Genomic DNA, 54,198 nt, shown 5'->3' with positions numbered 1-54,198 from the left:
GTATCGCTTTTTATCATATCGGAATTTTCGTTTGTGCGCCACAAGACATATCTTTCCGATCATAAAAGAATCAGAAAAATTGAACATGTAACGTTGTGTTATTCATACAATATAGATAGAGGTGATGGATGTGACAAGAGTCAGACATACAAGTAAAGACATCGATTTAATCGCTCGGATGATTCGGGCAGAAGCCGAGGGTGAAGGTAGACTAGGCATGCTGATGGTCGGAAACGTTATTGTGAACCGTGCCGTAGCAGACTGTTTAGATTTTCGTGATGTACGAACGATTGAAGAAGTCATCTATCAAGTTCAAGGCGGAAATTTCTCCTTTGAAGCTGTACAAAAAGGAAATTTATTTTACCAGCCTGCAAGAGAAGTAGAAAGAGAATTAGCAAGAAAAGTCGTACAACGATGGAGGCGACATCCATCGAAATACGCTTTATGGTACTTTAATCCATATGCACCTTGCCCACCTACCTGGTACGGTCAACCATTCACCGGACAATATAAACAACATTGCTATTATGAACCGATTGCGAATACGTGTGAGAGTGCTTATCGATAGTGTTTGGACTATGGAATCTTGGTAATTTATGGGGACAATCTAACGAAATATACGCCTGTTTTGAAGTTTCATCGGGAGATCGCTAAAAGATATGCACCCAAATTGAAAATATATGGGCTTCGTATCGTGCGATATGCACCCTAAAAATGAAAATATGCGACTAAATCTACTAAATATGCACCCGAAATTTGAATTTATGGGCCAAAAGATCAATAATATGTGCCCAACCCAAAAATACCGTTCCCCAGCAGACAAAACAAAACAAGAGACCAAATCTCAAAACGATTTGGTCTCTTGTTCAGTATATTCCCACCGGATCTCGTAATTAAGGAAAATAACTGTACTTATTTCAAAATCAGCCGGCTGTTGAGGCAGCCGGGTTTTGTCATTTTTCCAGGTATGATTTATTAATGAAATAAAAAGCAGGCTTCTGTCCTTGTTGATCGATAAGCTCTTCTTCCAACAAGAACCCAACCCTTTTCCGGATGGTCACTTCAGACTTTCCTACGAATTCAGCTAATTCTTTTACCGTTAATCCTGGAGATGAATCAAAGAAATGATTTTGCGCTAAAATGAACATTAAATTTTGATAGTCATCCTGCATATTGACTAACTTTGAATCACTTTCAATTTTTCCAAACGCTTGCTGCAACAACTGAAATTTTTCACTCAGCTCTCCATACATATCTTCCAGTGAGTTTTTAATGATAGTTAGAAGTGTCTCAATAAAATAATTCAACTCTCCACTACTTTTAATACTATTCGTCATTTCAAATGCTTTTAAATAGTTTCTTCGTTCTTTATTACAACCTCTCGAGAGTGAAAGTGCCGCATAGTCACCAAGCACTTTCGCTAAATACATGCTACTGATGTAACGTGATGTTCTGCCATTTCCATCGTAAAAAGGATGGATATAACCGAAGAAATAATGAGCAATGACTGTTCTGATAATTAAGGGAATCTCATTTTCATTATTTAAAAATGATAGCATGTGTTCAATTTCTTCAATAATTCTATTTTCAGGAGTGATTCCTTGATGGATCACCTTTCCACTTCCCGATTGTTTCAAAACATTGGTGACATCCCGACGGAAGAAATCCCCATCAGGAAGTTCACCTTTCTCAATCTCACCTTGAATAATTTCATCATAAACACTTCTTACATCATTGGGAGATCTCGGTAAATCCGTTTTACCTGATAAAATATTTAGATAGGATTTAACCATGCTAGCGAATCTTTTATTCTTTAATGTTTTTTTTCTTACATGCCGAATACTTTCAGCTATTTCCTTTTTGGTACTTTTAACACCTTCTAAATCGTTCGTATGATATAGCTCTTCCTGAAGGCATTCATCAATGAACTGCCTTTGGGCGACAATCGGCAGTTCTCTAAAAACCATATTAAAACTTTCAGAAATCATATGGATTTCATTTACCAAGCTTAACATCGAATGTGTCGGCACAAAATATAGCTCATAGATATTCGATTGATTCATTGGTTTAATTCTTAGCCCTGTATGAACAGTGGTTTCAAAATGAATTCTGTTGTTAATTTTTTCATTATACCGAGAAAAATCCTCTGCATGAAACAGTTTGTGAGCATATTGCATCGATTTTTCACCACCACTTCTATTCATAATAGTAAATGTATTATTACATATACACCTTATCATTTCTAGTTTTAAGTTAAAAAATACATCATTTTTATAAATAGAATGGATTTTCCTGCTCCCTATGTACTCTTAATCTAAAAATATAAGCCTCGGCATCCATGTTTGTATTCTTATTTTATATGCAACCTAATCAGGCATATATGTGCCGCTTTCTTACTATATGGGACTAACACTGACCGATATCCGCTCAACCTAATATGATATGTGACCAAATTGACGATTTTTACTCCATAACTCAAAATATATGAGCCCATCCTTATCTGAAACCCACTCAACACAAAAAACTACCTCCATTATTTTTCAAGGTAGTTTTTAAGCTTGTTTTCGCATCTTCTCCCGTCTCACATCCTCCCCATCCATCATATAAGCCACCAACACACCAAAAATTAACGCCCAAAACTGTGCGCCAATCCCAAAGATGGTGATATTGGCAAGAGGGATCAGGAATGCCACCATGACAGCGTATTTAAATTTGCCGCTTCCGATCGACATCGTAAATGTTTTGATCAGTATTGGTAATAACAACAGGCCGACGAGAAATTTCAAAATACTTGTTGGGTAAACCATCAAAATACCAATTGCCGGGTAACTGACAAGACCGAAGATAAGCGCAAAAATGGATGCCCACACGGCTGCATAATAACGTTTGTCTTTCTCTCCGACAGCCGGGTCTGAAACGACAGCAACTGGTGCGCCTGCACTTGTGACACTATGGCTGCCGAAAAATCCGCCAAAAAGGGTTCCGATTCCTGAGACCAAAATCGATAAATCCATATTCGTTTGATACCCTTCTGCTTTTAATATTGAATTTCCGATCGTCACCTCACCAAACAAACTAATGATTGCTAAAGGAATAGAAACGGTAAAAATAACTTCTAAGCTGCCTGCAACAGGGCCAACTGTTGGGAAAAGATTGAATGATACTGAATTGAATGAGCTTGGATTAAGCGTTCCATCCACGAACAACGTCAAAGACAAGACAAAGAACACGATAATCGCTGCAGGGAATTTCGGGAAAAATTTTGTCGCAAGGATATATGTGGCTATGCCTATGACTCCCCACTCAATGTGACTAGCCGTAACTTCTACGATATAAAGAACATAGTGAATAATGGTTCCAGAGAACATTGCCATTACGATCTCAAGTTTAATGAAACGTTCAATCCGCCGGTACAATTTGAACACACTAATAAGAATCAGCACAACACCCGCCATACTAAAAGCAAAAAACACTTCATCTATCGGGTATCGATGCACCGTAAAACCGACGAACACGGCCGCCGGTATCGAGGAAGACACGTTTAGCGGAAGCTTTGTTATTAAAGAAAGAATCAATCCTGCGATACCTGCAAGAACGATAGCCCCAAAAATCCAATTTTTCATCAGTTCACTTGACCAGCCGCGCTGCTGGCTAACTTCGAATATCACCATTGTTGGAACGATGGCTGTTAAGATTCCGGCCAATACGCCGTATATCATATAATTATAGGTAAATAATTCATTCCATTTCATAACATAAGGCCTTCTTTTTTTATGTAGTGCCTCTTATTATAACATGATGTTTCTCAATAATTCTGAATACATATTAAATATGATAGAATCAAGCAAAAGGTGATCGATAAAAAGGAGACTCCCTCTATGAAAATCGTATTAGCTCCAGATTCATTCAAAGGAAGCTTGTCATCAAGCGAAGTGACTCAAGTGATGGAACGAGCCATTAAAGATGTCGACCATTCTTATACCGTCGTTTCCAAACCGATGGCTGATGGCGGTGAGGGTACGATTGAAGCGATGTTAACTTCGAGAAAAGGAAAGATAGTGAACGTGCAGTGTACCGGGCCGTTAGGTGAGCCGATCAAGAGTTCGTATATCGTTTTTGATTCAAATGAAGCGGTCATTGAGCTGGCGGAAATTGCAGGCCTCACACTTGTTCCAACGTCGAAAAGAAATCCTGATTATACAACAACCTATGGATTGGGAGAAGTCATTTTAGATGCAATTGACCGGGGCGCGAAATCGATTATGATCGGACTCGGAGGAAGTGCCACGAATGATGGCGGTTTAGGCATGCTGATTGCTTTAGGGATGAAAGCAAGGGATAAGGATGGCCAGCCACTCAGCGGATATGGTTTGGATTTGCATCATGTTCATGGCATTTGTTTTGAGGATTTGGATAAGCGATTGAAGGATGTCGACATCAATGTCGCATGTGATGTTACGAATCCACTTTGCGGCGCGCGAGGAGCAAGTGTCGTTTTCGGACCACAAAAAGGAGCTACTGATCAACAAGTGAAACAATACGACCAGTCACTACACCAATATGCCAAAATCATTGAAGACAATCTCGGTCAATCGTATCAAAACATACCTGGGGCAGGTGCAGCTGGTGGGTTAGGGTTCGCCTTACTAATGATCGGTGGTCAACTTGAATCGGGAGCACAACAAATTGGCGAGGCAATTCATTTGGAAAAAGAGGTTCAAGAAGCAGATTTAGTGATTACCGGTGAGGGACAGAGCGATGAACAAACATTATACGGAAAAGCACCCTGTTATGTCGCATCGATAGCCAACAAACATCGCGTACCCGTCGTTTTGCTTTCAGGCAGTTTGTCTGGTGAACAAAAATCGTTAAATGATTTATTCACCAGTTGTTTTTCCATTGTGAATCGCCCGCTTACATTAGGAGAAAGTATGAATGAAGTAGAAACACTACTATATGAGCAAACAATACAAATTATTAAACTTGTGGGGGCATTTTCTAAAAGATAATTTATATTACCTTTGTTGTTTCTGGTGATCCTTTAGAACTTTTGCTTAATGTTAAAATGCCATCAATTAGTAAACAAATGAACGCTGCCCAATGTAGTAACATACCAAGCACAGGAATAATTCCGATTGTACTCGCTACGATCCCAACAACCGGCCCCCATATATTTTGATTTGATTTCTTCGCAAAAACCAATGTAACAATATGATAGATTAACATAAACAATAATGGAATCCACACAAACGAGAGAATGAATGCCCCTCCAATTCCTGGAATACCTAAAAAGAATTCCATGCCAGACCCAATAAGTTTCATAACGCCGGAACTAATCATTAAGTCGCCTCCGTCAATTTTATAAGTACTACAAAATAAGATATCCATTAACAGGTAATTTTATTCGAGAAGTCAGATTGAAATGCTCACCTGATTAGGTTTAATAATGAAGGGTAAAGATCTCTTTCGCATATTGAATAGCTTCTAAGTTAGACCGTTTTTTTTCGTATATGAGCTCACTTTTTTAAACGGCCAGGCCATCTCTTTGAACACTCAGCAACTTTTTTGAACGGTTAGCTCAACCTTTTGAACGGTCAGCGCACTTCTTTGAACACTTAGCTCAACCTTTTGAACGGTTAGCGCACTTCTTTGAACGTTCAGCGCTATCTTTTGAACGGTCACCATGTTTCCACAACATATAGACTAATTCTCCTCCCTCTCTCACCCTAAACCAAACAACACCCAGGACTCCACTCTGACACCGCTTTCATAAATAAATTTTACAAAATGTAAGTGATTTCATGGTTTTTACCAAATAAAAGTAAGTAAAGAAACGTCTTGACTGACATTTCTACATCTTATATACTATTTTAAAACGTTCAAATTGTTTGAAAACCTTTATTACATAAAAACAAAAAAGGAGAGGTTCATGTGAAGGGTCTAAAGCGTATGATTGGGGTAGCTATTGTTCCATTGGCAGTTGCATCACTTGCTGCATGTGGAGGAGAAAAAGATGAATCAGCAGAGGAGTTTCCATCAAAGGAAATTGAAATGACGATTCCTTGGTCACCGGGTGGTGGAAGTGACATTGAAGGCCGTTTCGTTGCAGAACATGCAGCTGAATATATCGGGGAAGATATCGTACCAGTCAACGTGCCGGGTGTCGGTGGAACGGTTGGTTTAGAAGATTTAACGAAAAAAGACGCTGACGGATACAATATCGGACAGATTCATGAAGGGTTACTTGTTGCCCACCATTCAGATGTAACAGAAATTAATTATGATAGTTTTGAACCTATTGCTTCCATGTCATCTTCAGATCAGATCCTTGCCGTTTCAACTGATATGGGTGTTGAAACGCTAGAGGAATTAGTTGAATACGGACAGAACAACACCATCCAATTCGGTGGTACGGTTGCTGGAATTCCGCGTGTATGGGTCGAGCAAATGGCGAAAGAACTTGATGTCCAGCATAACCTCGTCGGGTATGAAGGGATTTCTGAAGCCATTCAAGCACTCGCTGGCGGTCATATTGATGCAGCGATCGTCGACTATAAATCTGGTATTGATTTTGTAAAAGCGGACGAGATTAACTTCGTTGCAATCGGTACAACGGAACGAATTGAAACAGCGCCTGATCTACCAACTTTCCAAGAAAAAGGCTATGACATCACGATGGGAATCAACCGTGGGTATGTCGCACCAGAAGGAACACCTGAAGAAATCGTTGAGCAACTCGAAAAAGCTCTTGAAGAAACATCAAAAGATGAAGATTACGTCGAAGCCGTTCAAAATGCTGGCTCAAGTGTTAACTTCATGGGCACGGAAGAATACAAAGAGTATTTAGACAAGCAAGACAAGATTATCAGTGACGTCATCGAAGAAGTAGCAGCAGAATAAATCATAGAGGGAGCCTCTCCCTCTATCTTTGTTAGGAGGAAGAATTTTGGGTGAATTAATCGTTGCCATTGCACTTGTCGTCTTATCAATTTTGATTTACACACAAACCGATGACCTACCATCCATGAACGAATCTCAATTGGATGCAGGCTCTTTCCCTCAGTTTGTAGCCATTTTACTTGGTGGGCTGTCGCTCATTTTAGCGATCAAACAAATAATCGTCTTGGTAAAAGCACGTCAACAAAATAGCGAAACATCAATCAAAGAACAATTGCTTTACATAGTGAAAGAACATCAACTCGTTTTCATCACGTTGGCTCTTTTATTCTTATATATTCTAGCAATCCAAATACTCGGGTTTATTCTATCTTCTATTATATTTATGATTATTACGGCTTTGGTCATTGGACCGCGGACGAAAAAGAGTATCGTAACAGTTTCCAGTATTGCGGTGATTTTGACACTCAGCTTATATTTCTTTTTCCAAAACGTTCTTCAAGTCAGATTCCCAACAGGCATTTTCTTCTAAGAGGAGGTTCAATTTATGTTCGATTTACTATTCTTAGGGTTCGGTGAAATCCTTAACTTGAAAATTTTACTCGTCCTCTTTATCGGAGTTGTCGTCGGTGTCATTGCCGGTTTGATCCCAGGGTTTACCGTCGCCATGGCCATTGTGTTAACCTTGCCACTAACATTTGGCATGGAGCCAGTCACAGGAATCGCTGCGATGATTGGCGTTTTCGTTGGCGGCATGTCCGGTGGGTTGATCAGTGCGGCGCTACTCGGCATACCAGGAACGCCCTCCTCGGTCGCGACCACCTTTGACGCTTATCCAATGGCTAAAAAAGGGCAACCCGGTAAAGCGTTATCGATTGGAATTTGGGCATCATTCTTAAGCTCGATCGTCAGCTTGTTCATTTTAGTAACCATTGCACCGCAAGTTTCCCAATTCGCATTGAAATTTGGTCCGTGGGAAATGTTCGCGCTTATTTGTTTGGCATTGACGATTATCGCAAGTGTCACAGGAGATTCCATTATTAAAGGATTAATTGCAGGTCTGTTCGGATTGCTCATTTCAACAGTCGGAGCCGATCCGATTATGGGCTTCGCACGATTCACATTCGACCTCGATGTCCTTCGTGCAGGCATTCCATTTTTGGTCGTATTGATCGGAATGTTCGCGATTTCACGGTTAATGCAATCGTTGGAAAAAAGCCAATTGGAAAAAGACCGACTCGAACGGTTGAACGAAGATGCTTCGGAAATGAAATTCACGCTAAAACCGTTTCAATCGTTGAAAAAAGTGATCTCAAAACCGATGACATTAATCGGCTCCTCTGTGATCGGTTCGATTATCGGCGCGATTCCCGGAGCAGGTGGAAGTATCGCCAACATCGTCGCTTATGACCAAGCGAAAAAGTGGTCCAAGGAGCCGAATAAATTCGGTACAGGCTGTGAAGAAGGTGTCGTCGCATCGGAAGCCGGCAACAACTCGACCGTCGGCGGTGACTTGATCCCTACCGTCGCATTAGGAATTCCAGGCTCCGCTGTAACGGCTGTTTTACTATCCGCATTAATGGTACACGGCATTACACCTGGACCTCTATTAATTGTTGACGAACCGAACATTGTCGGTGGAATTTTCGTTGCATTCTTTATCGCGTCACTCGCCATGTTAATTACACAGTTCGCAGGTATGCGTGTCTTTGTAAAAATCACCCAAGTACCAACGCATATTTTAGTACCAATCATTCTAGTGCTATGTGTCGTTGGGACATTCGTCTTGAACAACCGGACGACAGACTTGTACATTTTGCTTGCGATGGGCATCATCGGCTACTTATTTACGAAATATAAATACGCCCTTGCCCCAGCGATCATCGGAGTCATCCTCGGACCGATTGCCGAGCTGAACCTCCGCAGAGCATTCATGACAGACCCAGATTGGACGCTTTTCCTATCCCGTCCGATCTCGCTTACATTTTTAGTGCTGACGGTTTTATCGATATTGTTTACGATCTGGCAGACGATAAATGCGAAGAAAAAAGCTCAAGTATAGGGAAAATCCCGATTGCATAGCCGTGCAGTCGGGATTTTCTAATTTAAAACACCTTCCCATAAACCTTCAACCAATTCCCGCCATAGATCTTCAAAATTTCTTCTTTCTCAAACCCTCTCTCCAACAACTTTTTCGTTAAATCTTGTAAGTTTTGGTGCTTCAAAATATCAAAAGCTTCGTCATCGCTTGGTGGGAAATATTTTCGAAGCATGTCACAACAATCCAGGCCAAGTCCGATGTGATCCACTCCAACCGTCTGTTTCATGTACTCTACATGGTCGGCGATTAAATCGATATCGCCTTCATTGGCTTTTCCGGAAGCGATTCGACTTAGAATATTGATGCCGGCAACACCATCACGCTCAGCAATTTTTTTCAATTGTTCATCCGTTAAATTCCGCGGTGTTTTGGCGACTTCCCGTGAATTGGAATGCGAGGCAATAATCGGTCCTTCCGCAAAACGAAACACATCCTCAAATCCGCGGTCGTTAATGTGCGTAATATCAAGGAGCATGCCTAGCCGTTCGGCTTCTTTGACAAGCGCTTCGCCAAATTGCGTCAATCCGCCACCCCGATCTTCTATATCCATCGAAAAATGGCAACCATCTGCAGCATAGTTCCGACGACTCCATGTCAAACCAACAAACCGAACACCTAATTCATAGAAAACGCGTAATAAAGACAAATCATCATACAGCGGCTCCACACCTTTAAACGAAAGCATAATGCCCACTTTCCCGGCATGCTTCGCCTCTAAAATATCCTCGTAGCTTTTACACAACATCAACTCATCCGGTGACTCATCTATTTCTGCATACAAAGCGCTCACCTGATTCAGCGCCTTACGCAGCACCATTTCCGGGATAAACGCATCGTCCACGAAAATAGATGATATAATGAGGTTAAAACCACCTTTTTTAAAATTCGGTAAATGGTCGGTTTCAATCACCTTCGTCCGACCGAGCGCTCGCTGCTCAACCACATCAAATAACAAATCATAATGCGCATCAATAATAAACGCTTCTTCATGAATTTCTTTAATCAAATCGTTCATCTGTAACCACGTCCTTATCTAAATTAACTCAACTCCAGAATAACATAGATGTCCGATGTCTGACCGTCACATCCTTGTGTGAAAATTCGCATAGAAATATGGTATGAATACGATGGAGGGAAATAGATGAGTGAAAACGAAAAGAAAAATGTAACGCTGACAATGGATGAATATGAACGCGCAGAATTTTTAAAGCTTTTGATCGAGGAAGCAAAGTCTCCCGCTGAGGTCAAACGGCTAGGCATGGAGCTTAAACAGATTTATCACAAAGGACATATACGGTATGTGAAAAATCAATTAGAATAAGGGTAGTAAAACAGACCAGATAGGCGGGAAATGAAATGGAATTTAGTGATTTTACAGCTGCACAAGTAAGAATTGCCAGACCAACAGACAAGTTTGAAGAAATAATCGATTTCTACCAAAACGGCTTAGGCCTTAAACGAATCGGCGAATTCCAGGGTCACCGAGGATACGAAGGGGTCATTTTTGGCTTACCCGAAGTGAATTATCATTTAGAATTCACCCGACATGTTGATGGAAGTCCCTGTCCGGCACCAACGAAAGATAATCTACTCGTTTTCTATATTACGGATAAAAGCGAGATTAATCATGTAGCACACCGGTTGGAGAAAATGGGTTATCCGGAAGTTGATCCGGAGAATGAGTATTGGAAAGAAAAGGGCGTGACCATTGAAGACCCTGATGGTTGGCGAATTGTGTTGATGAATCGGTCTTTTGCGGATTAAAATGAGCAAATCTAATAAGATGAATAAAGTTATTTTTTTTCGCAATTTCTTTAATTCAATATGAATCTATATATTATTACGAAGATAAGTTTCAAATTAAAAGTGAGGAGTAAGTCGGCTTTTTAGTATTCCACCCCCCACTCCTCACTGCAATCCCAAATCTACTAAATAAAACGTCGGATTTTCTTGGTTTTTTGTAAATCAATAATGACATTCGTAGTACCTGGTATATCCGTAATATCCTTTGAAGATAAGCTAGAGGACGATAAGATTATAGAGCAAAAGCACGTAAGACATATAAATCAGAACAACTCCGTTCACTAGTTATTGCAGTCCCAGATCTGCCAAGTAGAATGTTAGATTCTCTTGATCTTCACTTAATTCAAAAATGACATTCGTTGTTCCAGCTGTCCCAGTTATAGCGGAATTAAAACGTAAATATAAGATCACTAGCCCTTCATTAAAGTAAACAATTCTCGAAGCATCAACGCCAGCTGATTCAATTTGTAGTTCGTCTGTGATGTCGTCATAGTCCAACTGAATTTCTGCGTAATAATCTTCACTTCCCGCAATATAATCTTCAGTTCGTTGTAGCTGGTGAGTGCCCTTCTTTAATGATTCTTTATTCCCACCTAACCACACATATTTACCATCTCGACTAATCTTGTTCTTTGTGGCATCCAAATCATGGGTTGTCTTATTCTCGTAGTCTAAGATATGGGTATCACCTGGTATCAAGGCGTACTGTTCATTTAGCAACAATAAATCTTTAAATTCATTCAGCTCTCCATTATTCAAATTTTTAAGGAAAGAATCTCGGTTTCCGACTACAAAAGAACTAGTAAGGTCCTTACTCAATAAAATATATCCATTCCTGTTTTCTCCACTAGCATCTGTATTTTTAAGTAGGAGAAAAATCGACTTATCTGATAATCGAGGAATTGAAACCACCAGCTCATCTTCCGGATTCCAGTTAAACTTTTCAGCTAATTCAATAGATGTTTCTTTATCTCCTGATCGAAGAGTAAGTAAATTATCTTCCCCCAATTCAATCTCCGGATATTCTTCGATAGGTTCCATCACGGACTCAAAATCCTTAGTTAGCTCATTAAACCTAGCCTCTTGATTATCTGATTGTATTAATGAGGCAAAGTGATTCGCTACTTCTTTTTTAGAAGTAATAAAATAATCTATTCTTTCAGGATTATTTTCCACGTTAAAATGAGAATAAGTAAAACCGTCTTCATCTTGCTTGTGGATAGTAGAATACATCGGCATAGAATAAGTAGCCAAAAATTCCAACATAGCAGGAGAGAATTCTTCTGGTAAGCCGACTTTGTAAGACTCGCTACTCGCAGCACTATTCGTACAAGCAGATAAAACAAATAAGGAAGTAATGAATAGAATAAATTTTACTTTCATTTTATGTTCACTCCTACTACTTTGATAGGTTAACCTTTCTAATCAATTCGATAAATTCTTCGCTCTCAATCTCATTTGAGTGAGCCGGATTAGTAATGCTTTCTCCTTCAATAGCATAAGTTGGTCGCTGATCTATTAAACTTCCTAAAGACTCTGCATGTTGACTTGTAATAGAGACCGCGCCGTCATGTGAATCATAATATTTAACTGTGCTAGTCCCTAGTCTTCCCGACGGTCGTTCGTGGAAATCACGCCCAGCTACCGCTGTAATCTCCATATCGTCCAATTGACTGTATATCTCAGGGTTTGCAGACTTTAAATTTTTAACATCTTCTTTCATTTCTTCACTAGTCATATCTGTATATGCATTACTAAATTTAATTTGATTATTGGTTGTAGTATTAAGAGTGTTAAAGTCTAAGTAATCACTATATTCATCAGAAACCTTGTTCATGAATCCTGCGATAGTTGGAAAAGTATTGGCTAAACCACTAAGAAGGTTTTCATCGTAAGGTGTTCCTATTGTAGTAATGCTACTTACGTTTTCAGGATAATCCATAGCAAACTGAAATGATCGCCTACCACCATAACTATGAGCGAACATATTGAGTTTGGTCTCCTCGTTTAATAAACCCATTTCAATTAACTTATCTGTTAAATCATCACTTGTTTTCTGTCGATGTTCATTTTTATATTCTGTTTCATAAATAAGATGCAAACGAGCATCTTTTGAGAACTCTTTATTATTCTTCAAGTCATCTATACTTTTTATAACCTCTGGACCTAATATCCCTTCTTCGGTAACTAAGTGATAGCTAATGTCTCCATCCCGATTTTCATAAATAAGCACGTCACCAATATTAGCAGCCTTCTTTGCGGAGTCCAAAAAACTATCTCCGTTATCCTCAATCCCATGAATATACACCGAAACATCTTTAAATCCACTAAAAGGCCCCTTAATATCATTCATCTCACTATACAATCGATTCATATCGTTCAAAGCTTGATGGATGGGTGAACGATACGCTCGCGCAGCATTAGAGAATTCAATATCAATTTGAGTTATTTTTCCTTTCAACATTTGATAAATATACCGAATATGATGATCAATATCATTTTGTATATTTATGACTCGGGATCGATCTTGATAACTTGGATCTTCCATCCGATACAGCTTCGCGATCTCTGCCTCCTTACAAACTTCAAAGTCTTTGATCCACTTATCTATGGTTTGGATGATTTCATCTGCATCGAACCGAATTTTATCACCCGATACAGAAGCACTAATAGATCCGTTGTTAAAATAATTCCAACAAGACACAAATGCATCTCTCACTCGCTTTGAAGCCGTTCGCTGAATAATATCTTCAGCTTGAGCCCGGTGGATATCTAAAATCTGTTTCAAAATCGGATCCATTTGATACATGTCACTGAACTCCTTAGAAAGGTATGTTAACTTGGAAATGCGTTTGATAGACATTGAAATTTGCTGGATAAACTCAGAAAGTTTCTTCTACCCCAACCCATTCTTCACCAAAACAGCCTTAATCGTCGTATAATCATACCGATCATCCAAAGCTTCCTTCAAAGGTTTCAACCTCGGTTCCTCAACCTGCTCTCGGGCTCGTAACACTTCCGCTTCTTCATCCTCCGTGAAAAAGAGGATCCATTCAAGCGGGTGTCCTTCCTGATAAGCTTTGAACAGGTGATTTTCGATGGTCATTGACTTCACTTCACGTGCAATGGCAATGTCTTTGATCGTTTTACCAGAACGAAACATCTCATAGCTGACCAGGTGACTCGGACGATCGTCCTGTGGGTTCGCCTTCCGTCGTTTCGGCGCAACAGAACTTGTAATCTTTACCCGCTTTCTCACGTCTGGATTATCCGCACGCCATTTTTGAATCACTTTCAAAAACGCTTCCCCATATTGCTCAAATTTCCGCTCACCGACGCCCTTGATTTCAAGCATATCTTCTGGCGTCTCCGGAAAATAGCGACTTAATTCCTTGAGTGTGGCATCAGAAAACAAGACATATGGCGGCACATTTCGCTCATCAGCCATTTGTTTACGGAGTGCCCGTAACTCTTGGAAAAGTTCCTCCTCATAATCCGCTTCCTCACTTGTCGGAATCGGCGCAACAAACATTTCCACCGGACGCCTTCCCATCAAGACTTCTACAGAATTTTGATTAAGCCGTAACGTCTGAAATTGTCCTTCAACCATCGTAAGTAGCTGCTCGGCAACGAGGAAATGAATGCGTTCAGTCAATTCTTTTTCGGTATATGCCGACAGAATGCCATAAGTCGAGAGCCCATCCAGTCGGAAGTCCTTAATCTTTTTATCACGGGAACCTTTCAAAACCTTCGCCGTCATTCCAACGCCAAACCGCTCACCCATCCGCTTCACGCACGACAAAATCATCTGCGCTTCTTCCGTAATATCCGTTTTCTCCTGGCGTTCCGTACAATTACTGCAATGACCACACGGCTCTTTTGGCATCTCACCTTCAAAATAATCCAAAATAAACGAAGTCAAACAGCCATGCGTATGACAGTAATTGATCATCTCCTGCAATTTTCGATATTCATTCTGTTTCGCTTCTTCATCCGCATTCGACTGCTCGATCAAAAATTTCTGAAGCTGCACATCCTGCGGTGAAAACAACAAAATGCAATCACTCGGTTCACCATCACGGCCAGCACGACCAGCTTCCTGGTAATACGACTCGATATTCATTGGCATCGCATAGTGCAGGCAATAGCGCACATTCGATTTGTCGATTCCCATACCGAACGCGTTCGTCGCCACCATAATCGTTTTTTCATCATGAATGAAGGCAGCCTGCGCTTCTTTTCGCTCCTCTTCAGGCAAACCAGCATGATATTTTGCGACGTTAAACCCACGAGCCGTTAAATCACTATGTAACGCGTCCACCTGTTTCCGCGTCGCCGCATAAATAATCCCTGACTCATCCGGATGCTCCTTGAGAAACGAGCGAACATACGACGACTTATCCTTCCCCTTCACGAGATGAAACGACAAATTGCTGCGTTCAAACCCCGTATTGATCACATGGTTATTTTCAATATGTAAAAGATCTTGAATGTCCGCGATGACCTCATCCGTTGCTGTAGCGGTTAATGCGACAAACACCTGGATATTTGGAATCTGTTGTAAATTCGGGACAATTGAACGATAGCTCGGTCGAAAATCATGCCCCCACTGTGAAATACAATGCGCTTCATCAAACGCAACGAGCGAAATCGGAATCTGCTTCAAAACGCGAACAAAATAATCCGATTCAAAACGTTCCGGCGCGACATAGACGAATTTATAGGTACCCGTCTGAATCTCCCACATGCGAGTGCTCAATTCATGTGATGACAGTGAACTATTAATAAACGTTGCTGAAATCCCAAGCGACTGCAGCGCATCCACCTGATCCTTCATCAATGAAATGAGCGGAGAAATAATGACCGCTGTTCCATCCGTCGACAACCCCGGAATCTGGTAGCAAATCGACTTCCCGCCACCCGTCGGCATGACAGCAAGCGTGTTTTTCTGATTCAATATATAGTCAATCGTCTCCCCCTGTCCCGGACGAAACGACTCATAACCGAAATAAGTTTGTAGAATTTGTTGTTCTTTTGTTGGCATTGGGGGCCTCCTTGAGTAGTCTATTCTATGTTTATTGTAGCATTTATGGGTGAGATTAATATAACAACTCTATTTTTTCGATGCTTTAGGATTTATCCGTCCTTGTTCGGTGTTGATATGAGAAACTTCAACATTAATCTACCGACCTTCTCCATTAATTTTTGAGGCTTCAACACTTATTCGTTGAGCTTCAACATTAATTTGCTAAACTTCAACACTTATTTGCTGAGCTTCAACATTAATACTCTAGTCTTCAACATTAATTGAATTTATTAAACTCTAAGCCTCTCTTTCATCACCTTATTCAATTGAAACAAGTAATCGAAATCTTCACTTTGAAAGTTGTATGTTAGTCGATAATTTCTTAAGTACTTATCTCCATAACTAACAGCAGCTCTCTTTAACATTTCTCGGGATGTACTATTTGATTCTAGCCCAGTAAATTTCCGAAATGCTCTGTTCGTTATTTCATTTCCATATAATAAATAATAGTCTTTGAGTGCATTTTCATGGGCTAAGGCGTCACGGTAGTTGCATCGTGTACACTGCCATCGACGTCTGATCATCTTCATGCCAAGGTTTCCACAATTTATGCAGAAAATTCCATGGTTAAGTTCGCTTGGTTGGATTCGATTTTTTTTGAGGATGTCTGGTAGATAAGGAGCGTTGTGGCGTTTAATTTGATTGGAAAGATGGTTGATCTGCTTGACGGTGAGGTGGTTGTCGTGTTGATTGGATAGTTCTCGAAATAATGAAGGCAGTCGTTGAAGGGATATGACGCGAGAAGAGTGATGAGTATTTGTGGATTCGATTCGTAATCTCGTGTTGGAGTTGGTCATCACGACATAGTATTCTACTGGCAGTTTGCTTATGTCATATTGTTCTAGCCAGTTCGATAATTGAAACGCTTGCTCTTCGGCTTGCAAAACGGGGTCTTCAAAGACTTTAAATTCGTCGCCTTTTGTCTGGATCACTTGATGCACCGTATCATCAAATAATAAGTCATCACTATAATATTTGGATTCGAGAATAAGTATAAATTTAGAGGAGATTAAAATGAAATCCATTTGAAAATGATTCGAATGAAGATTGAGGCGGACATTGGGCAAGATTTTGCAATAGGATGGAAATTTGCTAAGTGGATAAAGCAGTCGCTTTTCACCGTGGAAACCAGCGAGTTCATTGCTTACCTTTTTCTGAATTTGTGGATAGCGCTCATGATGAGCAGGTAATCGATGATGCAAAGCTAGCAACATGAGAATGTGGGGAGAGGGATAGAGGGTTAACTTTCGTGTAGACAAGATTCAATCGCTCCTTTTATTTTATTGTACTTTTAAGTATAGCTAATTCTAGTTAAATGACAAGTAGGTTGATAGGCTGTGTTCAAGCTTCAGGGTTAATACGTATTTCTTCAGTGTTGATTTGCATGGCTTCAGTGTAGATGCGCACAACTTCAGTGTTAATTCAGATTTCTTCAACATTAATTTGCAATCCTTCAACATTAATTCAAGCTTCTTCAACATTAATTTGCAATCCTTCAACATTAACCCTAATCTTTCAGCGTTTAGTCGTTACACTTCAACATCAGCCCGAAACCCACAAAAAAGGCACCAACCTAAGTCAGTGCCTACCTACTCGCACGATCGTTCTTTTCCATTGAAAAGGAATAGCCAAAGCCTCTGATGGTGTGGATGTATTTGACGTCGTTCGACTTTTCGAGTTTTTTCCGTAAGTTTCGTATATGAACTTTGACAGTTTGGATGTTTCCAGTGGCGTCCATGCTCCATATGTCGTCATAGAGTTGATCATGGCTCCAGATCCGTTTTGGGTATTGAGCTAGCTGAATGAGTAGTTTCATTTCTTTCGCTGTCAGCGGAATTAGTTCACCATTCAAATAGCATAATTTATTGTCGATATGAATCTCCAGGTCGCCGTATTTTAATCGTTTTGCACCTTTCGCAAGGTTGACATGGTAGCGTCTAATATTTGCCCGAATTCTTGCTTCTAATTCGTCGAAGTCAAATGGCTTTGTCAAATAGTCATCTGCGCCAAGTTCAAAACTGGTGAGCTTATCAACCATTTGTTTGCGTACGCTAATAAAAATAATCGGGACAATTAATTGCTTACGAATTTCCTGACAAACTTCGAAACCATCTCGACCAGGCATTTCAATATCCAATAAGATGAGTTGCGGGATGGTGTGCGAAATGATTTCCAGCGCTTTATCACCGTTTTCAGCAGTAAAAACAGTAAAGCCTTTCTGCTTCAAATAAAGTGCGGTCATCTCACGGATATCACGGTCATCTTCAACAATCAACACCTTATGTTTTCCGATCGTCTTCTCCTCCTTTATTATCGTCTAACACCATAGACGACTAACCGGTGAGTATTGGAACGGTATGGATGACAAGTTAACAACGTAGCTAAATCTTTTCCTTCCTTCACTCGTAAAGAGTCTGTTTCATGAGGCAAAATAACAGCAGATCCTTCAACTTTATAGACTAGTCGTTCATCCAGCGTATGAATATAAAAAACATCTCCAGGTTGCAGCTCGTCTAAGTTTCGAAACATTTCCTTTGTGCCCATCCCGCGGTGGCCTGCCAGTACGGTATGTGTATTCGGTCCACCAACAGGTAAAGATGAGCCTTCGACTTGGCCGATTCCTTGAGATAATGCGTAATCACTCGCTCCTAGAAGAATCGGAATATGTAAGCCAAGTTTTGGGATTTCAAGCGTTGCGAATGTATCAATGTTGGTCGTGTTTCCTTTAGTGTCAGCGGTTAAGCTTCCCTCCTTTAACACCTGACTGCATTTCGTGTTCTCAAGTGGATTATATCCTTCTGTAAACGGATCACTAAGCCCATCGTCATTGCGAAAAATCGCTGTATTGCATTCACGTGCTTCTTTTATTTTCTCCAGTTTGAGCGTTGCTGGAATGGTTTCCGCTTCAGCATGAAAATGATCTACATAGGTATGTTGAATTTGATTATTAATGAATTGTGCAACGTGAGGATAGATAACGACAATTACTCCAACCGCGAACAGGATGACAATGAATCCTTTTTTCTTGTTCATCGTCTTTTCCACCTTTTTCGACGTCGAATATACCAATACGTTAGTATCGACATCAATAAAATTAACAAAGCGATCCATAGTAGATACATTGGTTTCTCTGCTTCGATCATCGGTCCGTCTGGAGTGACAAGTGCAGCTGCTTCTTTTGTTTCTTCAGTAGGGATACGTTTACCTCGTACAAGAAGGCGGTGTGTGTTGATCATGTACGGTTCACAAGTAATCAACGTAACGAGGTCTTCGGTAGGATTGAATTCGAGCCAACTCGTTTCTGTCGGCAGGACAATTTGGATATCATCCACTTCATACGTTAACGTTTCCCCTAAAGTATGGATTTGAAACCTATCTTTTACTTTTATTTCATCTAAATTCCTAAAAAGCTTCGAACTGGGTAACCCACGATGTCCTGTTAATGCCGCATGATTGCCTTTCCCACCAACTGGCAAGGACGAATTCGGCATATGGCCAATTCCTTGACTTAACACATCCTCACTCACGCCATGATAAATCGGGATGCGTACATCAATCGAGGGAATTTCAATACTTCCCATCGCCTCCCCAATATCTAACACATTCAAATAATGCTGATTTTCTTCAACTTCGCCACTTACTTCTTCAGCAAACGGATCTTCAATCGATACGGGCTGATTTTGGAGCGCCGCATTATACTCTTCAGCCTTCTGTCTTTCCTGTTCTTTTTTCTTATCGGACATGTTTTTCCACGCTTCATTATGCTTGGTAATCGATGAGTGATGCTCCTGTGTATTAAACCAATCACTAACAATTGGATAAAAAAAGATGCTAAGTCCGACGACAAATACCGCTGCCACGATAATTTTTCGTAACATACCACTCACCTTTCCCCTATCAAGATGAAGGGTAAGAAGGAGACGAATCGTCCCCTTCTTAACTTCCCATCAAAATTTAAGCCGTTTCATTTCTGCGGTGACGGATATACAATACGAACGCCGTCCCCATCAGTAATGCACCAATGAGTGTGAAGAGTGATGTACCAATTCCACCCGTTTTCGGTAATTCCCATCCGGATTTGAAGTTATCTACTGCGATGATATGATCGCTATTATCCGCATTAACTGTGAAGCTGATTGGATTGTTTAATTTGTTGTAAGGCTTCATAACACCATCGTCATCGTACATCGGAGCTTTTGTTTCGATTAACTCATAATCGCCGTAGTCGAGTTCACCGAAATCAATTTCACCGTTTTCATCTGTTGTGCCGGTAAATACTTCTTCTGTGTCCGTGTTAACGACTTTAAATTCAGCACCTTGAAGTAATGCTTGATTATCTCCATCTTGTTTAATGACAAGTAACGTACCTGCAGTCGGCAAAATTTCTACCGGATCAGTCGTTTTATCACCAGATTGATCGTGTTTGTTCGTGTAGTTCACAGATGCTTCGTTTGAAATTGGATCATTCGCTGTTGCCTCTTCTGAAATCAAAACATCAAACTCGATAACCACCTGGTTAACCGATTGGAATGCCGAAAAGTCGTAAACATCCCACGTCAACGTTTGACCGTTTTGACCAAACGTGAACGCTGTACTATCTACACCAGTGACACTCCAGCTACCGTCGACATAGCTTAAGTCATCATCTAGAACATCGGTTACTGTAAAGTTCGTATACTCAAACATGTCGCCTGGTACATCAATCGTAATTGAGTACGTGACTTCTTCTCCACGGTTGCTGGCATCAACATTAACGTCTTTTTTAATGTCTGGCTCACGATAGTTTACCGCTTCTACCTTGATTTCTGAATCACTATCTTCTACAGAAAATTCGATTCGCTGGTCGCCAAGCACGTAACCATCAAGTGTCTGTGTCTCTTTGAAATAATAATTACCATAAGGTAAGTTTTTTATGAGTATTTTCCCATCTTGGTCTGTTGTGAAAGTTTCCGTACCTTCAAACAACTCATCATCATCACCATAAAGCTCAAATATAACACCTGGAAGTCCCAAGAGATTATTACTACCATCCTTCTTCGTCAACTCAACGTCATTTCGGATTGTTTCGTTTTTCGGATAAATATTTACGTGGTAGAATGATTCGCTTCCGTCTTGAACAGTCATTGGAATATCTACGAAAAATTCTTGGGTGTTTAAATTGACGTGGTCTGGTCCGTCAATTTCTTGAACTTTATATCTACCTAGTGGAATCTCCATCCAACCTGTTATTCCATCCGGACCAGTCACTTTCGTCGACGTAAATCCATCTGTAACTTCTGTCCAAGTATCAAATTCTTTGTTGTATTCGTGCGTCTGGATAATTTGATACGTCACACCTTCGAGTGGTATGCCATCAACTGGTTCGGTTAAATCTCGTCCATCAGCATCCCCTTGTGCTGCTCCAGGTTCTTGTTCATATTTATGAATAAACAACGAACCATACGAAGGTGAGTACGGGTTTTCTACACCCGCAACGCTCAAAGGCAATAACAAACTAAAAATTAACAAAGCGATTAACGTTGTGGCTAATTTTTTCATTCAAATTCCTCCCCTATTCATTGTTTTCTTTTCGTCTTCTCCACAAAAGGAACAACGCGGTTGCCATGAGGATTGCTCCGACACCGTAAAATCCTATTGTTCCAATTCCTCCTGTTTTCGGAATCTCCCAGTCTTGTAACGTGTTTTCGATTGTTTCATTTACGTGCAGTTGATCACTTGAAATGGAGATGGTTCGTTCACCTTCAAGCAGTCGATAACCTTCTGGTGCTTTCGTTTCGGATAGAGTGTATTCAGCCCAATCTAATTCATCAAAAACAATTAAGCCGTTTTCATCCGAAGTTCCTGTTGCGGAAAATCCGTTCGGACCGGAAAGTTCAAATACCGCCCCTGCAAGTGGTTCACCTGACTCATCCACTTTCGTGATCGTTATACTGCCGAGTTTTTTCGTATACACATAGATGACCGTTTGTTCATCAGCCATAAATTCACCAGATGCAGGAGCACTTGATCCATCCATATGACTGAATTCATACCCCTCAATTTGTGCTTCACTAGATGAGTACGTTTCACCAATTAAACCGGAAAGCACTTCATCAGGCATTAATTCTTGACCATTCTCGTCAACATGGCGTACCGTCACGTCTCCCGCAATCATTTCAGAAGTTTTCACATAGCCAAACCAAACTGAATGATAGGGTTCGTTTGGAGTCGGAGTGATTGCAGTCGGGTTATCACCTACAAGGAGTGTATAATCACTAACAGTATCCGGTACGACGTTTTGAATTTGACCAAATGGTAAATTCATACCGTGAATATCATAGTAAAACAACTCAGCTTGATGCTTTGCGACAACATTTCCATTGGCGTCGATTGGATCACCATTCACATTGACGCGATAACCGTAAACGTCAATCATACCTGCATCAATCGAAACTTCGGGTACTTGGAATAACTTCTGACTTTGCGAGCCAGTCGGATCGGTATAATCCAACGGTGTCACACCATTTGTCAGATAATCCACGTTGCCTTCAGGGTTTTTGCTCCAGTCGATTTTCACACGATACGTCAAAGTATATGTTTCATTTTCTTTAATATTTCCGATATTCCACGTGAATGTCTCAGTCGAAGAATCCCAGTTGATACTACCGTGGGAAACGACGTAATGATTTCCTTGATAGGCTCCCGTTTCAGCTAAATCAAACATATCGCCCAGTGGATCAGTGACCACCGCGTTTGTAGCTGCGAAAGCTAGTTGTGCCGCTATCTCACTAAAAATCGGCGATAAGTCATCCGTACCTCCTGAGAAATAACCTTTGTTTTGGCTGTTTTGCAGGACGTAATTAGCATCATTATTGTTTCCGACAGACAAACCAATGGAATACATGTCGATTCCGCTGTTCATTAAATGAGCCGCTTCAGAAATTGTTGGGACACCGTTTGTGCTTACTGTGTAGCCGTCTACGCTATAATCTGTTGGATAGCATCCAAAAAACCAACAACTTTCTAAGTCATATGAACTTCCTGATCCTAGCTGACTGGTATAATCAAAGTTTGATAAAATAAAGTTATATTTCTGACCTGGCCAAGAGTAACTCGATGCCGAATTCGCTTTAAAACTATATGTTGGCTCCCCATCACTCAGTAACACAACGGTCTTTTTATCAGCACTGCTCGCCTGCAATAGCAATTTCGCTTGATGCAAACCTGCTTGAATATTTGTTCCTCCACCTGCAGAAATTCCGTTGATTTTATTTTTCAATTGCTGCTTTCCTGAGTAGTCCGTAAAGTCTTTTGAAAGTGTTCCTTGCGTACTAAACTCTACCAATGCTATTCGAGTCGTTGAACCAGCAATTAATAGCTCATCCACGAACTCTTTTGCTGCTACTTTCGCCTGTGCTAATCGCCCACCTGCCATACTTCCAGAGCGGTCAAACACGATAACGATATCAGAGCTATTCCGTAAATTTTTACCTTCTACAGATAAATCAATTTCCCATTCGGCATAAGTGCCTGTGTCGCTCGCTTCCTTCGATAGCTTCAATGAACCAGGCTCAGGCCACTCATCCCCCATCGATTGTCCAGACAACGCATTTGGAACACTCGTCGATCTGAAGGCAGGGTGATTTTTTCCTCTCTTTTCATTCTTTTTCTTCTTTAGAAGTTCATCTTCCGCTTCATCTTTTTTCGACTCATCGTCTTCAGCTGACAAAGCATCTTCTTCCTGATCCGTTTCGGATGGCTGCTCATTTAACTCTTCTTGTTTTTCAACATCTTCTTCGATTTCTTCTTCAGTTGAGCCATCCTCAGATTCTTCTAGCTCACTTTCATCATGAACTTCTTCGTCAGCAGAACCCTCTTCCAATGACTCATCTTCCGAATTCACTTCTTCATCAGATTTCTCGTCTCCATCCTCTGCATGCGATTCTTCCTCGGATGAACCCGTATCTTCTTCCGTCTCAGCCTCGTCATCTGCCGAGGATTCAACTTGCTCTTCTGCATCCTCTTCATCAGAAGTCATTTCAGAAGATGACTCATCAGCTTGCTCGTTCGATTCTGTTTGATTTAATTGAGTCAAAACTGGCATCGGTAGCGACTTCTCGTCAAAGTCTTCAATCTGCTGGCCGTCAAACGAAGCAACCGCTTTTAGTTGATACGAATCAACGAGGTCATCTGTTCTAACGGTTGTAAGCTTGAACTCTTCTTGAATCGATTTAGATGACTTCAACAGATAGCCATTTGCCGTTTCTTCAACATCAATTGAATTTGTACCGTCGATTGATCCATGACTTAATCCTGATGAAAATTCAATCGCAACGTTCACTTCGTCATCCTCAGACTCACTGGTGACGTCAACGACTAGGTTCCATTCAATATCCTCGTCCGAATGAGTAACATATTCAACAGACACTTCGTTTGAAGTTGATTGCTCTGAAGTCGCCAACAAACCAGCATTCAAGCCAAAGATATGAAAAATAAGCACGACGATCGTCATAATCGAAATTCCTTTAATATAGCGCATCTCTTTTCCTCCTTTCACTAAATTGTTGATGTTTTATGTTTTGGTCGTTCGGTGAAAAAACAATAGAAGAGAATGAACGATGTGGATTATTTGAAGAGCGCAACCTCCTTTTTAGACAACCGTGATAAAAGCACTATATTCATCCTAAGATGCGAAGGTTAAATCGAGGTTAAGATAAGAAAAAATATTTCGAATAATTAGTATAATTATGTCGAAAACCAATCATTTAGCTAAGCAATCAATAGAATGAAGTACTGATTCGAACAAAATGGCAAAATAAAAAACCATTTACGAACTTATAAACGGTTCATGTAATGATATGAAATTTTATCTTTATTCATTCCAAAAACGTTCGACAATTATCTCTTTTTAATATAGTCGTTGTTACCTAGACCGGTTACTAGGTCTGAATGTCCCTTTAATGGCACTTTAAGGATGAATGAACTACCTTTACCTTCATGACTTTGAACAGCAATAATTCCATCATGCGCTCTCACAATTTCTTCAACGATAGCCAACCCAAGACCTACTCCATGAGCCGTAGAGCCGCTAGACCCTTCCGTTCCTCGGTAATATCGCTTAAAAACATAGGGTAAATCTTCAGCTGCTATTCCCACGCCATTATCTTTCACGACTAGTTTGATCTGCTCCGAACTTTTCCAGTAGACATGAAATTCAATGCACCCGTCTTGTTCATCGGTAAACTTAATCGCATTGAACAATAGATTCTGAAACACTTGATCCATCCGAAAGAAATCCATATAAACATCTCGGTTATTGTGCGGCCGTCCGAATACTTTCCAGTGAAAAACCCGCCCCGACTGCTCAACCATAAACGAACCTAACCGCTCGATCCGCCTTAGCCAATCAGCCACATTCATGCGTTCCAGCCGAACAACCGCCTCTTGTTTTTCAATGACCGATAATTCCTGCAGCTCCCCAACCAGCCGGCTTAAATTTCTCACTTTCTCAAGAGCTAGCTCATGATACGGATGATTCGTTGGATGAATCGCCCCATCTTTGATCATCTGCAGATACCCTTGAATTAACGTGAGCGGTGTACCAATCTCATGCGCCAACATCGCACGGTATGTACGTTGAGCTTCAAGTCTTGATTGCAGCTCATGAACCATCGAAGTTAGTTGACGATTTTCCTCGATTAGCTTTTCATCATTAGCACCCAATTCAACTATTGGATCAGTCACAGATCTCTTATCATTATTGGAAAGCGATTCGTTTTTCACGCAACAACATCCTTTCGCAATACAATTAGTTTCGAACCAGCCCATTTTATGCATCGAGCAATAATACCAGACCACTCTAGTTGTATTGATAGAATACCGTTTAGTAATGATTTGTGGTTCTTCAGTGGTAATTTGCGGATCTTCAGTGTTCATTTGTTGTTCTTCAGTGTTAATCCGCGTTTCTTCAGGGTTAATTCACGAAGCTTCAGTGTTCATTCGAGATCCTTCAGTGGTAATATGTGGTTCTTCAGTGTTCATTCGCATTGCTTCAATGTTAATTTGTATTCCTTCAACATTCATCCGCGGGCCTTCAATATTAATCTGCAATCCTTCAACATTCATGCGTGGGCCTTCAGTGTTAATACTTATATTGCGTTACATACTCAATATCTTAATCCACTAGATCGCCTGGTTTTGCTTGTCACAATTAAACAAATCCACGCTTCATGATTAAGGTATTACCCACCCTTAATAGATCTACAATTAATAACACAAAAAAGCCAATACCAAGTACTACGTGAGTTACTGGATATTGGCTGCGACGTTTAGTATGTCTATTCGATTACTAAGCAAACTTATATTGGGATGTTTTTCCTAAAAGTTAATTTATGGTTAATTATATACAATGAATTGGAAATAATCAACTAATTTTGAGGGACTTTAGATTATTGGTAACTTTGGAATTAAACATTTTCAATGAAAAAGCCTTTCTCAAATTGATAACAGCCTTAAATTAATATTTTATATTGCTAATTTACTTAGTTATACTATACTTCTCGAGAATTGTTCCACTTGCGTTTGTTATTATTTTTCAGTACATTACTTACTTCTTACTCCACTCCGTCAATCACCAATTCCAACCCATCTCCATCATAAGCTTCCTGAACAAAACCTCTAAATGTATATATATTTCCAACCTCCAAGTAAGGTACCTTTGTATCTGAAAATATAACTGCCTCAATTGACTCATTTCCATTTGAAACTGTTAAAAATTTAGTTCCACTGGTCGAATCATAGCTAAAATCAACAACTGTTGCAACTACAGTCAAGTGTTCGTTTTCATAATCACTGAATGATTCGCTGTCAATATTTGCTGAGCTTTTATTTTGAAAATCGTCTAATATGCCTTGTTCAAATGCGACAAAAATAACAGTCATCCCAATGAATAAACTAGCAACTATGATTTTAGTTATAATTCCAGATTTTCCAACTTGTGATTGCGGTAATCTATAGTTATACTCCGCCACAGACTCACTTGTTCTATCTGGCTCTATTTTAAGAGAATCATATTCATCCTCAATATCTTTTTGAATCTCCTCTTTAATTTTCTCTTGATCTAGTATCTGAACAAGGTTTAAAATTTCTTGTATTTGCGACTGGTTTAAAGAACTAGCTGTTTGATTATATTTGGATGCATACATCAAATGAGTTTGTAAGTTTTCATTCAACTGATCTTTAAAAATATGATACTTAAAAAACTCATTCCTCTGTTGAGGTTGCCATTCGTTAATTTGTCTATTGAATTTATAATTAAATTGAGTTTGAGTAAAGCCATAATGAACGACACAGTAACTAATCATTCTATAAGGGTCAACCCCATACAATGAATTCATATTGGAGGATAAAAAATTATTAAAAACGTCACGATGTTTCTTCACTTGACCCAAAGGATTGGACAGAGTATTATAATTCGTTTTAATTTGACCGTGGGATTTTACATCATTAATATAGCGGATACTATAATGTTTTACCTCAACTAAACGAAGACCAAATAAAGGTGAGATTACTAAAAAATCTGGTTGATATTCACCAGTATCAGGTTGAGCAATGATATATGTATTATTGGGTAGATGTTCAGCTAAAAGGTTACCAACTGAAATTTCACCCTCCAGACCCTTTTTGAGTTTTGCGTCGCTAGTTTCTCTAAGTGATTTTTCTAATTTGTTTTTTCCTATAAATATCCCCATATAGACCACCCAATTCATTATTAACTAAATTATAGCATTTAATTCAATTTTGTATTACTTTTCCCACTGTTCACGAGGGATTATATGGTAATATTTTAATTAATATGGGTTTTAAAACTACCCATTCGATTTGAGAATGTGGAGGCACAACGATGTTACATAACGATACGCTAAATTTATTCGTTAACTTAATTCTATTAGGACTAATCACAGGTGCTGTGTTTTATTTGCTACATCTCATCCTGGTAAAAGTGTTTAAGTCCGTTTCTTTTACTTATTTCACTAGCTTTATCATGACTTCTTTAGCCTCGCTCTTCATTTTGCAACCATTTTTTCAAGTCAGCGATGAAGTGATTTTAGGTTATTCCCTTTTTTGGTATGTCGCACAAGTAGTTATTTCACATCAATATATTAGGAAAAATTCTAACCCGTTCCCGCTTGGTTGGTTAATTGTTTCAGTTATTCTTGTACTTACCTATCCTTCGGTGTCGAATTATATTAATGAATATTCTGCTACGAAAAACGCATTAGATGAAGATGTTGCTTCAGTTCAGACAGAAATCGACGCTTCAACTGAAGTCGAAAATGACACTAGTGAACAAACAATCGATGAGCCTACTACTGATTATAAAAACATTATTGATCATGCAAAAAAACATGTCGTTTGGATTCAAAGTTATGATCGAGTCGGTACTGGATTCATGTTTAATTCCAATGGAGATATTTTAACAAACGCTCACGTTGTTGAAGTGGATGGAAACCCGTACATACAGTTTGAAAATGGAGACGAATTTCAAGGTACTGTTATAGGAAGTGATTCACTTTTAGACGTGGCTGTCATCAGGGTAGATGATTTACAAGGAAAATCCTATTTAGATATCGAGACCACTGAATTGCCTAAAATTGGAGATGAAGTGATAGCGCTTGGTAATCCAAGAGGGTTAAGAAATATTGGCACCTGGGGAGAGATCCTAGATTTAGGAGTGGACCTTGAGTTGATAAACGGTATCGAGATGAACAACATGATCTCGACATCTACTCAGATTGCTGAAGGAAGTAGTGGAGGGCCTTTGTTAAATGGCGAGACTGGTAAAGTAATTGGAATCAATACTGCAGCAGATCTGAAATATAAGGAAGGATATAGCATTCCAGTTGAACAATTCATTGAACACGTAGAACAATGGACGGAGAACCCACAACCTTTTGAAAACCAAGCAAGTGATGAACAAGAGTATGAAGAAAATAACGAACCTGGTTATCTAGTATCTGAGTTTGAAGCTATTAATGTTATTAGTACTTTTTATGATTCTATTAATAGTTATGATTATCGTTATGCATATGAGTTTCTTGGAGAAGATTGGAAAAGCGAATTATCCTATTCGGAATTTAGCAAAGGATATACCAATACGATTCATGTGTATATTGATGATATTTACATTAATGACAGGGATACAGAAACAGTAACTGTAGAGGCTATTATTACAGCCGAAGAAACTGATAATGAATTAACATATTCAAGATATCGAGTGAGTTATGAAGTAGGGATTGAAGACGGTCTATTAACCATATTGACTGGGTCGGGGGAAGTATTGGAATGAAAATAAAGCGAAGAGACGATCGTCTCTTCGCTTTATTAATTACATATTTTCTAAAATCGCTTTCTTCAACTGCTCCAATCGACGATCAGCTTCCTCCCTCGTCTCACCCTTCACACCAAAGTAAAATTTCATCTTTGGCTCTGTTCCAGATGGGCGGAGGCAATACCAGCAATCATCGCTCATTTTCACTTTTAAGACGTTCGCACTTGGTAGTTCGATCTCTTCCTCACGACCGTCAGCCAAATACGTACGTCTGCCAGTTGTATAATCTTCAACAATCTCGGCGTTCAAATCGCCGGCTGTATTCACTGGATTCTCCCGAAATCGATCCATCAATCGAGCAATTTCTTTTGCGCCATCAATGCCTTCCATTTTCACTGAATGCAGGTCTTCGATGTAATAGCCATGTTGTTCATATAATGTTTCAAGCGCGTCAAATAGCGTCATGCCTTTTTCGTTATAAAAGGCCGCCATTTCACAAGCCATCATTGTCGATTGAACGGCGTCTTTATCGCGTGAAAAGTCGTTGATTAAATAACCGTAACTTTCTTCGTAACCGAACATAAACGTATGGGTACTCGTTTGTTGAAACTCCTCAATTTTTTCACTAATAAATTTGAATCCTGTCAATACATCCATCGACTGAATGCCGTAGTGTTCCGCCACTGCTCGTCCAAGTTCAGACGTCACAATTGTTTTAATCATCATGCCGTTGGAAGGGATCTCTTTCGTATTGGCAAGGATATAGTCGAGCATCAATGCGCCTAACTGATTCCCTGACAGCACTTGATAGTTTCCAGCTGCGTTTTTTGCCGCTACTCCCAACCGATCAGCATCTGGATCCGTCGCAACGAGAATATCTGCATCAACCTTTTCACCTAACCCAATTGCATATTCAAAAGCTTGATGCTCCTCTGGGTTTGGAGATTCGACAGTGGAAAACTCCGGATCTGCAATCATTTGTTCCTCGACTAAGTGAACTTGATTAAAGCCCAACTGTTTTAATCCCTGTGTGACAAGCTTGCCTGCTGTTCCGTGCAGTGGTGTGAAGACGATATTTAACTCGTCCGCTTGCTTCGAAATCACATCCGCATTAAGAGTAATCGATTTTAGCTCGGATAAGTAAGCTTTGTCTACGTCTTCGTCGATCCATTGCAAAAGACCTTGCTCTTCCAATGCTTCTTGATCCATTACTTCAATCGTTAGTTCATTTTCGATTCCGTTTACTTTTTCAATCATTAAATCTGCTTGCTCAGGTGGTAACTGTCCACCCGTTTCGTTATAAACTTTATAGCCGTTGTATTCCGGTGGGTTGTGGCTAGCTGTAATCATCACTCCTGCAGCCGTACCTAAATGACGGACTGCAAACGAAAGCTCAGGCGTTGGCCGAAGAGAGGTGAATACATAGGTTTTGATCCCATGCACCCCAAGCACACGTGCCGTCTCAATCGCAAACTCCTTCGATTTATAGCGAGAATCGTAAGCCACCACGACACCATGCTTTTTAAAGTCTGATCCGTAACGCTCCAAATAAAGCGCCAATCCTTTTGCCGCTTTGCGAACCGTGTAGATATTCATGCGGTTAATCCCCGCACCCAATACGCCACGAATACCACCCGTTCCAAACTTGAGCGGCTCGTAAAACGCATCCTGCATAGCTTGATCATCGTGTTTTATCTGTTCTAATTCTGTTCTTAATTCTTCATCTAGTTGGTCAAACGCAAGCCAACTTTCAGCTATTTGTTTCCAGTTCATGTTTATCACCATTTTGTTTTGTATTTCCTCGATCGCTTATCCAATAAAAGCCCACCAACTCGGCGGGCTTATAATTTATTAATCTCTCTGAAACACATCTCGTGTATACACTTTATCCGAAACATCCTTCAATTCATCTTCCAACCGGTTCGCAACAATCACATCGGATTCATCTTTAAATGAGTCAAAGCTACCTATCACTCGCATACCGTTAAACTGATCCTCTTCCAATGTCGGTTCATAGATAATAACCTCAACATTTTGATTCTGCAAGCGCTCAATCACACCTTGAATCGCTGATTGTCTAAAGTTATCTGAACCTGTCTTCATCGTTAGACGATAAATTCCTACCTTATTCGGGTTCCGTTTTAAAATTTGATTGGCAATATGATCTTTACGCGTATCATTTGATGCAACAATGGCCGAAACCATGTTATTCGGAATGTCTTTATAATTCGCCAACAGCTGCTTCGTATCCTTCGGCAAGCAATAGCCACCATAGCCAAAGGAAGGATTATTATAATGATCACCAATCCGCGGATCATAGCTAATTCCCTGAATGATCTGCTGACTATCCAAGCCATTCACTTCCGCATACGTATCCAGCTCATTGAAGAAAGACACACGCATCGCAAGGTACGTATTGGCAAAAAGTTTAATCGCCTCAGCTTCTGTTGAGTGAGTAAACAACTTAGGAATGTCCTGCTTAATTGCTCCCTCAGCTAAAAGATTCGCAAACGCTTCTGCTCGCTCGGATTGTTCACCGACAATAATACGGGAAGGATATAAGTTATCGTATAGTGCCTTACCTTCACGTAAAAACTCCGGCGAGAAAATAATGTTATTCGTTTTAAATTTTTCTCTAACCAATCCCGTATATCCAACCGGGATGGTTGATTTAATCACCATGACAGCATCCGGATTAATCTCTAACACCCGTTCAATGACCGATTCGACTGTCGACGTATCGAAGTAGTCTTTTTCAGGGTCATAGTTGGTTGGTGTTGAAATAATAACGAACTCTGCATCTTGATAGGCTTCCTGTTCATCAGTTGTTGCCTGTATATTAAGGTCCTTTGTTGCTAGAAATTCCTCGATTTCTGGATCGACAATTGGTGATTTTTTATTGTTAATTAAATCGACTTTTTCTTGAAGGATGTCGATTGCAGTGACTTCGTTGTGTTGGGCTAGAAGGATAGCGTTGGATAGGCCTACATAACCTGTCCCAGCTACTGTGATTTTCATATTTTCTTTTTTCACTCCCATTTCCTTGAGAATTAATGTTTTCTACCTATAATTCTGATTAAATTCATTATGCTGTTTCCCATTTTGAACTCTAACTTCTTCTCTAACAATTCTAATTCATTTTTCAACAGAAATATTTCGTTCTTTAATTCTTGTTGCTGTAACAGGTCTTTTAAATCATCTAAAGAGTCTCTATGTTTTTCGATGTATTGCTCAATCTTAGAAAGTCTTTCTTGATTCTTTTTTAGTTCTTCTGTTTGTCTGATTGATGAATACCCTGAGTATGAGACCGACACAACAAAAATCCCGATTGTAATAATTAACGCTTTATCCTTGACATCCGACATTACTATACCATAGCCCACTAATCCTAAACCAACTAAAACAAGAATTATAAAAAGACCTTTAAGTATCTTAGTCTCCATTATTTCCCCCTGGTGGATGTGTTTTTTTTCGCTTATTTCTTCCTATAACTTCCTATAATAATCAACATACCAATCCGTAAACTTCTGAAGTCCGTCTTCAATGGAAGTCCTCGGTTTAAAGCCAACTGCCTCGTAGAGTCGATCCGTCGAAGCATATGTAGCTGGTACATCACCCGGCTTGATTGGTTCAAATTCTTTCTTGAACTCTACTTTTCTTCCTAGTGAACTACTCAATGCATCCTCTAGTGAATGAATGAACTTCATTAATTTTACGGGAGTGTTATTACCGATATTAAAGACGCGGTGAGGTGGATGATCTTCTTGTTGTTCAGGTGGGTGACTAACGAGTCTTTCAATACCCTCAACAATATCATCTATATATGTAAAATCTCTGTATAGATCATTCTCAAAATCACCATTGTTAAAAATCTTAATTGATTCATCAGCGAAGAACTTGTTTGTGAATGTATAGTAAGCCATATCTGGTCTTCCCATAGGGCCGTAAACAGTAAAGAACCGAAGCCCTGTTGCTGGAATCTTATAAAGATGGCTATAAGTATGTGCCATTAATTCATTGGATTTCTTAGTAGACGCATAAAGTGATACTGGATTATCTACAAAATCTGTTTCTTCAAATGGAACCTTTTTATTGGCACCATAAACTGAACTAGATGATGCATATACAAGATGATCTATTGGATTATATCTGCAGGCCTCAAGGATATTATAAAATCCAATGATATTACTTTGAATATAAACACCCGGATTCTCTATTGAATACCTTACTCCTGCTTGAGCAGCTAGATTTACTACAACATTAGGCTTGTAATCTTCAAAGGTCTTCATTACCATATCTTTATCTGATATGTCGCCTTTAATAAAGGTAAATTTCTCATAAGGTTCTAGCTGATTCAAACGAGTATGTTTAAGGTTCAAATCATAGTAGTCATTGACGTTATCAATGCCAATCACCTGACAACCCTGTTCTAGTAGTTTTCTTGATAAGTAGTATCCAATAAAACCTGCTGCCCCGGTGATAAGAAATGTTTTGCTAGTGTTAAGAGTTTTATAATTCAAGATTCTTCGACTCCTTAGCAGCTTCTCTAATTGAAGGTTTTCTTCCGATTGAGTGATACTCTACTCCAGCCTCTTGCATTTCTTCAACACAGTAGATATTTCTTCCGTCATATACTAATGGAGTTCTCATTAATTTCCTATACGTTTCAGGTGTTAATGCTTTTACTTCGCCCCATTCAGTAAAGATAAAGCAGACATTCGCACCTTCCAATGCATGCTCGATATTTGCAACATACGTGATACTACCTTTTCCACTTTTACCTTCTGGATGAACTTTAGCAAAGTTCTCTGCCCCCACAGGATCATAAGCATAGATATCTGCACCTTGTTCTAATAATAAAGGTACATTCTCAAGAGATGCTGCCTCTCTTAAATCATCCGTTCCAGGCTTAAAAGTTAAACCTAACACCGCAACCTTAAGACCATTAAATGTAATGAGTCTTTTACTAGCTTTCTTATAAAGCATTGTTTTTTGTTCTTTATTTACATCAATAGCCGCTTTAACCGTTTTGAGATCATAACCGTTCTGTTTAGCAATATAATCAAGCGCTTTTGTATCCTTAGGGAAGCATGATCCACCAAAGCCAATCCCTGCATTTAAGAACTTACTTCCAATACGCTCATCAAAGCTCATTCCCTTAGCTACATCCTGAATATCCGCTCCAACTAATTCACAAAGATTAGCTATATCATTCATATAAGAGATTTTTAATGCAAGGAAGTCATTGGACGCATATTTTATCATTTCTGCCGATCTTCTATTTACTGAAACAATCGGTAAATGAAACGGTTTATATATTTTCGTTAACAATTCCTCAGCCCATTTACTTTCTGTTCCAATAATGATTCTCTCAGCATGAAGAGTATCATGAACAGCTGAACCTTGCGCTAAGAATTCAGGGTTTGATGCTACTTCTACTTTCACATCTTTGACTAAAAAGTCCTGAATAAACTGTTCTACTTTATCATTCGTTCCAACTGGAACTGTCGATTTAACTACTACTAGACAATCTTTTTCTACCGATTCAGCAATTTGTCTAGCAACAGTTGCAATATACGATAGATTTGCAGATCCGTCTGGCTGTTCTGGAGTACCGACAGCAATAAAAATGGCATCGGCATCTTTATAAGCTGTTTGATAATCAGTTGTATAATCAACTCTTCCAGCAGCATAGTTCTTCTGCATTAATTCCTCTAAACCAGTTTCATAGATTGGAGAAACCCCAGATTTCATTAATTTTACTTTTTCTTCATCTATGTCAACACAGGTCACTTGGTGGCCAACTTCAGCAAAACAAATTCCGGCCACTAAGCCGACATATCCTGTCCCGGCTACTGCAATTTTGTTCATTAGGCCCTCTCCTTTCAATATCCTGTATTATATATTATAGATTTCTGCCATTACTTGTATCTGTTATAGCTGGTTTTTTAGGGAGTTTTAACCAACTACCCATCTCATCCTCAAATTCTAATGGCTTTATCTTTCCCATACCACCTTGATGAAAAAATGTAATTTCACCAAAAATAATTCTATTGTCTATATAATAAAAATCTACTCTGGCATGAGGAAAATTAGCTGATAATTTTTTACTTAATTCAATCATCTTGTCTAATTTATCAGGCTTATCAACTTTTAAATTTAATTCTCTAGGATATGCTATTTCCTGCTCCATAAGGTTCCAATCTAAATCATAAAGATTTCTTCTAGTGTTCTTCTTATTAGTTATACTAAAATCAACAGTTATGAATTTTGGATTACCGTTAAAACAGAAAAAACGGTAGTCACGTAGTTCCGCCCCTTCTTCCTGTTCAATAAATTTTTCACATACAATTCTTGGCTTTATGTCTTTATAAACCCATTGTCGTACTTTCCAAAAATAATTTAATCTAAGCCATCTCCTCATTTTTTTAAATTCTTCATCCCAGTTCATCTTATTCTTATCTTTGCATATAACATTATAACCGGAGCCATGTGTTCCCTTTAAGACAAATGAGTTCGGTAGTTTATCTATATCAATTTCATCTACTGACTCATAAACACCATAAAGTTCATTCAAATATTCTTCTCCAATAGTTTCTGATACAAACTCTCTCACTTCATATTTATCGGCACATTTTGTAGCCAATGGATCATACCAGTTTAATTTTAACCATTGTAACTTATCATTAAATTTAACTGGATTATCTAACTGTAAATCCCTACCTAATCTATTTTTGAACTTCTTTCTTATTAATCTTTCATCTGAAATGAAATTTTTAAAATAAGCACCCGTAATCCTATCATATAGATAGATTATAATTTCACTTTCATTAAATAACTTTTTTAATATTGTTTTCATAAGATCCCCTCCTTGAACTTTGGACTAATTGGTTATAAAAATGCTTTAATTCGTTTTTCACAGTAATAGACAGAGAATAAAAATGTAACTAATATAGCCAATGTGGTACCTACAGCTGCTCCAATTATTCCAAACCACTTAACTAATATAAAACTTAACAATACATTAATAATAGCACGCACGATGTTCACGTATTGAAGTACTTTATGTTTTCTATTTGTGTTGTAATATAAGGTATAGAATACAGCCATATATCTAATGAGACTACCAATCATTAAGATATTGAACACACTAACAGATTCAATATATCTCTCACCATACAATGTTACTATAATTGGTTCAGAAAGTAAGATTACAATTAAATGGGCAACAACGCTAGCTCCAGTTATATAAAACCTTTCTTTATAAAAAAATTGTTTAATTGCACTCCCATCATTTTTTTCAAAATAAGTTGATACGCTAGATGCAAAATAACTTGAAATAACAAATGAAAATGTCACAATGGCGTTAAATAGTTGGTTTGCTCCGTTATAAATACCAACATTTTGATCGTCCATGAGATACTTGATTACTGCGATATCCCCAAAGTTAATAAGGTATAATCCAGAAAACCCAAATAATTGCCAAAGTGAAAAGTTAAGAACCTCTTTAAACCAAGATTTATCAAATTCAAATTTCCCAATATCTTTTCTGTTAACACCTAAAACATATAGAATTACAGAGGCATGACTAACAATGTGTATTATAATTAATGTGGTAACATCAAACTGAAGAAAGAGTATTAAAATAATATAGAATATCTTAGCTGTGATAGAGAGCATTGTAGACATTATTTGTTTATTAACTGCTAAAAAGTACTGATTTAAGTAATTTTCAACAACGCTAACATATAACCACAACAATAATAAAAACCAAATATCTAAGCCTATATATGCATTAATCTGATTTCTAAATAGAATAAAAATCATAGTAGTTATTATTAAACTTACAAAAATTATTATATTTCTCGCCCAAAAGGTTTTATTAATACTTCCAAACCGTTCCTTTTCTTTACTACCATAGTAAAGTATTGAGGATGAGCTCCAGCTAAACCCAAATGTGGTTAACAAACCAACCAACATTAATGCCACAGAGAAAACCCCAAAATCTTCAATACTTAGTTGTCTCACTATTATAATATTTGTAACTAAACCTAGTACCATGGTTAAAATTCTAAGCATTGAAAATATGATAAACCTTAATCTTTTTTTAAAAAAATGTATTAGTTTCCCCAATATTATTCCGCCTTCTTATAGATAGAAAATCTTAATTCATTTATATTGTTATTATCAAATAAACATTAAATTTAGGAGGCTATAGTTATTATCTTAGGAATTTCATATCCTCTTGTAATAACTGTTTCATTTTTATTATAATAACCGACCGAAAAGCTAATACATTAAAATCCATATTTTGCTTTGTTACATGGTTCCTAATTTGTGCTTTAAACCTTTTTGAAATATAGGGGCTTATCAAAGACTTTATCCTTTTAATATAGTTCACCCTCACAGTATTATCTTGATTCCGGAGTTTATTAAGAATAAATGTTAAATAAGTATCCGAAAAAACACTATCTCCATTATGAGTTATTTCTTCAATAAGTAATTCCTTCATCGATTCTTTCTGTAATATATCCCCATTTTCTTCATTTGCTGAATACTTCGCATATCCTATTGCAGGGCTGTGCTTATTAATAATTTCTTTAAAGAGCTGTTTATCTTTTAACAAGTTTTCTGGCAACGATCTAGTTACTTCAATTATCTTCCTAGATAAAAAAGGATTAGTTAACTCGATATAGGGTGTCTTCAAATCATTTAGTGCTGCCAAGATAAGTGGCATTCTCACGTTTTGATATAATCTATTTCGTAAACCTCCTAGGGATTCATTTTCCTTTTTTGAAAATTCCTCAGGAAAATCTTGATCTGGTATATCAAACTGAGTAGGATGTGGTAAATTTATATAATCAGTCCATAAACTAAGGCCTAATATTCTTCTTAAATCTTTTTCATCCATTGGGTAAGATGTTGGCCAAGGCACATCACCTCTAATGATTCCTTTAATTCCTCTTTCATGAAGCATTTTCCACAAATCAAAACCATCTACGTACCCTGACAAATGGTCGATACGGCCTTCACCATTTTGAATAAATCGATTTAATATTGTTTTTGCACTGATATCTTTTTTATCTAATAAAAAAAAAGAGTTTTTTATCCCAAGGTATTCTGAAAGTTCTTTGGCAATTTGTGAGTCACTATGTTTCATAGAAAGGGAAGATTCCGTCCCCCAAGTAATTGTTTCTAAATTGTACTTTTCTTTTAAAAATAATAAAAGAGCTCTACTGTCATACCCCCCAGATAACGGAATAACCCATTGGTCAGGTTTAATATTAATGTCATTAAATGTCTCTTGTATAGCTTTTTCTAATCTAATGGTATGTTCTTGAGTAGTTTGTTCTGTGGCGTCAAATACTGCCGTAGAAGTGGAAACATTTAACCTCCATTCATTTCTATTAAGGCTTGCTATCGAATTTGGAGGGAGGCATTGAATCCTTTTATCCCACGAAAGACTTGGACCAAGATTTCCGGCTGACAGCATCCATGGAATCACTTTTTCATTTAATTCAAAACTACCTACTAACATTATTATTGCCCTCTGGGAAGTAGATACAATAAATTTATCCTGGTCCATGTAATACCAAATGGTTCTCGAACCAATCATATCCGAAACAGCCTCAACATATTTATCATTACTTCGAATTAACGCATACGTACCGTCTGGGGCTTGTAAACCCGGTTTTTCCCAATTACTATTTCCAAAAACCGTACCAAGACAAATTGCTGCATTGTCTGGTGATTGTAAAACTGTACTATTTTGACTATAAACAGCCATTAATAACTTTGGGTTTGGACTAAGAATGTTTGGTTTTGATTCCTTGATATTGTCAGGGATCAACCTTTCATTCATTTTATTTAATTTATATATAATCTGGTCTATTCTGGGTTTCTCCTTAAAACAGACCATAACCATTTTTGACATAATGAACACACCTTCTTAACAGACTCTCTTATCAGATAATAAATTAGATAACCCTGCATTTTTATAACGCTTAATCCTAACATACTTTATGTTTTGTATTTGTATTTTACATAATGTCCTAGTAAAAAAATGATATGCATTAAAGGAATTATAAAAGCATAGTTTAATAAAATTACATAGCCTTAATTAGCTATATACCTTTTTGAGAATTTTCGTTGTAAAGCATTAAAAATCAAAATGATAATACAAAGAGCTATCACACCATACAACCAATTTTTTAGGAGCAGGTGAAAAGAATTTCTTACAACAGGAATAAAGGAATGCAATGTTGCAGCAACAAAGAAAACTTTAAATGGACTTGTTTTATAATCAATTCTCTTATTAACATAAATAAAAGATGTTATTATATAACCCATTATTATCATGAACAAAGGGGCAAATATTGGTCCGAAATTTAAAAGAGCCTCTGCGAACATTGAAAAACCAGCCCCCCATGTTATGCCCAAATAATCCGAGAACCAGCTACCGATTAGAGAGAATGGGATATCTAACAAATAGGTTATTTTATTTGTTATCATCCCAGTTATTGCAGTAAAATAAGTATTAGCATACGGCCATACATCCCAACCATATTTTTGTAGAACAATTAGAGGTTGCATTGAACCTCCCATTTCAAAGATGGTGGATTTAAATGGGTTGTTTTCGAGGTTTAAAGAGTGAATTACTGCTTCTATGCTAATCCCAGTATTTCTTAAGGATCTTAAAACATCCACAATATACAAAGCTATAACAGACAGAGTGCCATACTGGATTGTTTTTTTTAGGTTTATTGGCTTATAACACACATGTCGAAGCCAAACTAGTATTATTACTTTGTAAACCCACGAACCCCTATCTCCTGAAAGTGCACTAAATATTATAAAAAGCGCAAATACAATGTAGACGTAAAAAGTAACCTTTTTATTATATTTACTACCAATTAATAATCCGACTAGACAAGGGAAAAATAATGTTTCTAATATAGTAAGATTAATCCCGGTTCTAGCATACTCAGAATAGTAAAGAGCATGATATCCATGTGTTAATGAAATTTGAAGGTCCAAAAAGGAATATATTAAAGTTACTGGAAAAACTACGATCCCTACGATAAAACATGTATAATATATAGATTTTAGAATTATCGGATTTTCATATTGATTTAAGCTTCGCTTAGTCTTTTCAAGTTTACGTTTATTTCCTTCTTTGTAGCAAAAAACTGCTCCAGTATGGAACATTAATGTAGATATTAACGTAAAAGTTTGTGCTTTCATAATATCACTAGTACTTGCAGCCCCAAAATTATATAAACTTGACTTACCTATCTCCGCTAAGTCGTGAATACCGAAAGCCCATAAAAATGGTTGGCCATAATTAAATAAAAATAAAAAGAGCATAAATATAGTATACGGTGTAAAAACAACATTTGTGATTAGATACCATGAGAAACATATATACAGGAATAGGAAAATGCCTAGCCAGCTTAACAAAAATACCCATATACTGTAATCTTGATTTGCATTTACCAGGGAAAAAGTGAGTAAATATAGTACATATACTAAGATTGAAAGAAAAAAGGTTACAAAGCCAACTTCTTTATTTAATCTTTGTGTTCTTAGCTTAATCTTTTGACTTTGCATTTTTACCCCCGCTTTTTTTCTAAAAATTATGAACTACTATAGAGAAGTCAAAAATTTTGATTCATACTATATGTGAAGATTTTAATAGCTTGTCAATAAAGTCTACTAAATTAAAGATATGAATTATCACTCTCACCTACACAGATAAATCAACTATATTTGACCATAATTATCTTTAATTCATATTATTAAAGTATACTTTCCCATTCTTTAATAATATTGTTTAAATTAAAGTCTTCCATCCTTTTCAATGCTTGTGAAGAAAAATGATTCATTACCTTCTGCTTCTTTAATAAAGAAATCATAGTCTCTGCCATAATTTCTTCTTCCTTTGTTAGATGTTCTACTGCACCGTATCTAATTCCATTACAAACTGGAATTAGAACACCATATCTGTCTTCTTTTAATTCATAACTTATATTCTCTACATTAAATTCATCTGGAGCCAATATTTCTCTAGGTCCAGATAAACAATCGGATGAAACGATTGGTACACCGCATGCCATTGCTTCTGCTAAAGCATTCGGAAACCCTTCATAGAGGGAAGGCAAAACAAATAGTTTTGAACTAGAGATGTATTTAAATGGATTTTTTTGAAACCCCAGAAAGTGAACATCTTTATCGATGGATAAATCAATAGATAGCTGTTTTAAATATGGCTTTAAATGGCCATCACCCAGAATTACAAGCTTAGCATTAGGTACTTCCTTCTTGATCTTTTTAAAAGACCTTATTAAATGCCAATGTCCTTTTTGTTTCGTTAGACTTCCTACAGTAATAATTACTGGGTGATCAAAGATATATTTATATTCGTGTTCAATTACCTCTTGTGAAAGTTTCTTTATCTTTTCAATAGGATACGAATTATAAATAACTCTAATTTTTTCTTTATCGATTCCATAAAAATTCACTAAATCTTTCTTTATTTCTTTCGAAACAGCAATTACGCTATCTGCTTTGTTATATAAGAATTTAATTGTCATATTCCAAAAAAAACTCTTTATTCCCTTTTGGTGTTTAGTCGACATATGATTTCTTACAGATATAATTGTGTTGCCATGTTTGTATGTCATTAGATTTATCAAATTAGGGTATTCTAAAAAACTTACTATTGTCTTATTATTATATAGCCTTTTCATTCTTTTTATCGCTTTAATCCTATATAGGAAAGCATATGTTTTTTTTAATAAGTTACCTTTCTCTAAGTCATCTAATTCTACTAACTGTCCACCATATGGGTAGTCTATTACAGGATTCTTTCCATATATAATTATTTCTTTCTCTATATCACTAGACAAATTCAATGATAGATTTGACACTGTTCGTTCTGCTCCACCAGCTGATAAAGAACCGATAAATAACATTATACTTTTCATTCAATACCACACTTTCTTTTACCAACTTCTATTTGGGTTTATCCTTTAATTATCTTTTCTTGCTTATTCCTGTGATACCGATGCATAATTGAACTAGGTATAAATGCCTTTATTAATGGCAAGAATACGAAAGGATAATCTTTCAAAGGAAACTTCAATAATCTATAACCCATTATTGAAGTTAACATACTGTTCCAACGCACCTTAAACGTACGTCTTTTCACAGCATTCATATCTTCTCGAACCATATACAGAGCCTCCTGTATATTTGCGCCATCAAATCCTTCTGCATAAAATCGAAACCAAAGATCTCTATCCTGTCCCCTAACAGTTCTTTTGGAGACAGTGTATCCATCCAGCTTATCATATGCAGTTTTTCTCATCATAATCGTTGCATGGCAAAATGGTACGCTACTTTTTAACACTGTTTTATGGGGTCGGGCTGGAACTTTAACCTGACCATATTTTCTCTCAGTGTCAAATCTCTGCATATTTGTACCAACTACCATAAATTCAGGGTGTTCCATTAAAAAAGCAACTTGTTTTTCTAATCTCATTGGTAAAGAAATATCATCTCCATCCATACGAGCAACATAATCACCTGTTGCATACTTTAAACAATGATTTAAAGAGAAAGAGAGCTTTGAGTTTTGATCATTCTTAATTAAAACTACTTTGTCGGGATATTTCTTTTTATAATATAGAACTTTGTTATATGTGTTGTCCGTAGAACAGTCATCACAAATTATCAATTCAAAATTAGAATAAGTTTGGTTTAAGATGGATTCAATTGCTTCATCAATAGTATCTTCGCAATTGAAAACGGACATAATTACTGATACTTTAGGCTTCAAATTCATCATAATTTATAAATTCTCCTTATACCACTCTATTGCAGCTTGAATACCTCTTTCAAAACTCCATTTTGGATCATACCCTAGCATCTCTCTTGCCTTATTAATATCTGCATTACTATGCTTAATATCACCTTTCCGATCTGGTCCAAAAATAGGCTGAATATCTTTACCTAAAGCATTTAATAATTGAGCATAAATATCAATAAGAAATTCTCTTCCACCATAAGCTATGTTGTAGGCTTGTCCTGCAGCATTATGATTTGCTTTACATGCTTTCAGGTTTGCTTCAATAACATTATCAATGTAAGTAAAATCCCGACTCTGCTTACCATCCCCATTAATAGTTGGCTGTTCATTATTAAGTAATTGCTTAATAAATTTGGGAATAACAGCTGCATATGCTCCCTCTGGATTTTGCCTTCTACCAAAAACATTGAAATAGCGTAAACCATACGTATCAAGATTATATAATTTTGTATATAACTTTCCATACTCCTCATCTACCATTTTGGTAAGAGCATAAGGTGACAAAAGATTACCTTCTCTTCCTTCTTGTTTAGGGAGATTTGGCTCATCACCGTAAACTGATGAACTCGATGCATAGACAAATTTCTTCACACCATTTTGTCTAGCAGCTTCCATCATGTTTAAAGTACCTTTTATGTTAATCTCTTCATATAATAATGGCATCTCTATACTTCTTGGAACGCTTCCCCAAGCGGCTTGATGTAAAACAAAATCGACACCTTCACAGGCTTTCATACATGTTTCAAGATCACGGATATCTCCTTGAATAAATTCATAATTAGAATTATTGATAAACTCTTCTATATTTTCTTTTTTTCCAGTTGAAAGGTTATCAAGCCCTCTAACTTGATAACCTAAATTAAGTATTGCCTCTACTAAATTCGAACCAACGAAACCAGCTGATCCAGTCACTAAAAATTTAGTTCCTTCTGGAAAACTTATACTTTTATATCCCAATTTTATAACCTCCAATATAAAAGACCAGCATTTTCAGCTTCTTCTCGATTAAATAATCCTTTAATATCAATTAAAACACGGCTATTATTACTCTCAAGATCTAATACACTCTCAGATGTTGCTGCAATTTCAGCCATTACTTCAGTATTGATACAATCTGAAGATCCAAACATTGCTATAACATCTTCCAAACTTAGAGCTTTGAACTCCTCGTGTGGAACTGCAAATATAACTGCGTCCATTTCTTTTATATCTTCAATTTCGTAGAGATTAATTCTATATTCATGCCACAAATCTTCTTTATCGGCTGCAGGATCCACGACTTTAACTTCTACTCCGTACTCTTCCAATTCTTTAATTACATCTACTACTTTTGTATTTCGTACATCAGGAGTATTCTCTTTGAATGTAATACCAAAAATAGCTACTTTTGCACCATTTATTTGTTTATTTGCCTTAATCATTTTCTTAACTGTGCTTTCAGCTATATATTTACCCATATCATCATTTATTTTTCTTCCTGAAAGAATAATTTGGGAATGATAACCCATTTGCTCAGCTTTATACGTTAAGTAGTATGGATCTACTCCGATACAGTGGCCGCCAACTAGTCCAGGCGAGAAATTGAGAAAGTTCCATTTAGTTCCTGCCGCCTCAAGCACTGCTTTTGTATCAATGCTCATTTTATTAAAAATAATTGAAAGCTCATTCATAAAAGCAATATTTATATCACGTTGTGCATTCTCTATAACCTTTGCAGCCTCAGCCACTTTAATGCTTTCTGCTTTATACACACCAGCTTTTACAACTAACTCATATACTTTCGCAACAGTCTCTAAGGTTTCTTCATCTTGGCCTGCCACAACTTTTACAATAGTCTCTAGCCTATGAACTTTATCACCAGGATTAATTCTTTCTGGTGAATAACCAACTTTGAAATCTATTCCACACTTAAGTCCTGATTCTTTTTCTAAAATTGGAACACAGATTTCTTCAGTTACACCTGGATAAACAGTAGATTCAAAGACAACGATCGAACCTTTTGTTAGGTTTCTGCCTAAAGTACGGCTAGCAGATTCCACTGGTGTTAAATCAGGTGTATGGTCATCTTTAACAGGAGTTGGCACTGCTACAATATGAAACTTAGCTTCCCTAAGTCTCGTTTCATCTGAAGTAAAATCAACAGTAGTGTTTTTGATTATTTCATCCCCCACTTCTTTTGTAGGGTCTATACCATTTTTATAAAGTTCAATTTTTTCTTTATTAACATCAAAGCCAATTACTCCAACCTTTTTTGCAAATGCAACTGCTATTGGCATCCCTACATAACCTAGGCCAACTATAGAAATTTTCTCATCTCTAGTAACAATTCTTTCATAGATTGTCATATTTACCACTCCTACATTATCTTATATTGTTTATCTAATTTCTTCAGTTCCATGTGTTCTAAAATAATATTATTTATTTTATTTACATCAAACATATCAGTTGCCCTTTTATATCCTTTTTCGGCCATCTTTATTGTCATCTCTGGATTATCATACATTTTTATCATTTTTTCAGCCAAAATATCTGAATTCTTAAGAGGTACCAAAAATCCAGTTTGTCCATCATCTACTGTCTGTCTACAACCTGAAACATCTGTGGCAATAACTGCACGTCCCATGGCCATGGCTTCAACCAGGACTCTTCCCTGTCCCTCATGATATGATGGAAGTGTGACCACAAAACTATCCTCAATAAACGGACGGACATCATCAGTTTTACCCAAATATTCTACAGTACCTTCATCTGTCCACTTCTTCAGTTCTCCAGGCGTAATTGCGGTAGGATTTGAATCAAACGGACCAAGTATTTTAAATTTCATAGTTGGTCGCTTTTCTTTTGCAATTTTTGCAGCGTTTAGAAACTCATATATACCTTTATCTCTTATTAACCTGGCAATAAACAGGAAAGTATCAGTATTTTTTAAAGGTCTTTTATTAAATAAACTTAGATTTACTCCAGAACTTCCTATTACAACAACCTTTTGCTTATCAACAATTTTCCTCTTTTTAAACAACTCTAAATCATCGACATTTAAAAAGAATAAGGCCTTACATTTACTAAAAGCCAACTTATACAGGGGAACTAACACTTTTTGTATCATTCTTAATTTTAAGGTGTTTCCACGAATAACAGACCCCGCACCAGTCATCAGTCCATATATATTTTTAACACCAGATAAATGAGCTGCTAATGTTCCGTAAATATTGGGTTTAATAGTATAAGACAAGAAGACATCTGGCTTTTCGCTTTTAAGTTTTTTTACAATATCGCTCACCAAAGCAATATCTTTCAAGAGATTCATGCCAGTTCTATTCATATTTATCGATAGATATCTGGCACCTAGCTTTAATATTTTTTCTTCTATATCTCCATTATCGTCAGGTGCACATGCTACTACTTCATGGCCATTGTCAACCATAGCTTTAATCATGTCTCCCCGGAAATTTACTAAAGAAGGTCCATAACTTCCCAAAATGAATACTTTCATTGAATGGTTTCCCCACCTTCTACATTATTCTATTTTTTTCGTAGGAACTCCAACATAAATTCCTGATTCAGTTATATTCGTAACAACAACAGAACCAGCTCCAACTTGACATCCACTGGTTATATTTACATTATTACTTACTACACTACCTATTCCTAACCATGATCCCTGTCCGACATTAACTGTCCCTGCTAAATGAGCTCCCGGTGATATATGAACAAAATCTTCAATATTGTTATCATGGTCTATTGTAGAGCCAGTGTTGATAATGCAACCTTTACCTATTTTAGTACAGCAGTTAACAACTACTCCTGCCATTACAACTGTCCCAGTTCCCACATCCACTTGATTTCCAATTACTGCACTCGGGTGAATTAATACCGGAATACTAGCCCCAAATGTTTCAATCATCTCATGAACCCTTTGTCTCGTAGTATTATTCCCAATACCAACAAATATTTCGTAATCATCTATATGCGTAAAAACATCGTCTGAAGTTCCAATGACCTCTAAACCCATAGACGATTTGATGCTTTTGTCATCATCTAAAAAGTGAACATTCTGCCATTTATTCATTTTTAATGCAATGTCAGCAACTACTTTGCCGTGTCCACTTGCTCCAATTATAAGAAGTTTGTTTTTCATAATTCCATTCTTTCCTTTTCGGTTCCCTTAAAAGGCTCAATCGTAGCAGCAGTTTCTGAATTAATACCCTCTCTAACGAAAACCTTTTTTATGGTCAAAAAAATTATCTTCCAATCTTCAATAAAGCTTACATTGTCCACATATTCAACATCGAGATTAAATTTATCTTCCCAACTAATCGCATTTCTACCACTAACCTGCGCCAAACCAGATAACCCTGGTCTTACTTCATGACGTCGTTTTTGATGATTGTTATACAATGGCAAATATTGTACCAATAGTGGCCTAGGGCCGATAATGGACATATCACCCTTCAAAATATTAAAAAGTTCCGGTAGTTCATCAAGAGATGTAGAACGTAGTAACCTACCAAACTTCGTCAACCTATCACTATCAGGTAGTAACTCCCCTTTATTATCTCTTTCATCCGTCATAGTCCTAAACTTATACATCATAAAAATCTCTTCATTTAGCCCAGGTCTCTTTTGCTTAAAAAGAACAGGGCTACCCAATTTTGTTCTCACAAGAATTGCAACTACTAGAAGTATCGGACTAAGAACAATAATGGCAATTAATGATAGTATGAAATCCATCGGTCTTTTTATGAATCTTCTAAAAATTTTACCTTTGGAATTATTCATTACTTAAACCACAACCCCTTAATAGTTTTCACAACTCTTTCTAAGTCCTCATCCGTCATTTTCGTATCAGAAGGTAAACATACACCATTCTCAAACAATTTCTCCGATACATCCGTTCCAACAAAATCATATTTCTCAAAGAATGGCTGCATATGCATTGGCTTCCACACTGGTCTTGATTCAATATTCTCTTTTTCAAGGGCCTTCATAATATCTACTGGTCTTACCTTACCTGTCAAAGTCATTGAGCTTAACCAGTAGTTTGGTTCATTCCAATCATTACTAGGCATGAATTCAACACCTTCAAGCCCACCAAGTTCTCTCTTATAAAAATCAAAGATATAATTTTTCTTCGCAACTCTCTGATCCAATACTTTAAGCTGCCCTCTACCAATCCCAGCAACAACATTACTCATCCGATAATTAAATCCTAATTCGCTATGTTGATAATGCCTTGCTTGGTCTCGGGATTGAGTCGCCCAAAATCTTGCCTTAGCAATTCTCTCTTCATTATTAGAAACAAGCATTCCACCCCCAGAAGTTGTGATAATCTTGTTTCCATTAAAAGAGAAGATGCCATAATCACCAAAAGTCCCTGTATGCTTACTTTTATAGTAAGTACCTAAAGACTCAGCAGCATCTTCTATAACCGCAACATTATGTTTCTTACAAATATCCATTATCTTATCCATATCAGCGGACAAGCCATATAGATGAACAACAATAACTGCCTTTACTTCTGGATACTTCTCAAATGCTTCTTCCAAAGCTTTAGGACTCATGTTCCAAGTTTCATAATCACTATCGATAAATACAGGGATAGCATTTTGATAGATAATTGGATTTGCAGTAGCAGAGAAAGTAAGTGTTGGACAGAAAACAATATCTCCTTCTCCGACTCCTGCTGCTTTAAGAGCTAGGTGAATAGCAGCTGTTCCTGAAGACAGTGCTGCAGCAGCTTTAGAACCAACCTTTTCAGCTAGTTCTCTTTCAAATCCATTTACGTTTTCACCAAGAGGCGCAATCCAGTTTGTATCAAAAGCTTCCTTTATATATTGCAATTCATAACCCTCATCACTCATATGTGGTGAAGCGAGATTTATTCTTTCTTTCGCTTTAGTTGATCCCATCTTCTAGACTTCCTTCCATTGTTAAGTAATTATTTTAGTAGATTAGGACATAATTAGAATCAATAATTTACTCATTCCAACCAACTACTAAACCACTAAAATACTATCCATATCCAATACTTTCCTCGTAATATCTATTCAATCTACCGAACAAATACGAAATAGGTATTCACTTCTTAATCACCCTTTACCGGGTCTCTTCCTATTATTTATACCATTCAATCAATCTATTATTCTCAACAAAAATGCCCCAAACCCTTATCCCGCAAGGTTTCCAGCACTCAACCTAACTACGATAGTCAGTTCCCCATTGCATATCTTTTCTTCACTTTCATGGATTATATGGCTATAAATTAATCAAGCTCATAGAAATGACATACAGAATTAATAAGAAAAGTATTACTTAAAATACGGTTAAGTCTTTCCTTTAATAACTTGTATTTCGTTCGATTTGCTTCTTAATATGATTTTTTATGTATTGTATTGTTTCATTTTATTATGTATGTTTAAGAAATTTACTTGGGCATCTAATCCACCCTCACACCACACTACTGACAACTGGTGTCTAAGGTAATGAGTACCCACAGCATGGCCGAGTGTCTCAAATGATAAAGGTGTTTGAGACATTACCTGTTGATTGTTATAAAGGGATTTACCCCCTATGTAATTAGGGGGTAAATTTTTATTTCACCATTGCTTCTTTCTCTAATAATGCTTGCATGAAGTCCAACATTTCTGTACGAATATCTTCTCGCTCTAATGACATTTCAATGGTTGTTTTCAGAAAGCCTTTGATCTCCCCTACATCATAGCGGCGTCCTTCAAAGTCATAGGCGTATACGCTTTGTTGTTCATTCAGACGTTGAATCGCATCGGTCAACTGTACTTCATCACCTGCTCCAAGTTCTTGAGTTTCAAGCAAATTCATAATTTCAGGGTTTAATACGTAACGACCCATAATCGCTAGGTTGGATGGTTCTTCTCCTAAGGCTGGTTTTTCTACGAATTGAGCGACTTCATAACGTCTTCCTTCATTGCTTTTCGGATCGATAATTCCATAACGGTCTGTTTCTCCGTCCGGGACGGTTTGTACACCAATAATTGATTTACCTGTTTCATCGTATTGTTCAATCAATTGTTTTAGTCCCGGTTTTTCAGAACGCACAATGTCGTCACCAAGTAAAACGGCGAATGGTTCATTGCCGATAAATTTACGCGCGGTCCATACGGCATGACCTAGCCCTTTTGGTTCTTTTTGACGAATGTAGTGAATGTCTACGTTGGATGATTGATTTACTTTATCCAACATTTCGAGTTTGTTTTTTTTAAGGAGTGTTTCTTCGAGTTCATATGATTTATCAAAATGATCTTCAATCGCTCGTTTTCCTTTACCGGTAACAATGATGATGTCTTCAATTCCCGATTCAATTGCCTCTTCAACAATATATTGAATCGTTGGTTTATCAATAATCGGTAGCATTTCTTTAGGTAATGCTTTCGTTACTGGCAAAAATCTAGTCCCTAGTCCTGCTGCAGGGATAATTGCTTTTTTCACAGGTTTCATCATGTAACCCCCAAATAATTTAAGCAAATTCCTTCATTCGTTTTCTTTCTGGTTCAATCGTTTGCATCAATTTATCTTTAATTTGTGCATTTGGCAGCTCTAAGAATTCAGATACTTGATCGCGAATTCCTTCGACTTCATCAAAGGTGCACTTTCCAATATAAATTTTCGGGAATACTTGCTCGTCCGACACTTCATTTTCACCAAGTAATTCCTCATACATTTTTTCACCGGGACGGATGCCGCTGAATTCGATTTTCACTTCTTCTTCGTTCGCCCCAGTTAGACGAATTAAGTTAGTTGCCAAGTCAACAATCTTCACTGGTTCACCCATATCGAGAACGAAGATTTCTCCTCCACGCGCAAGTGCTCCCGCTTGGATGACCAAACGACTCGCTTCTGGAATCGTCATGAAATAGCGCGTCATATCCGGATGGGTGACCGTCACTGGTCCACCATTGGCGATTTGTTCTTTAAATAGAGGTATAACGGACCCGCGACTGCCTAATACGTTTCCGAATCGAACCGCACAGAATTTGGTATTACTGTGTTGCGCTAAGTTTTGAATGATCATTTCAGCAACACGCTTCGTTGCACCCATGACATTTGTCGGGTTTACCGCTTTGTCAGTTGAAACAAGTACAAAGGTATCAACATCATACTGATCAGCCGCTTCAGCAACATTCTTCGTTCCGATAATATTGTTTTTCACCGCTTCAATTGGATTAAATTCCATCAACGGCACATGTTTATGCGCGGCAGCATGGTATACGACATCGGGTTCATAAGATGCCATCACTTCAACTATACGCTTGCGATCTTGTACGTCAGCAATAATCGGTATGATTTCAAACTTTTCTTTACATTTCCCACGTAATTCGCGTTCAATCTGATAAATGCTGTTTTCACCATGTCCGAGTAATAATAATTGGTTTGGTTCAAATCTAGCAATCTGGCGACAAATCTCTGAACCGATTGATCCACCAGCCCCTGTAATGAGGATGGTTTTGTTTCGTATATTCATTCCGATTTTCTGCATATCCAACTTTACAGGCTCACGGCCTAATAAATCTTCAATATCAACATCTCGAAGTTCCGTTACGCTCACCTTTCCAGTTACTAAGTCTTCAAACTTAGGAATGGTCTGCGTTTTTACACCGGTCTTTGAGCAATGTTGATAGATTTCATTCGCACGAGCTTTTGGAATGGATGGAATGGCAAATATGATATGTTCGATTCGATATTCTTCTACAACTTTTTCAATATCGTCTAATTTTCCGGCTACGGGCACGTTTAAAATTTGTACGCGCTTCTTTTTCGGGTCATCATCAACAAATGCTACTGGTCTTAATTCTGATTCCTGGCTACCCGCAAGTTGGCGAGCGACCATGACACCACCAGCGCCCGCTCCGATAATGAGCGTACGCTTTTTACCCGTCATACGTGATAAAAAGCGGTCCCGAAAGACACGCCATGCAAAACGACTTCCGCCGATGAATAAAATATGTAACATGAACGTTGCTAATAATGCACGAATCATCATTTGATCTAAGACGACCAATTGACCGATTGCTGCGACACCAATCGACAAGCCGACGACATTAAAAATCGTTACTAATTCACCTATGCTCGCATACTCCCAGGCTTTTCGGTATAAGCCAAAATAAAGTGCAAGGATATGATGAGAGAGTAGTAAGATTATTGACGTGGCAACAATTGATTTCCAGTCAACCAGTTGGTTATAAGTTAAGTAAGCACTCGCAAATATGGAGAAAGCCACAATCAGTGTATCAACAACAACAAGCAATGCTAGTCTTTTTGGATACGTCAAATACAACCACCTTTTCTCCTCGTTCGTTCTATTAAGGTTATCTCTCTAAACTATTTCTTATTATTATGTATCTAGTACTTTAGACGCTCATTTAGGAATTTTTTATGTATGTTTTCCTGTTTATCTGCTACTATAGTACAAATTATTTCCTAAAATTACAAGGGTATTTGGAATTATTATATAAAAAAGTGTCTTTTATTGGATGGAAACGCACTCATTTAATTACACATTTGATTCGACAAAATTTGTTAAATTACCTTTGAATTGTTTAGAAATGTGATATAATTTCCACATATGTACGATTTTATTAACTGAATCTGGAGGTCATCATGGAAGAAACGATATCTTTACAAGAGATTTTTCAAGTCATTAAAAAGCGTATGAAGTTAATTATCGCAATTACAGTTGCCGCTGTCTTAGTCAGTGCCCTCATCACTTTATTCATTTTAACTCCAAAATATGAAGCTTCATCTCAATTTATCGTCAGTCAATCAGAGCCAACTCAAGAAGTGAATATTAATGACATACGAACGAACGTTGAAATGATCAATACATATAATGTAATCATTACGAGTCCGGCGATTATGGACCAAGTTATTGAAGAACTGGATTTGAATCTATCGAACGGTGCGTTAGCTTCGAAAATTAGTGTCGCAAATGCTCAGAATTCACAGGTCGTTAATGTAACAGCTACAGATACAGACCCTGCTGTTGCTGCCAATATTGCAAATACAACTGTTGAAGTGTTTAAAGAGTCCGTTCCTACATATATGAATGTCGATAACGTGAGTATTTTGTCTGCTGCGGTCGTTGGTGATAACCCCGCTCCAGTTAGTCCAAATGTCACGTTGAATATTGCGATTGCCTTTGTGCTCGGTGTAATGGTCGGTGTAGGACTTGCTTTCTTGCTTGAATATTTGGATACGACGATTAAAACAGAAGAGGATATTGAAAAGTTGCTTGAACTTCCAGTAATGGGTGTTGTGCCGACGATGGATGCGAATACAATTACTGACCCATCTCGAACAGCGAGAGGAAGAGGTGCAAAACATGGCGCGTAGAAAAACAATAACGAAAACCCAAGTTTCCAGAACGTTGGTTATGCGTGATCAACCGAAGTCTCCGATTTCAGAGCAATTCCGAACACTGCGTACAAACTTACAATTCTCTGCCATTGACAATGAGCTGAAGTCTTTGCTTGTGACTTCTTCCAGCCCATCGGAAGGGAAAAGTACGACCGCTTCAAACTTAGCAATTGCTTTTGCCCAACAGGGGAAGAAAGTTTTATTGGTTGATGCCGATATGCGGAAGCCGACTACTCATTATACGTTTCGGGTTGCGAACACATTTGGATTAAGCAACCTTCTAATTGGCGACAAAGAATTAGAAGACGCTGCACAAGCAGTCAATATCCCGAACCTTAGCGTCCTTCCATGTGGTCCAGTACCACCGAATCCATCTGAATTATTAGGGTCGAAATCCATGAAACGATTTATGAAAAATGCTGAAAGTAGTTATGACTTAGTTATTTACGACACACCACCCGTATTGGCTGTAACGGACTCACAAGTTATTTCTAACGCTGTCGATGGTGTATTACTCGTTGTTCGTAGTAAACAAACCGAGAAAGACGCAGCCGTCAAGGCGAAAGAGTTGCTTACACAAGCACAGGCAAATATTGTTGGAGTCGTTTTAAATGACCGATCATTTAACGAAACAAACTATTACTATTATTATGGAACATAAACACCTGTCTCATAGGAAGCCCTATGAGACTTTGTTTTAGGAGGTTAAATCAAATGATTGATTTACATAGTCATATTTTATT

Annotated in this window: 45 protein-coding genes; 10 read left to right on the top strand and 35 right to left on the bottom strand. The window is 37.8% G+C overall.

From position 1 onward, the window contains the following. The first annotated feature begins 124 nt into the window (after nucleotides 1-124). A complete protein-coding gene (locus tag KC820_RS00305; protein WP_236782443.1) occupies nucleotides 125-568 on the top strand; it encodes a cell wall hydrolase in 444 nt (147 codons plus the stop codon). A 385-nt stretch (nucleotides 569-953) separates the two neighbouring features. Here KC820_RS00305 and KC820_RS00300 read toward each other — a convergent pair whose 3' ends face one another. Both KC820_RS00300 and KC820_RS00295 read right to left on the bottom strand, forming a co-directional pair. Further along, nucleotides 954-2,063: a Fic family protein gene (locus tag KC820_RS00300; protein WP_212367038.1), complete on the bottom strand. Its 1,110-nt coding sequence runs from the start codon at nucleotides 2,061-2,063 to the stop codon at nucleotides 954-956. 489 nt (nucleotides 2,064-2,552) lie between these two features. Further along, nucleotides 2,553-3,752: a benzoate/H(+) symporter BenE family transporter gene (locus KC820_RS00295; protein WP_212367036.1), complete on the bottom strand. Its 1,200-nt coding sequence runs from the start codon at nucleotides 3,750-3,752 to the stop codon at nucleotides 2,553-2,555. A gap of 126 nt (nucleotides 3,753-3,878) precedes the next feature. Here KC820_RS00295 and KC820_RS00290 point away from each other — a divergent pair, with 126 nt between their 5' ends. After that, complete coding sequence (locus KC820_RS00290) at nucleotides 3,879-5,009, top strand: glycerate kinase (RefSeq protein ID WP_212367034.1); 1,131 nt, start codon at nucleotides 3,879-3,881, stop codon at nucleotides 5,007-5,009. 1 nt (nucleotide 5,010) lies between these two features. Here the strand turns inward: KC820_RS00290 and KC820_RS00285 are convergent, their stop codons facing one another. Then, nucleotides 5,011-5,340, bottom strand: coding sequence for a hypothetical protein (locus KC820_RS00285; RefSeq protein WP_212367031.1), 330 nt, complete (start codon nucleotides 5,338-5,340; stop codon nucleotides 5,011-5,013). Nucleotides 5,341-5,931: 591 nt separating this feature from the next. Between KC820_RS00285 and KC820_RS00280 the strand changes: the two genes are divergently transcribed. The 3 genes from KC820_RS00280 to KC820_RS00270 are packed head-to-tail and all read left to right on the top strand — an operon-like array spanning nucleotide 5,932 to nucleotide 8,959. Next, on the top strand, nucleotides 5,932-6,900 hold the full coding sequence (locus KC820_RS00280) for a Bug family tripartite tricarboxylate transporter substrate binding protein (RefSeq protein WP_212367030.1): 969 nt from the start codon (nucleotides 5,932-5,934) through the stop codon (nucleotides 6,898-6,900). 46 nt (nucleotides 6,901-6,946) lie between these two features. Beyond that, nucleotides 6,947-7,429: a tripartite tricarboxylate transporter TctB family protein gene (locus tag KC820_RS00275; protein ID WP_212367028.1), complete on the top strand. Its 483-nt coding sequence runs from the start codon at nucleotides 6,947-6,949 to the stop codon at nucleotides 7,427-7,429. Between the two features lie 15 nt (nucleotides 7,430-7,444). Beyond that, a complete protein-coding gene (locus tag KC820_RS00270) occupies nucleotides 7,445-8,959 on the top strand; it encodes a tripartite tricarboxylate transporter permease (protein ID WP_212367026.1) in 1,515 nt (504 codons plus the stop codon). Nucleotides 8,960-9,002: 43 nt separating this feature from the next. Here KC820_RS00270 and KC820_RS00265 read toward each other — a convergent pair whose 3' ends face one another. Then, nucleotides 9,003-10,013, bottom strand: coding sequence for a dipeptidase (locus KC820_RS00265; protein WP_212367024.1), 1,011 nt, complete (start codon nucleotides 10,011-10,013; stop codon nucleotides 9,003-9,005). Nucleotides 10,014-10,139: 126 nt separating this feature from the next. Between KC820_RS00265 and KC820_RS00260 the strand changes: the two genes are divergently transcribed. Together KC820_RS00260 and KC820_RS00255 are read left to right on the top strand one after the other, a co-directional pair. Continuing rightward, nucleotides 10,140-10,319 (top strand): hypothetical protein, encoded by a 180-nt coding sequence (locus tag KC820_RS00260; RefSeq protein ID WP_144089144.1) that lies wholly within the window; start codon nucleotides 10,140-10,142, stop codon nucleotides 10,317-10,319. Between the two features lie 35 nt (nucleotides 10,320-10,354). Then, nucleotides 10,355-10,762: a VOC family protein gene (locus KC820_RS00255; protein WP_144089145.1), complete on the top strand. Its 408-nt coding sequence runs from the start codon at nucleotides 10,355-10,357 to the stop codon at nucleotides 10,760-10,762. A gap of 324 nt (nucleotides 10,763-11,086) precedes the next feature. On the opposite strand, the gene KC820_RS00250 is transcribed toward KC820_RS00255, so the two are convergent. The 12 genes from KC820_RS00250 to KC820_RS00195 all read right to left on the bottom strand — a co-directional run bounded on the left by KC820_RS00250 (nucleotide 11,087) and on the right by KC820_RS00195 (nucleotide 27,616). Beyond that, on the bottom strand, nucleotides 11,087-12,184 hold the full coding sequence (locus tag KC820_RS00250; protein WP_212367022.1) for a hypothetical protein: 1,098 nt from the start codon (nucleotides 12,182-12,184) through the stop codon (nucleotides 11,087-11,089). A gap of 16 nt (nucleotides 12,185-12,200) precedes the next feature. Further along, nucleotides 12,201-13,610 carry an alpha/beta fold hydrolase gene (locus KC820_RS00245; protein ID WP_212367020.1) on the bottom strand — a complete coding sequence of 470 codons (1,410 nt, stop codon included), beginning with the start codon at nucleotides 13,608-13,610 and terminating at the stop codon, nucleotides 12,201-12,203. An 87-nt stretch (nucleotides 13,611-13,697) separates the two neighbouring features. Next, nucleotides 13,698-15,845, bottom strand: coding sequence for a DNA helicase RecQ (gene recQ, locus KC820_RS00240; RefSeq protein WP_212367019.1), 2,148 nt, complete (start codon nucleotides 15,843-15,845; stop codon nucleotides 13,698-13,700). A gap of 272 nt (nucleotides 15,846-16,117) precedes the next feature. Further along, a complete protein-coding gene (locus tag KC820_RS00235) occupies nucleotides 16,118-17,101 on the bottom strand; it encodes a nuclease-related domain-containing protein (protein ID WP_212367015.1) in 984 nt (327 codons plus the stop codon). A 371-nt stretch (nucleotides 17,102-17,472) separates the two neighbouring features. Continuing rightward, nucleotides 17,473-18,165: a response regulator transcription factor gene (locus tag KC820_RS00230; protein WP_336510999.1), complete on the bottom strand. Its 693-nt coding sequence runs from the start codon at nucleotides 18,163-18,165 to the stop codon at nucleotides 17,473-17,475. Nucleotides 18,166-18,197: 32 nt separating this feature from the next. After that, the gene (locus tag KC820_RS00225) at nucleotides 18,198-18,920 is read right to left on the bottom strand and encodes a class C sortase (RefSeq protein WP_212367013.1); all 723 of its coding nucleotides are present in this window, start codon (nucleotides 18,918-18,920) and stop codon (nucleotides 18,198-18,200) included. Further along, nucleotides 18,917-19,765: a class C sortase gene (locus tag KC820_RS00220; RefSeq protein WP_212367012.1), complete on the bottom strand. Its 849-nt coding sequence runs from the start codon at nucleotides 19,763-19,765 to the stop codon at nucleotides 18,917-18,919. The genes KC820_RS00225 and KC820_RS00220 overlap by 4 nt, the downstream gene beginning before the upstream one ends. A gap of 76 nt (nucleotides 19,766-19,841) precedes the next feature. Further along, nucleotides 19,842-21,425, bottom strand: a complete 1,584-nt coding sequence (locus KC820_RS00215) for a SpaA isopeptide-forming pilin-related protein (protein WP_212367011.1) — start codon at nucleotides 21,423-21,425, stop codon at nucleotides 19,842-19,844. A 13-nt stretch (nucleotides 21,426-21,438) separates the two neighbouring features. Beyond that, nucleotides 21,439-24,405, bottom strand: a complete 2,967-nt coding sequence (locus KC820_RS00210) for a SpaA isopeptide-forming pilin-related protein (RefSeq protein WP_212367007.1) — start codon at nucleotides 24,403-24,405, stop codon at nucleotides 21,439-21,441. A gap of 359 nt (nucleotides 24,406-24,764) precedes the next feature. After that, nucleotides 24,765-25,649, bottom strand: coding sequence for a sensor histidine kinase (locus KC820_RS00205; protein WP_212367000.1), 885 nt, complete (start codon nucleotides 25,647-25,649; stop codon nucleotides 24,765-24,767). Between the two features lie 195 nt (nucleotides 25,650-25,844). Continuing rightward, the gene (locus KC820_RS00200; RefSeq protein ID WP_212366998.1) at nucleotides 25,845-25,991 is read right to left on the bottom strand and encodes a hypothetical protein; all 147 of its coding nucleotides are present in this window, start codon (nucleotides 25,989-25,991) and stop codon (nucleotides 25,845-25,847) included. A gap of 488 nt (nucleotides 25,992-26,479) precedes the next feature. Continuing rightward, nucleotides 26,480-27,616: an NERD domain-containing protein gene (locus KC820_RS00195; RefSeq protein WP_212366996.1), complete on the bottom strand. Its 1,137-nt coding sequence runs from the start codon at nucleotides 27,614-27,616 to the stop codon at nucleotides 26,480-26,482. A 152-nt stretch (nucleotides 27,617-27,768) separates the two neighbouring features. On the opposite strand from KC820_RS00195, the gene KC820_RS00190 reads away from it, so the two are divergent. Beyond that, on the top strand, nucleotides 27,769-29,214 hold the full coding sequence (locus KC820_RS00190; protein WP_212366995.1) for a S1C family serine protease: 1,446 nt from the start codon (nucleotides 27,769-27,771) through the stop codon (nucleotides 29,212-29,214). Nucleotides 29,215-29,253: 39 nt separating this feature from the next. Here the strand turns inward: KC820_RS00190 and KC820_RS00185 are convergent, their stop codons facing one another. From KC820_RS00185 to KC820_RS00095, 19 genes are all read right to left on the bottom strand, one after another. After that, the gene (locus KC820_RS00185; RefSeq protein ID WP_212366994.1) at nucleotides 29,254-30,969 is read right to left on the bottom strand and encodes a phospho-sugar mutase; all 1,716 of its coding nucleotides are present in this window, start codon (nucleotides 30,967-30,969) and stop codon (nucleotides 29,254-29,256) included. Between the two features lie 78 nt (nucleotides 30,970-31,047). Further along, the gene (locus KC820_RS00180) at nucleotides 31,048-32,214 is read right to left on the bottom strand and encodes a nucleotide sugar dehydrogenase (RefSeq protein ID WP_212367044.1); all 1,167 of its coding nucleotides are present in this window, start codon (nucleotides 32,212-32,214) and stop codon (nucleotides 31,048-31,050) included. Nucleotides 32,215-32,246: 32 nt separating this feature from the next. Beyond that, nucleotides 32,247-32,639: a hypothetical protein gene (locus tag KC820_RS00175; protein WP_212366993.1), complete on the bottom strand. Its 393-nt coding sequence runs from the start codon at nucleotides 32,637-32,639 to the stop codon at nucleotides 32,247-32,249. A 42-nt stretch (nucleotides 32,640-32,681) separates the two neighbouring features. After that, a complete protein-coding gene (locus tag KC820_RS00170) occupies nucleotides 32,682-33,716 on the bottom strand; it encodes an SDR family NAD(P)-dependent oxidoreductase (RefSeq protein WP_212366992.1) in 1,035 nt (344 codons plus the stop codon). Beyond that, nucleotides 33,706-35,067, bottom strand: a complete 1,362-nt coding sequence (locus KC820_RS00165) for a UDP-glucose dehydrogenase family protein (protein WP_212366987.1) — start codon at nucleotides 35,065-35,067, stop codon at nucleotides 33,706-33,708. Before KC820_RS00165 ends, KC820_RS00170 begins: the two co-directional genes overlap by 11 nt. A gap of 34 nt (nucleotides 35,068-35,101) precedes the next feature. Next, nucleotides 35,102-36,055 carry an ATP-grasp fold amidoligase family protein gene (locus KC820_RS00160; protein ID WP_212366986.1) on the bottom strand — a complete coding sequence of 318 codons (954 nt, stop codon included), beginning with the start codon at nucleotides 36,053-36,055 and terminating at the stop codon, nucleotides 35,102-35,104. 32 nt (nucleotides 36,056-36,087) lie between these two features. Further along, entirely contained in the window at nucleotides 36,088-37,275 is a 1,188-nt protein-coding gene (locus KC820_RS00155) for a lipopolysaccharide biosynthesis protein (RefSeq protein WP_212366985.1), read from the bottom strand. A 142-nt stretch (nucleotides 37,276-37,417) separates the two neighbouring features. Beyond that, nucleotides 37,418-39,130 carry a tRNA lysidine(34) synthetase gene (locus KC820_RS00150; protein ID WP_212366984.1) on the bottom strand — a complete coding sequence of 571 codons (1,713 nt, stop codon included), beginning with the start codon at nucleotides 39,128-39,130 and terminating at the stop codon, nucleotides 37,418-37,420. A 182-nt stretch (nucleotides 39,131-39,312) separates the two neighbouring features. Continuing rightward, a complete protein-coding gene (gene wzy / locus KC820_RS00145) occupies nucleotides 39,313-40,806 on the bottom strand; it encodes an O-antigen polysaccharide polymerase Wzy (protein WP_212366982.1) in 1,494 nt (497 codons plus the stop codon). 188 nt (nucleotides 40,807-40,994) lie between these two features. Continuing rightward, nucleotides 40,995-42,182: a glycosyltransferase gene (locus tag KC820_RS00140; RefSeq protein WP_212366980.1), complete on the bottom strand. Its 1,188-nt coding sequence runs from the start codon at nucleotides 42,180-42,182 to the stop codon at nucleotides 40,995-40,997. A gap of 38 nt (nucleotides 42,183-42,220) precedes the next feature. Next, nucleotides 42,221-43,042 (bottom strand): glycosyltransferase family 2 protein, encoded by an 822-nt coding sequence (locus KC820_RS00135; protein ID WP_212367042.1) that lies wholly within the window; start codon nucleotides 43,040-43,042, stop codon nucleotides 42,221-42,223. A 6-nt stretch (nucleotides 43,043-43,048) separates the two neighbouring features. Beyond that, a complete protein-coding gene (locus tag KC820_RS00130) occupies nucleotides 43,049-44,023 on the bottom strand; it encodes an SDR family oxidoreductase (RefSeq protein ID WP_212366979.1) in 975 nt (324 codons plus the stop codon). A gap of 2 nt (nucleotides 44,024-44,025) precedes the next feature. Beyond that, on the bottom strand, nucleotides 44,026-45,411 hold the full coding sequence (locus KC820_RS00125; RefSeq protein ID WP_212366978.1) for a nucleotide sugar dehydrogenase: 1,386 nt from the start codon (nucleotides 45,409-45,411) through the stop codon (nucleotides 44,026-44,028). A gap of 11 nt (nucleotides 45,412-45,422) precedes the next feature. Then, the gene (locus KC820_RS00120) at nucleotides 45,423-46,559 is read right to left on the bottom strand and encodes a glycosyltransferase family 4 protein (protein WP_212366977.1); all 1,137 of its coding nucleotides are present in this window, start codon (nucleotides 46,557-46,559) and stop codon (nucleotides 45,423-45,425) included. Nucleotides 46,560-46,583: 24 nt separating this feature from the next. After that, nucleotides 46,584-47,204 carry an acetyltransferase gene (locus KC820_RS00115; RefSeq protein ID WP_212366976.1) on the bottom strand — a complete coding sequence of 207 codons (621 nt, stop codon included), beginning with the start codon at nucleotides 47,202-47,204 and terminating at the stop codon, nucleotides 46,584-46,586. After that, the gene (locus tag KC820_RS00110; RefSeq protein ID WP_236782442.1) at nucleotides 47,201-47,845 is read right to left on the bottom strand and encodes a sugar transferase; all 645 of its coding nucleotides are present in this window, start codon (nucleotides 47,843-47,845) and stop codon (nucleotides 47,201-47,203) included. Before KC820_RS00110 ends, KC820_RS00115 begins: the two co-directional genes overlap by 4 nt. After that, nucleotides 47,845-48,975, bottom strand: coding sequence for a DegT/DnrJ/EryC1/StrS family aminotransferase (locus KC820_RS00105; protein ID WP_212366975.1), 1,131 nt, complete (start codon nucleotides 48,973-48,975; stop codon nucleotides 47,845-47,847). Before KC820_RS00105 ends, KC820_RS00110 begins: the two co-directional genes overlap by 1 nt. Before the next feature lie 682 nt (nucleotides 48,976-49,657). Continuing rightward, on the bottom strand, nucleotides 49,658-50,539 hold the full coding sequence (galU, locus tag KC820_RS00100; RefSeq protein WP_212366974.1) for a UTP--glucose-1-phosphate uridylyltransferase GalU: 882 nt from the start codon (nucleotides 50,537-50,539) through the stop codon (nucleotides 49,658-49,660). Nucleotides 50,540-50,558: 19 nt separating this feature from the next. Next, complete coding sequence (locus KC820_RS00095; RefSeq protein ID WP_212366973.1) at nucleotides 50,559-52,370, bottom strand: nucleoside-diphosphate sugar epimerase/dehydratase; 1,812 nt, start codon at nucleotides 52,368-52,370, stop codon at nucleotides 50,559-50,561. A 329-nt stretch (nucleotides 52,371-52,699) separates the two neighbouring features. On the opposite strand from KC820_RS00095, the gene KC820_RS00090 reads away from it, so the two are divergent. Further along, complete coding sequence (locus tag KC820_RS00090; RefSeq protein WP_144163682.1) at nucleotides 52,700-53,431, top strand: YveK family protein; 732 nt, start codon at nucleotides 52,700-52,702, stop codon at nucleotides 53,429-53,431. After that, the gene (locus tag KC820_RS00085) at nucleotides 53,421-54,116 is read left to right on the top strand and encodes a CpsD/CapB family tyrosine-protein kinase (protein WP_212366971.1); all 696 of its coding nucleotides are present in this window, start codon (nucleotides 53,421-53,423) and stop codon (nucleotides 54,114-54,116) included. Before KC820_RS00090 ends, KC820_RS00085 begins: the two co-directional genes overlap by 11 nt. Nucleotides 54,117-54,198: the final 82 nt, after the last annotated feature.

The organism is Allobacillus saliphilus, assembly GCF_018138385.1.
In the GTDB taxonomy this organism is placed as follows: Bacteria; Bacillota; Bacilli; order Bacillales; family Alkalibacillaceae; genus Allobacillus; species Allobacillus saliphilus.
Note: the sequence above shows the minus strand (reverse complement) of the source record. Positions and strands in the feature narration are given on the sequence as shown.

What these genes read in the sequence shown, in the direction of transcription:
- KC820_RS00305 (WP_236782443.1), top strand. Translation starts at nt 125, where the DNA reads ATGGATGTGACAAGAGTCAGACATACAAGTAAAGACATCGATTTAATC.
- KC820_RS00300 (WP_212367038.1), bottom strand. Translation starts at nt 2,063, where the DNA reads ATGAATCAATCGAATATCTATGAGCTATATTTTGTGCCGACACATTCG.
- KC820_RS00295 (WP_212367036.1), bottom strand. Translation starts at nt 3,752, where the DNA reads ATGAAATGGAATGAATTATTTACCTATAATTATATGATATACGGCGTA.
- KC820_RS00290 (WP_212367034.1), top strand. Translation starts at nt 3,879, where the DNA reads ATGAAAATCGTATTAGCTCCAGATTCATTCAAAGGAAGCTTGTCATCA.
- KC820_RS00285 (WP_212367031.1), bottom strand. Translation starts at nt 5,340, where the DNA reads ATGATTAGTTCCGGCGTTATGAAACTTATTGGGTCTGGCATGGAATTC.
- KC820_RS00270 (WP_212367026.1), top strand. Translation starts at nt 7,445, where the DNA reads ATGTTCGATTTACTATTCTTAGGGTTCGGTGAAATCCTTAACTTGAAA.
- KC820_RS00265 (WP_212367024.1), bottom strand. Translation starts at nt 10,013, where the DNA reads ATGAACGATTTGATTAAAGAAATTCATGAAGAAGCGTTTATTATTGAT.
- KC820_RS00260 (WP_144089144.1), top strand. Translation starts at nt 10,140, where the DNA reads ATGAGTGAAAACGAAAAGAAAAATGTAACGCTGACAATGGATGAATAT.
- KC820_RS00255 (WP_144089145.1), top strand. Translation starts at nt 10,355, where the DNA reads ATGGAATTTAGTGATTTTACAGCTGCACAAGTAAGAATTGCCAGACCA.
- KC820_RS00250 (WP_212367022.1), bottom strand. Translation starts at nt 12,184, where the DNA reads ATGAAAGTAAAATTTATTCTATTCATTACTTCCTTATTTGTTTTATCT.
- KC820_RS00245 (WP_212367020.1), bottom strand. Translation starts at nt 13,610, where the DNA reads ATGTATCAAATGGATCCGATTTTGAAACAGATTTTAGATATCCACCGG.
- recQ (WP_212367019.1), bottom strand. Translation starts at nt 15,845, where the DNA reads ATGCCAACAAAAGAACAACAAATTCTACAAACTTATTTCGGTTATGAG.
- KC820_RS00235 (WP_212367015.1), bottom strand. Translation starts at nt 17,101, where the DNA reads ATGTTGCTAGCTTTGCATCATCGATTACCTGCTCATCATGAGCGCTAT.
- KC820_RS00225 (WP_212367013.1), bottom strand. Translation starts at nt 18,920, where the DNA reads ATGAACAAGAAAAAAGGATTCATTGTCATCCTGTTCGCGGTTGGAGTA.
- KC820_RS00220 (WP_212367012.1), bottom strand. Translation starts at nt 19,765, where the DNA reads ATGTTACGAAAAATTATCGTGGCAGCGGTATTTGTCGTCGGACTTAGC.
- KC820_RS00215 (WP_212367011.1), bottom strand. Translation starts at nt 21,425, where the DNA reads ATGAAAAAATTAGCCACAACGTTAATCGCTTTGTTAATTTTTAGTTTG.
- KC820_RS00210 (WP_212367007.1), bottom strand. Translation starts at nt 24,405, where the DNA reads ATGCGCTATATTAAAGGAATTTCGATTATGACGATCGTCGTGCTTATT.
- KC820_RS00200 (WP_212366998.1), bottom strand. Translation starts at nt 25,991, where the DNA reads ATGAATGTTGAAGGATTGCAGATTAATATTGAAGGCCCGCGGATGAAT.
- KC820_RS00195 (WP_212366996.1), bottom strand. Translation starts at nt 27,616, where the DNA reads ATGGGGATATTTATAGGAAAAAACAAATTAGAAAAATCACTTAGAGAA.
- KC820_RS00190 (WP_212366995.1), top strand. Translation starts at nt 27,769, where the DNA reads ATGTTACATAACGATACGCTAAATTTATTCGTTAACTTAATTCTATTA.
- KC820_RS00185 (WP_212366994.1), bottom strand. Translation starts at nt 30,969, where the DNA reads ATGAACTGGAAACAAATAGCTGAAAGTTGGCTTGCGTTTGACCAACTA.
- KC820_RS00180 (WP_212367044.1), bottom strand. Translation starts at nt 32,214, where the DNA reads ATGAAAATCACAGTAGCTGGGACAGGTTATGTAGGCCTATCCAACGCT.
- KC820_RS00175 (WP_212366993.1), bottom strand. Translation starts at nt 32,639, where the DNA reads ATGGAGACTAAGATACTTAAAGGTCTTTTTATAATTCTTGTTTTAGTT.
- KC820_RS00165 (WP_212366987.1), bottom strand. Translation starts at nt 35,067, where the DNA reads ATGAACAAAATTGCAGTAGCCGGGACAGGATATGTCGGCTTAGTGGCC.
- KC820_RS00160 (WP_212366986.1), bottom strand. Translation starts at nt 36,055, where the DNA reads ATGAAAACAATATTAAAAAAGTTATTTAATGAAAGTGAAATTATAATC.
- KC820_RS00155 (WP_212366985.1), bottom strand. Translation starts at nt 37,275, where the DNA reads ATGCTTAGAATTTTAACCATGGTACTAGGTTTAGTTACAAATATTATA.
- KC820_RS00150 (WP_212366984.1), bottom strand. Translation starts at nt 39,130, where the DNA reads ATGTCAAAAATGGTTATGGTCTGTTTTAAGGAGAAACCCAGAATAGAC.
- wzy (WP_212366982.1), bottom strand. Translation starts at nt 40,806, where the DNA reads ATGCAAAGTCAAAAGATTAAGCTAAGAACACAAAGATTAAATAAAGAA.
- KC820_RS00140 (WP_212366980.1), bottom strand. Translation starts at nt 42,182, where the DNA reads ATGAAAAGTATAATGTTATTTATCGGTTCTTTATCAGCTGGTGGAGCA.
- KC820_RS00135 (WP_212367042.1), bottom strand. Translation starts at nt 43,042, where the DNA reads ATGAATTTGAAGCCTAAAGTATCAGTAATTATGTCCGTTTTCAATTGC.
- KC820_RS00125 (WP_212366978.1), bottom strand. Translation starts at nt 45,411, where the DNA reads ATGACAATCTATGAAAGAATTGTTACTAGAGATGAGAAAATTTCTATA.
- KC820_RS00120 (WP_212366977.1), bottom strand. Translation starts at nt 46,559, where the DNA reads ATGAAAGTATTCATTTTGGGAAGTTATGGACCTTCTTTAGTAAATTTC.
- KC820_RS00115 (WP_212366976.1), bottom strand. Translation starts at nt 47,204, where the DNA reads ATGAAAAACAAACTTCTTATAATTGGAGCAAGTGGACACGGCAAAGTA.
- KC820_RS00110 (WP_236782442.1), bottom strand. Translation starts at nt 47,845, where the DNA reads ATGAATAATTCCAAAGGTAAAATTTTTAGAAGATTCATAAAAAGACCG.
- KC820_RS00105 (WP_212366975.1), bottom strand. Translation starts at nt 48,975, where the DNA reads ATGGGATCAACTAAAGCGAAAGAAAGAATAAATCTCGCTTCACCACAT.
- galU (WP_212366974.1), bottom strand. Translation starts at nt 50,539, where the DNA reads ATGAAACCTGTGAAAAAAGCAATTATCCCTGCAGCAGGACTAGGGACT.
- KC820_RS00090 (WP_144163682.1), top strand. Translation starts at nt 52,700, where the DNA reads ATGGAAGAAACGATATCTTTACAAGAGATTTTTCAAGTCATTAAAAAG.
- KC820_RS00085 (WP_212366971.1), top strand. Translation starts at nt 53,421, where the DNA reads ATGGCGCGTAGAAAAACAATAACGAAAACCCAAGTTTCCAGAACGTTG.